The organism is Hydrogenophaga sp. T66, from assembly GCF_057219855.1.
In genome coordinates this window covers 225,539-280,130 of record NZ_JBXVVX010000003.1, presented here as the reverse complement: position 1 = coordinate 280,130, position 54,592 = coordinate 225,539, and the positions used below count along the sequence as shown (strand labels likewise).

57 protein-coding genes (2 of these 57 cut by a window edge) are annotated in these 54,592 nt (G+C 69.7%); 27 read left to right on the top strand and 30 right to left on the bottom strand.

Annotated elements, in window-relative coordinates; translation table 11 throughout:
- Positions 1 to 219, top strand: partial view of an RNA recognition motif domain-containing protein gene (locus tag AC2D80_RS13675; protein WP_484633571.1) — the 3' portion only. The gene continues 183 nt to the left of window position 1, outside the view; only the last 219 of its 402 coding nucleotides appear in the window; its start codon lies off the left edge, out of view; its stop codon occupies positions 217 to 219.
- A gap of 112 nt (positions 220 to 331) precedes the next feature.
- Here the strand turns inward: AC2D80_RS13675 and AC2D80_RS13670 are convergent, their stop codons facing one another.
- The 6 genes from AC2D80_RS13670 to AC2D80_RS13645 are packed head-to-tail and all read right to left on the bottom strand — an operon-like array spanning position 332 to position 4,626.
- A complete protein-coding gene (locus AC2D80_RS13670) occupies positions 332 to 634 on the bottom strand; it encodes a P-II family nitrogen regulator (protein WP_484633570.1) in 303 nt (100 codons plus the stop codon).
- A 10-nt stretch (positions 635 to 644) separates the two neighbouring features.
- Entirely contained in the window at positions 645 to 1,598 is a 954-nt protein-coding gene (locus AC2D80_RS13665) for a sodium-dependent bicarbonate transport family permease (RefSeq protein ID WP_484633569.1), read from the bottom strand.
- Entirely contained in the window at positions 1,595 to 2,383 is a 789-nt protein-coding gene (locus AC2D80_RS13660; RefSeq protein WP_484633568.1) for an SDR family oxidoreductase, read from the bottom strand. Before AC2D80_RS13660 ends, AC2D80_RS13665 begins: the two co-directional genes overlap by 4 nt.
- A gap of 29 nt (positions 2,384 to 2,412) precedes the next feature.
- Positions 2,413 to 3,087: an LPS export ABC transporter periplasmic protein LptC gene (gene lptC / locus AC2D80_RS13655; protein WP_484633567.1), complete on the bottom strand. Its 675-nt coding sequence runs from the start codon at positions 3,085 to 3,087 to the stop codon at positions 2,413 to 2,415.
- Positions 3,084 to 3,629 carry a KdsC family phosphatase gene (locus tag AC2D80_RS13650; RefSeq protein ID WP_484633566.1) on the bottom strand — a complete coding sequence of 182 codons (546 nt, stop codon included), beginning with the start codon at positions 3,627 to 3,629 and terminating at the stop codon, positions 3,084 to 3,086. Before AC2D80_RS13650 ends, lptC begins: the two co-directional genes overlap by 4 nt.
- A 1-nt stretch (position 3,630) precedes the next feature.
- Positions 3,631 to 4,626 carry a KpsF/GutQ family sugar-phosphate isomerase gene (locus AC2D80_RS13645; protein WP_484633565.1) on the bottom strand — a complete coding sequence of 332 codons (996 nt, stop codon included), beginning with the start codon at positions 4,624 to 4,626 and terminating at the stop codon, positions 3,631 to 3,633.
- A gap of 41 nt (positions 4,627 to 4,667) precedes the next feature.
- Between AC2D80_RS13645 and AC2D80_RS13640 the strand changes: the two genes are divergently transcribed.
- From AC2D80_RS13640 to AC2D80_RS13630, 3 genes are all read left to right on the top strand, one after another.
- A complete protein-coding gene (locus tag AC2D80_RS13640; protein WP_484633564.1) occupies positions 4,668 to 6,653 on the top strand; it encodes a cation:proton antiporter domain-containing protein in 1,986 nt (661 codons plus the stop codon).
- Between the two features lie 156 nt (positions 6,654 to 6,809).
- Positions 6,810 to 7,769, top strand: a complete 960-nt coding sequence (locus AC2D80_RS13635; RefSeq protein ID WP_484633563.1) for an MBL fold metallo-hydrolase — start codon at positions 6,810 to 6,812, stop codon at positions 7,767 to 7,769.
- 89 nt (positions 7,770 to 7,858) lie between these two features.
- Positions 7,859 to 8,404, top strand: a complete 546-nt coding sequence (locus AC2D80_RS13630; RefSeq protein WP_484633562.1) for an adenine phosphoribosyltransferase — start codon at positions 7,859 to 7,861, stop codon at positions 8,402 to 8,404.
- Positions 8,405 to 8,462: 58 nt separating this feature from the next.
- Here the strand turns inward: AC2D80_RS13630 and AC2D80_RS13625 are convergent, their stop codons facing one another.
- The 7 genes from AC2D80_RS13625 to rpmH form a co-directional block, all read right to left on the bottom strand.
- A complete protein-coding gene (locus tag AC2D80_RS13625; RefSeq protein WP_484633561.1) occupies positions 8,463 to 9,203 on the bottom strand; it encodes a hypothetical protein in 741 nt (246 codons plus the stop codon).
- Positions 9,204 to 9,254: 51 nt separating this feature from the next.
- The gene (locus AC2D80_RS13620) at positions 9,255 to 9,746 is read right to left on the bottom strand and encodes a Crp/Fnr family transcriptional regulator (RefSeq protein WP_484633560.1); all 492 of its coding nucleotides are present in this window, start codon (positions 9,744 to 9,746) and stop codon (positions 9,255 to 9,257) included.
- A gap of 108 nt (positions 9,747 to 9,854) precedes the next feature.
- Complete coding sequence (gene mnmE / locus AC2D80_RS13615; RefSeq protein WP_484633559.1) at positions 9,855 to 11,234, bottom strand: tRNA uridine-5-carboxymethylaminomethyl(34) synthesis GTPase MnmE; 1,380 nt, start codon at positions 11,232 to 11,234, stop codon at positions 9,855 to 9,857.
- Positions 11,235 to 11,397: 163 nt separating this feature from the next.
- Positions 11,398 to 13,098, bottom strand: coding sequence for a membrane protein insertase YidC (yidC, locus tag AC2D80_RS13610; RefSeq protein WP_484633558.1), 1,701 nt, complete (start codon positions 13,096 to 13,098; stop codon positions 11,398 to 11,400).
- Positions 13,095 to 13,385, bottom strand: a complete 291-nt coding sequence (gene yidD, locus AC2D80_RS13605) for a membrane protein insertion efficiency factor YidD (RefSeq protein ID WP_484633557.1) — start codon at positions 13,383 to 13,385, stop codon at positions 13,095 to 13,097. The genes yidC and yidD overlap by 4 nt, the downstream gene beginning before the upstream one ends.
- Positions 13,375 to 13,794 (bottom strand): ribonuclease P protein component, encoded by a 420-nt coding sequence (locus AC2D80_RS13600; protein ID WP_484633591.1) that lies wholly within the window; start codon positions 13,792 to 13,794, stop codon positions 13,375 to 13,377. Before AC2D80_RS13600 ends, yidD begins: the two co-directional genes overlap by 11 nt.
- A 26-nt stretch (positions 13,795 to 13,820) precedes the next feature.
- The gene (gene rpmH / locus AC2D80_RS13595) at positions 13,821 to 13,955 is read right to left on the bottom strand and encodes a 50S ribosomal protein L34 (protein WP_006299042.1); all 135 of its coding nucleotides are present in this window, start codon (positions 13,953 to 13,955) and stop codon (positions 13,821 to 13,823) included.
- Positions 13,956 to 14,182: 227 nt separating this feature from the next.
- Between rpmH and dnaA the strand changes: the two genes are divergently transcribed.
- The 5 genes from dnaA (at position 14,183) to AC2D80_RS13570 (ending at position 21,947) form a co-directional block, all read left to right on the top strand.
- On the top strand, positions 14,183 to 15,601 hold the full coding sequence (gene dnaA / locus AC2D80_RS13590) for a chromosomal replication initiator protein DnaA (RefSeq protein ID WP_484633556.1): 1,419 nt from the start codon (positions 14,183 to 14,185) through the stop codon (positions 15,599 to 15,601).
- 145 nt (positions 15,602 to 15,746) lie between these two features.
- The gene (gene dnaN / locus AC2D80_RS13585; protein ID WP_484633555.1) at positions 15,747 to 16,853 is read left to right on the top strand and encodes a DNA polymerase III subunit beta; all 1,107 of its coding nucleotides are present in this window, start codon (positions 15,747 to 15,749) and stop codon (positions 16,851 to 16,853) included.
- 162 nt (positions 16,854 to 17,015) lie between these two features.
- Positions 17,016 to 19,631 (top strand): DNA topoisomerase (ATP-hydrolyzing) subunit B, encoded by a 2,616-nt coding sequence (gyrB, locus tag AC2D80_RS13580; protein ID WP_484633554.1) that lies wholly within the window; start codon positions 17,016 to 17,018, stop codon positions 19,629 to 19,631.
- A gap of 250 nt (positions 19,632 to 19,881) precedes the next feature.
- Complete coding sequence (locus tag AC2D80_RS13575) at positions 19,882 to 21,189, top strand: AAA family ATPase (RefSeq protein ID WP_484633553.1); 1,308 nt, start codon at positions 19,882 to 19,884, stop codon at positions 21,187 to 21,189.
- Positions 21,189 to 21,947 (top strand): HNH endonuclease, encoded by a 759-nt coding sequence (locus AC2D80_RS13570; protein WP_484633552.1) that lies wholly within the window; start codon positions 21,189 to 21,191, stop codon positions 21,945 to 21,947. The genes AC2D80_RS13575 and AC2D80_RS13570 overlap by 1 nt, the downstream gene beginning before the upstream one ends.
- Before the next feature lie 335 nt (positions 21,948 to 22,282).
- Here the strand turns inward: AC2D80_RS13570 and AC2D80_RS13565 are convergent, their stop codons facing one another.
- Together AC2D80_RS13565 and AC2D80_RS13560 are read right to left on the bottom strand one after the other, a co-directional pair.
- Positions 22,283 to 22,924, bottom strand: coding sequence for a flavin reductase family protein (locus AC2D80_RS13565; RefSeq protein ID WP_484633551.1), 642 nt, complete (start codon positions 22,922 to 22,924; stop codon positions 22,283 to 22,285).
- Between the two features lie 109 nt (positions 22,925 to 23,033).
- Positions 23,034 to 24,014, bottom strand: a complete 981-nt coding sequence (locus tag AC2D80_RS13560) for a Bug family tripartite tricarboxylate transporter substrate binding protein (RefSeq protein ID WP_484633550.1) — start codon at positions 24,012 to 24,014, stop codon at positions 23,034 to 23,036.
- A 283-nt stretch (positions 24,015 to 24,297) separates the two neighbouring features.
- Between AC2D80_RS13560 and AC2D80_RS13555 the strand changes: the two genes are divergently transcribed.
- Entirely contained in the window at positions 24,298 to 25,038 is a 741-nt protein-coding gene (locus tag AC2D80_RS13555; RefSeq protein WP_484633549.1) for an aspartate/glutamate racemase family protein, read from the top strand.
- Positions 25,039 to 25,092: 54 nt separating this feature from the next.
- Here AC2D80_RS13555 and AC2D80_RS13550 read toward each other — a convergent pair whose 3' ends face one another.
- Genes AC2D80_RS13550 through AC2D80_RS13530 form a run of 5 tightly spaced genes read right to left on the bottom strand, consistent with a single transcriptional unit; the run spans position 25,093 to position 27,900 of the window.
- Complete coding sequence (locus AC2D80_RS13550) at positions 25,093 to 25,527, bottom strand: PACE efflux transporter (protein ID WP_484633548.1); 435 nt, start codon at positions 25,525 to 25,527, stop codon at positions 25,093 to 25,095.
- Between the two features lie 10 nt (positions 25,528 to 25,537).
- On the bottom strand, positions 25,538 to 25,762 hold the full coding sequence (locus AC2D80_RS13545; RefSeq protein WP_484633547.1) for a heavy-metal-associated domain-containing protein: 225 nt from the start codon (positions 25,760 to 25,762) through the stop codon (positions 25,538 to 25,540).
- Between the two features lie 35 nt (positions 25,763 to 25,797).
- Entirely contained in the window at positions 25,798 to 26,454 is a 657-nt protein-coding gene (locus AC2D80_RS13540) for a cupredoxin domain-containing protein (protein WP_484633546.1), read from the bottom strand.
- Positions 26,455 to 26,473: 19 nt separating this feature from the next.
- The gene (locus AC2D80_RS13535; protein ID WP_484633545.1) at positions 26,474 to 26,962 is read right to left on the bottom strand and encodes a group I truncated hemoglobin; all 489 of its coding nucleotides are present in this window, start codon (positions 26,960 to 26,962) and stop codon (positions 26,474 to 26,476) included.
- A gap of 23 nt (positions 26,963 to 26,985) precedes the next feature.
- A complete protein-coding gene (locus AC2D80_RS13530) occupies positions 26,986 to 27,900 on the bottom strand; it encodes a DUF3034 family protein (RefSeq protein ID WP_484633544.1) in 915 nt (304 codons plus the stop codon).
- Between the two features lie 126 nt (positions 27,901 to 28,026).
- Between AC2D80_RS13530 and AC2D80_RS13525 the strand changes: the two genes are divergently transcribed.
- Positions 28,027 to 28,374, top strand: coding sequence for a hypothetical protein (locus AC2D80_RS13525; RefSeq protein WP_484633543.1), 348 nt, complete (start codon positions 28,027 to 28,029; stop codon positions 28,372 to 28,374).
- Between the two features lie 47 nt (positions 28,375 to 28,421).
- Positions 28,422 to 29,480, top strand: coding sequence for a hypothetical protein (locus tag AC2D80_RS13520; RefSeq protein WP_484633542.1), 1,059 nt, complete (start codon positions 28,422 to 28,424; stop codon positions 29,478 to 29,480).
- Positions 29,481 to 29,492: 12 nt separating this feature from the next.
- On the opposite strand, the gene AC2D80_RS13515 is transcribed toward AC2D80_RS13520, so the two are convergent.
- Positions 29,493 to 30,122, bottom strand: a complete 630-nt coding sequence (locus AC2D80_RS13515) for a LysE family transporter (protein WP_484633541.1) — start codon at positions 30,120 to 30,122, stop codon at positions 29,493 to 29,495.
- 50 nt (positions 30,123 to 30,172) lie between these two features.
- A complete protein-coding gene (locus AC2D80_RS13510) occupies positions 30,173 to 30,688 on the bottom strand; it encodes a hypothetical protein (protein WP_484633540.1) in 516 nt (171 codons plus the stop codon).
- 174 nt (positions 30,689 to 30,862) lie between these two features.
- Between AC2D80_RS13510 and AC2D80_RS13505 the strand changes: the two genes are divergently transcribed.
- A complete protein-coding gene (locus AC2D80_RS13505; RefSeq protein WP_484633539.1) occupies positions 30,863 to 31,942 on the top strand; it encodes a 3-deoxy-7-phosphoheptulonate synthase in 1,080 nt (359 codons plus the stop codon).
- A gap of 29 nt (positions 31,943 to 31,971) precedes the next feature.
- On the opposite strand, the gene infA is transcribed toward AC2D80_RS13505, so the two are convergent.
- The 6 genes from infA to AC2D80_RS13475 all read right to left on the bottom strand — a co-directional run bounded on the left by infA (position 31,972) and on the right by AC2D80_RS13475 (position 35,681).
- Positions 31,972 to 32,226, bottom strand: a complete 255-nt coding sequence (infA, locus tag AC2D80_RS13500) for a translation initiation factor IF-1 (protein ID WP_066260756.1) — start codon at positions 32,224 to 32,226, stop codon at positions 31,972 to 31,974.
- Between the two features lie 286 nt (positions 32,227 to 32,512).
- A complete protein-coding gene (minE, locus tag AC2D80_RS13495) occupies positions 32,513 to 32,773 on the bottom strand; it encodes a cell division topological specificity factor MinE (protein ID WP_484633538.1) in 261 nt (86 codons plus the stop codon).
- A 3-nt stretch (positions 32,774 to 32,776) separates the two neighbouring features.
- Entirely contained in the window at positions 32,777 to 33,592 is an 816-nt protein-coding gene (minD, locus tag AC2D80_RS13490) for a septum site-determining protein MinD (RefSeq protein WP_484633537.1), read from the bottom strand.
- Positions 33,593 to 33,643: 51 nt separating this feature from the next.
- Positions 33,644 to 34,417, bottom strand: coding sequence for a septum site-determining protein MinC (gene minC / locus AC2D80_RS13485; protein WP_484633536.1), 774 nt, complete (start codon positions 34,415 to 34,417; stop codon positions 33,644 to 33,646).
- Positions 34,418 to 34,760: 343 nt separating this feature from the next.
- On the bottom strand, positions 34,761 to 35,366 hold the full coding sequence (locus tag AC2D80_RS13480; RefSeq protein ID WP_484633535.1) for a Spy/CpxP family protein refolding chaperone: 606 nt from the start codon (positions 35,364 to 35,366) through the stop codon (positions 34,761 to 34,763).
- Between the two features lie 114 nt (positions 35,367 to 35,480).
- Entirely contained in the window at positions 35,481 to 35,681 is a 201-nt protein-coding gene (locus AC2D80_RS13475; protein ID WP_484633534.1) for a heavy-metal-associated domain-containing protein, read from the bottom strand.
- A gap of 119 nt (positions 35,682 to 35,800) precedes the next feature.
- Here AC2D80_RS13475 and AC2D80_RS13470 point away from each other — a divergent pair, with 119 nt between their 5' ends.
- Together AC2D80_RS13470 and AC2D80_RS13465 are read left to right on the top strand one after the other, a co-directional pair.
- On the top strand, positions 35,801 to 38,119 hold the full coding sequence (locus AC2D80_RS13470) for a heavy metal translocating P-type ATPase (protein ID WP_484633533.1): 2,319 nt from the start codon (positions 35,801 to 35,803) through the stop codon (positions 38,117 to 38,119).
- Positions 38,120 to 38,233: 114 nt separating this feature from the next.
- Positions 38,234 to 38,824, top strand: a complete 591-nt coding sequence (locus AC2D80_RS13465; protein WP_484633532.1) for a hemerythrin domain-containing protein — start codon at positions 38,234 to 38,236, stop codon at positions 38,822 to 38,824.
- Between the two features lie 24 nt (positions 38,825 to 38,848).
- On the opposite strand, the gene AC2D80_RS13460 is transcribed toward AC2D80_RS13465, so the two are convergent.
- A complete protein-coding gene (locus AC2D80_RS13460; protein ID WP_484633531.1) occupies positions 38,849 to 40,213 on the bottom strand; it encodes a transaminase in 1,365 nt (454 codons plus the stop codon).
- 123 nt (positions 40,214 to 40,336) lie between these two features.
- Between AC2D80_RS13460 and AC2D80_RS13455 the strand changes: the two genes are divergently transcribed.
- The 7 genes from AC2D80_RS13455 (at position 40,337) to AC2D80_RS13425 (ending at position 47,653) form a co-directional block, all read left to right on the top strand.
- Positions 40,337 to 41,539: a YbfB/YjiJ family MFS transporter gene (locus AC2D80_RS13455; RefSeq protein WP_484633530.1), complete on the top strand. Its 1,203-nt coding sequence runs from the start codon at positions 40,337 to 40,339 to the stop codon at positions 41,537 to 41,539.
- Between the two features lie 22 nt (positions 41,540 to 41,561).
- Positions 41,562 to 42,893 carry an AsmA family protein gene (locus tag AC2D80_RS13450; protein ID WP_484633529.1) on the top strand — a complete coding sequence of 444 codons (1,332 nt, stop codon included), beginning with the start codon at positions 41,562 to 41,564 and terminating at the stop codon, positions 42,891 to 42,893.
- 133 nt (positions 42,894 to 43,026) lie between these two features.
- Positions 43,027 to 43,944 (top strand): agmatinase, encoded by a 918-nt coding sequence (gene speB / locus AC2D80_RS13445; protein WP_484633528.1) that lies wholly within the window; start codon positions 43,027 to 43,029, stop codon positions 43,942 to 43,944.
- 115 nt (positions 43,945 to 44,059) lie between these two features.
- The gene (locus tag AC2D80_RS13440; protein ID WP_484633527.1) at positions 44,060 to 45,361 is read left to right on the top strand and encodes an NAD(P)/FAD-dependent oxidoreductase; all 1,302 of its coding nucleotides are present in this window, start codon (positions 44,060 to 44,062) and stop codon (positions 45,359 to 45,361) included.
- Between the two features lie 129 nt (positions 45,362 to 45,490).
- Positions 45,491 to 45,868, top strand: coding sequence for a VOC family protein (locus AC2D80_RS13435; RefSeq protein WP_484633526.1), 378 nt, complete (start codon positions 45,491 to 45,493; stop codon positions 45,866 to 45,868).
- A gap of 366 nt (positions 45,869 to 46,234) precedes the next feature.
- Complete coding sequence (locus tag AC2D80_RS13430; RefSeq protein WP_484633525.1) at positions 46,235 to 47,032, top strand: DUF2971 domain-containing protein; 798 nt, start codon at positions 46,235 to 46,237, stop codon at positions 47,030 to 47,032.
- 156 nt (positions 47,033 to 47,188) lie between these two features.
- Positions 47,189 to 47,653: a DUF2127 domain-containing protein gene (locus tag AC2D80_RS13425; RefSeq protein WP_484633524.1), complete on the top strand. Its 465-nt coding sequence runs from the start codon at positions 47,189 to 47,191 to the stop codon at positions 47,651 to 47,653.
- 69 nt (positions 47,654 to 47,722) lie between these two features.
- Here the strand turns inward: AC2D80_RS13425 and pdxR are convergent, their stop codons facing one another.
- The gene (gene pdxR, locus AC2D80_RS13420; RefSeq protein WP_484633523.1) at positions 47,723 to 49,225 is read right to left on the bottom strand and encodes a MocR-like pyridoxine biosynthesis transcription factor PdxR; all 1,503 of its coding nucleotides are present in this window, start codon (positions 49,223 to 49,225) and stop codon (positions 47,723 to 47,725) included.
- Positions 49,226 to 49,372: 147 nt separating this feature from the next.
- Between pdxR and AC2D80_RS13415 the strand changes: the two genes are divergently transcribed.
- The 5 genes from AC2D80_RS13415 to AC2D80_RS13395 all read left to right on the top strand — a co-directional run.
- Positions 49,373 to 50,173, top strand: coding sequence for a gamma-glutamyl-gamma-aminobutyrate hydrolase family protein (locus AC2D80_RS13415; protein ID WP_484633522.1), 801 nt, complete (start codon positions 49,373 to 49,375; stop codon positions 50,171 to 50,173).
- 67 nt (positions 50,174 to 50,240) lie between these two features.
- Positions 50,241 to 51,602 carry a glutamine synthetase family protein gene (locus AC2D80_RS13410; RefSeq protein WP_484633521.1) on the top strand — a complete coding sequence of 454 codons (1,362 nt, stop codon included), beginning with the start codon at positions 50,241 to 50,243 and terminating at the stop codon, positions 51,600 to 51,602.
- A gap of 48 nt (positions 51,603 to 51,650) precedes the next feature.
- The gene (locus tag AC2D80_RS13405) at positions 51,651 to 53,063 is read left to right on the top strand and encodes an aspartate aminotransferase family protein (protein WP_484633520.1); all 1,413 of its coding nucleotides are present in this window, start codon (positions 51,651 to 51,653) and stop codon (positions 53,061 to 53,063) included.
- A 202-nt stretch (positions 53,064 to 53,265) separates the two neighbouring features.
- A complete protein-coding gene (locus AC2D80_RS13400) occupies positions 53,266 to 54,441 on the top strand; it encodes an extracellular solute-binding protein (RefSeq protein ID WP_484633519.1) in 1,176 nt (391 codons plus the stop codon).
- Positions 54,442 to 54,553: 112 nt separating this feature from the next.
- Positions 54,554 to 54,592: the 5' portion of an ABC transporter ATP-binding protein gene (locus tag AC2D80_RS13395; protein WP_484633518.1), read on the top strand. Its footprint extends 1,065 nt past the window's final position; the window shows 39 of its 1,104 coding nt (coding positions 1-39); the start codon lies at positions 54,554 to 54,556; its stop codon lies beyond the right edge, outside the window.

Below are 54,592 nucleotides of genomic sequence, written 5' to 3'. Positions count from 1 at the left end.
AATGGCATGCACGGCAAGGATTTCGGCGGCCGCAGTCTGGTGGTCAACGAAGCACGTCCGATGGAAGCGCGTCCGCCGCGCACCGGCGGCGGCGGCTTTGGCGGTGGTCGCCGTGAAGGCGGCGGTGGCGGTTACGGCGGCGGCGGTGACGGCGGTTTCCGCAGCCCCTACGGCGGTCGCCGTGACGGCGGCGGCGGCGGTGGCCGCGGCGGCTACTGATCGACGGGGGCGCAGCGCCCCCAACCGATGACGCATCCCGAGCCCCGCGGCGACAGCCCCGGGGCTTTTTGCTGGGCGGTCGCCACCGTCAGGGACGCACCAGCCCCGGGAATCAGTACTTTTCCGCCCGCACGACCGCCACCTCGGCGAAGTAGAGCGACAAGGCATGGTGCGGCGCATACGTGGTCAAGACGTGCTGCGCGATCTGGTCGGCCACATCGGCCGGACAGATCACCTTGACCTCGATGCTGCGGTCGGCCTCCCACAGGGCTTCGCGCGCGCCCAGGCGGCTGCCGCCGCGCACGTCGTGCACGGTGTAGCCCTGTGCGCCCAGGCGCAGCGCGTCGGCCACCAGGCGCTTCTCGAGCACGGCCTCCGCAATGATCACGAGCAACTGACGGGGATGCTTGTCCATGCGGGGCTCCTCAGCCGTGGACGGCGCGCGCGATCTGCAGGTACAGCGGCACGCCGATGACGATGTTGAAGGGGAAGGTCACGCCGAGCGCGGCGGTGATGGACAGCGCGGCGTTGGCCTCGGGCACGGCCAGGCGCATGGCCGTGGGCGCGGCGATGTAGCTGGCGCTGGCCGCCAGCGTGGCGAGCAAGGCCGTCCCGCCCACGCTCAGGCCCAGCGCGGCGCCGGTGAGGGCACCGACCACGCCGAGCAGCAGCGGCGCGGCCACGGCAAACAGCACGAGCCGCACGCCGTAGCGGCGCAGGTCGCCCAGCCGCGCGCCCGCCACCAGCCCGAGCTCCAGCAGGAACAGCGCAAGCACGCCCTTGAACGGCTGGCTGAACACCGGCGCGATCGGCGCGGTACCGGCCTCACCCATGACGGCGCCGATCAGCAGACCCCCCACCAGCAGCAGCACCGACTTGCCGAAAAACACGTCGTGGGCCAGTTCGCCCCACGCCACGCGCTGCGGGCGCCCTTGCGCATCCACCGCGCCCAGACGCGCGAGCAGGATGCCGGCCACGATGCCGGGCGCTTCCATGATGGCCACCCACAGCGCGGCGTGCGACTCGGCCGGCACGCCCTGCGCGATCAGGTAGGCGCTGGCCACCGCGAAGGTGACCACGCTGACCGAGCCGTAGTGCGCGGCCATCGCCGCGGCGTCCACGCGCGACAGGCCGATCAGGCGCAGCGCGGGCATGAGCACGAAGGGGATGGCGAAGCCCAGCGACACGCAGGCCAGCATCTGCGGCAGCAGCTCGGCCAATGGCTGTTTGCTGAGTTCGATGCCGCCCTTCAGGCCGATGGCCAGGAGCAGGTAGATCGACAGGGTCTCGTACAGCGGCTCGGGCAGCCGCAGGTCGCTCTTGACCAGCCGGGCGAACACGCCCAGCAGGAAGAACAGCACCACCACGTCCAGCGTCATGCGCGTCCCTCCCCCTGGCGGTGTTTGCGTGGCCGGCCAGCCAGCAGTCGGTCGAACCAGGCGTTGGGCAGGAGGCGCAGCAGCTTGGCCACCACGCCCATCTGCCAGGGGATGACGCGGTAACTCGTGCGCGCCTCGATGGCGGCAAAGGCGCGGTCGGCGAAGGCCTCGGCGGTCAGGAGAAAGGGCATGGAGTAACGGTTCTGGCGGGTGAGCGGGGTGTCCACATAGCCGGGCAGCAGCGTGACGACCGACACACCGCTGCCGCGCAGTTCGCCGCGCAGGCTCTCGCAGTAGGCGACGACCGCGGCCTTGCTGGCGCAGTACGCGCCGTGGCCGGGCAGGCCGCGGATCGCGGCCACGCTGGCGATGCCAACGAGCGCGCCCCGGCCGGACTGGCGCATGGCGTCGACGAAGGGGTGGAATGTGGCGGCCAGGCCGGTGTTGTTGGTGGCGAAGGTGCGGGCCATCACGTCGATGTCGCCGCGCTCGGCGGTGTCCATGCCCACGCTGATGCCCGCGTTGGCGATCACCACGGTGGGCACGCCCTGAGCCGCCAGGCAGGCACGGCCGGCGGTGACGATGCTGTCGGTGTCGGCCACGTCGGCGGCCCAGACGCGGCAGCGCGCGGCATCAAGGCCCCGCGCGTCGGCCCAGGCCTGCACGTCGGCCGTGCGGCGCGCGAACAGTGCGAGCCGCCAGCCAGCGGCCGCGTAGCGGGCGGCCAGGGCCTGGCCGATGCCGCTGGAGGCACCGGTGATGACCACGAGGGGGGCGTCGTTCATGGGGCAGTGCAGCGGGAGGGTGAGGGTGTTCAGGGCAGCATCTGCACGCGGACCCGGCCGCGGAAGTCGGCGGTGCGGGTGTCGTCGCGGTAGTCGAGGCTGTCGGCGGTGAGGCGGTCGTTGCCGCGGCGCAGCTCCACGGGGCTGTCGGAACGCACGCGGTCGGGATCGAGCGTGATCTCCAGACGCTGGCCGCGAAACTCCAGCCGCGGGCGGGCCACGCCGTCGGCGCCGGTGGCCGCTTCGCGGATCACCACGGCGTCGCCTTCGAGCAGGTAGCGGGTGTTGTCGCCGTTGGTGATCACCCGGCGCGCGCTGGCGATGGTGACCAGCCCCTGCTCGTCCACGCGGCGGATGCGGGCGTTGTCGATCTCCACGCGGTCGTCGTCCGGGTGGTGGCGGGCCTCGTCGCCGGCGACCTCGGCCTGCAGGCGCCCGTCGGGCAGAAACGATTTCACCGAGAAGCCGCGCATGGTGTAGTCGGGCTCGCCGGTCAGCGGCGCGGGCGCGGCGGGAGCGCTGGGCGCCGGCGTGGCGCGCAGCAGCCAGTAAGAGGCCAGCGCGAGCAGGCCCATGAGCAGCACCGGCAGGTAGATCGACAGCTGGTCGATCCAGTGACCACGGCGGCGAGCGCGCGCCGGCTGCGGGCTGCGGTCGAGCCCGGGCAGGATGTCGTCGAGCGGCTCGTCGGGGGCGGTGCTCACCGGGCGTGCGCCTCGAGTTCGGCGCCGTAGACGCCGGCCGCCATCAACAGCAGGTCGCACGCCTCGCGCACGGCGCCCGCCCCGGCCGCGGCGGCGGTGACGTGGTGGGCCACGGCGCGCACCTCGGCGTGCGCCCCCGGGGGGACGAGCGCCAGCGCGGCGCGGCGCAGCATCGGCAGATCGGGCCAGTCGTCGCCCATCGCCGCGGCGGCACCCCAGCCAAGACCGAGCTCGGCCAGCAGGGCCTCGGCCGCGGGGGCCTTGTCTTCGGTGCCCAGCCGCCGGTGGATGAGGCCCAGCGCGTCGAGCCGGGCACGCAGGGCGGGCGAGTCGCGACCGCTGACGACGGCGGGCTCGATGCCGGCGCGGCGCAGGAGCTTGAGCCCATGGCCGTCGAGCGTGTGAAAGCGCTTGAGGGTTTCGCCGGCCTCGCTGAAGTACAGGCCGCCGTCGGTGAGGACGCCGTCCACGTCGAGAAACAGCACGCGCACCGGCTGCGCGCGCAGCAGGAGGGCGGTGTCGAAGCTGAGCACGGGGGTCACGTCAGATCACCTTGGCCCGCAGGAGGTCGTTGGTGGTGAGCGCGCCCACCAGCACGCCGCCCTCGTCGGTCACGAGCAGGCCGTTGATGCGGTGGGTCTCCATCAGCGCGGCGGCTTCGGCGGCCAGTGCGCCGGGGCCGATGGTGCGCGCGCCCGGACGCATCACGTCGCCGGCGCGGCGGCTGGCCAACGGCGCGCCGCCATCGTCGCGCTCGATCAGCCGGCGCAGGTCGCCATCGGTGAAGACGCCCAGCACGCGCCCGTCGTCGCCCACCACGGCGCACAGACCCAGGCCCTTGGCGCTGGTTTCGCGCATGAGTTCCATGAGCGGCGTGTCAGGCCGCGCACGGGGCAGGGCGTCGCCCTGGCGCATGACGTCGGCCACGCGGGTGAGCAGACGCCGGCCGAGCGAGCCGCCGGGGTGGGAGCGGGCGAAGTCGTCGGCCGCGAAGCCGCGCGCGTCGAGCAGGGCCACGGCCAGCGCGTCGCCCAGCGCGAGCTGGGCGGTGGTGCTGGCGGTGGGGGCCAGGTTGTGCGGGCAGGCCTCGCGCGCCACCGAGGTGTCGAGCACGACGTCGGCGTGGCGCGCCAGCGAGGAGTCGGCGCGGCCGGTGAAGGCCAGCAGGGGCACGCCCAGCCGCTTGATGAAGGGCAGCACCGCGGTGAGTTCTTCGCTCTCGCCGGAGTTGCTCAGGGCGAGCACGACATCGCCCGGGGTGATCATGCCGAGATCGCCGTGGCTGGCCTCGGCGGGGTGCACGAAGAGCGAGGGCGTGCCGGTGGAGGCGAGGGTGGCGGCGAGCTTGCGGCCGATGTGGCCGCTCTTGCCCATGCCCATGACGACCACGCGGCCCCGGCAGGCCAGCACCAGGCGCAACGCGGCCTCGAAGCGCTCGTCGATGCGCGCGGCCAGCGCACGCACGGCGTCGGCCTCGATCGCCAGGGTGTCGCGCGCCAGCGCCGCGGCGCGGGCGGCGTCAAACGGGGGTTGATCCATGGCGGCGATTATCGCCGGGGGGTGCGCGTAACATCGGCCGGATGAATTCCCTCGACCTCACGCTGCTGTACCTGCTGGCCGCGGTGCTGGGTGTGGTGGCCTGCCGCATGGCACGTCTGCCGCCGATGCTGGGCTACCTGGTGGTGGGCGTGCTGATCGGACCCAACGCGCTGGCGCTGGCGCAGAACTCGCAGGGCGTGCGCTACCTGGCCGAATTCGGCGTGGTGTTCCTGATGTTCGTGATCGGGCTGGAGTTCAGCCTGCCCAAGCTGCGGGCAATGAAACGCCACGTGTTCGGGTTGGGTCTGTCGCAGGTCGTGCTGACGCTGCTGTTCACCACCGGCGCGTCGCTGCTGCTGGGTCTGCTGTTGCCGCGCTGGTGGAACCTGTCGTGGCAGGCGGCGGTGGCGCTGGGCGGGGTGATGGCGATGAGCAGCACGGCCATCGTCATCAAGCTCGTGGCAGAGCGGCTGGAGCTGGAGAGCGAACATGGCAAGCGGGTGGTGGGCATCCTGCTGTTCCAGGACTTGGCGGTGGTGCCGCTGCTGGTGCTGATTCCGGCGCTGGGCAGCGCGCCCGACCAGCTGTTGCCCGCGCTGGCGCTGGCCTTGGTGAAAGCGGTGCTGCTGCTCGGGCTGCTGCTCACCGGGGGGCAGAAGATCATGCGCTGGTGGCTCACGCTGGTGGCGCGGCGCAAGAGCGACGAACTGTTCATGCTCAACCTGCTGCTGATCACGCTGGGCCTGGCCTGGCTGACCGAGCACGCCGGGCTGTCGCTGGCACTGGGGGCGTTTGTCGCGGGCATGCTGATCGCCGAGACCGAGTACAAGCACCAGGTGGAGACCGACATCCGGCCGTTTCACGACGTGCTGCTCGGGCTGTTCTTCATCACCATCGGCATGCTGCTGGACTGGCGGCTGGTGATTGAGCGCTGGCCGCTGGTGCTGCTGTTGCTGGTGGCGTCGCTGGCGTTCAAGCTGGTGGTGATCACCGGGCTGACGCGGGCCTTCGGCGCCCCCATGGGCACGGCCCTGCGCACCGGGCTGTACCTGTCGCAGGCGGGCGAGTTCGGGCTGGTGCTGCTCACGCTGGCCGGCCAGCACCAGCTGGTGCCGCCGGCGCTGTTCAACCCGATCCTGGCGAGCATGGTGATCTCCATGCTCGCCACCCCTTTCCTGATCATGTATGCCAACCGCATCGTCACGCGGCTGGTGGGCAGCGACTGGCTGATGCAGTCGGTGCAGATGACCACCATCGCGCGCAAGGCGATCAACGCCGACAAGCACGTGATCATCTGCGGCTATGGCCGCTGCGGGCAAAACCTCGCGCGGCTGCTGGAAGGCGAAGGCATTCCCTACATGGCGCTGGACCTCGACCCCGACCGCGTGCGCCAGGCCGCCGCGGCCGGACATTCGGTGGTGTTTGGCGACGCGGCCCGGCTGCAGGCGCTGATGGCCGCCGGCCTGCACCGCGCCAGCGCGGTGGTGGTGACCTACCTCGACACCGCGAGTGCGCTGAAGGTGCTGCACCACGCCCGGGAGCAGGCGCCGCAGGTGCCGGTGGTGGTGCGCACGGTGGACGACATCGACCTGGAAAAGCTGCGCGGGGCCGGCGCCACCGAGGTGGTGCCCGAAGCGATCGAGGCCAGCCTGATGCTGGCCAGCCACGCGCTGGCGCTGGTCGGTGTGCCGATGCGGCGCGTGATCCGGGTCGTGCAAGACCAGCGCGACGCCCGCTACAACCTGCTGCGCGGCTATTTCCACGGCGCCGACGACGACACGGTGGACGACCTGGAGACCGAGCGCCTGACCACCGTGACGCTGCCCGCGGGCGGCCGCAATGCGGGCAAGACGCTGGGCAGCCTCGCGCTGCCGGCAATGGGCGTGCGCCCGGTGAGCCTGCGCCGCGCCAGCGGGCAGCCCGCGCCGGTGGACGACGACACCGTGCTCGGGGGCGGCGACACCCTGGTCATCGGCGGCAAGGCGCCGGCGCTGGCCTTGGCCGAAGCCAAGCTGCTGACGGGCTGACCGACCCCGGCCGGCGGCGCCCGCTGTCCCCCGATCGCGGTTCACGGCGCCGCGCAATTCCGGGCGCCGCCGCGGGGCATTCCTCGACCGGCGAGTCGTCGGGTGACCGCTCGGTATCCTGCGGGGCTTTCCTTCCACCCACCAGGAGACTCCCGCATGGACCGCCGACTGTTTCTGGGGGCCGGCATCGCCGGTGCCACCGCGCTCACCTTCACCTCCGTGCTGTCGCAAAACAGCCCCGACCTCGGCAGCCCCACGCCGCCGAGCCCGGGTTTCGCGCGCCTGAAGGTCGGTGACATCGAGGTGATCGCCGTCAACGACGGCGTGGTGCGCCGCCCGCTGGGTGACGAGTTCGTGCGCAACGCGCCGCTGGAGCAGGTCAAGGCCCTGCTGGCGTCGCAGAACCTGCCCACCGCGTACGTGGACATTCCCTTCACGCCCTACCTCATCGTCAGCGGCAACACCAAGTTCCTGATCGACACCGGCTTCGCCGACAACGGCCCGCCCACCACCGGCCGCCTCAAGGCCAACCTCGCCGCCGCGGGCCACGACATCGCCAGCATCGACCACGTCATCATCAGCCACTTCCACGGCGACCACATCAACGGCCTGCTCAACAAAGACGGCTCGCAGGTGTTCCCCAAGGCCAAGATCCACGTGCCCGCCCCCGAGATGGCCTTCTGGATGGACGACGCCCGCGTCGCCGCGCTGCCGCCGGCCGCCCAGGGCGCCGCGGCCAACGCCAAGCGCGTGTTCGGCGGCTATGGCGCCGACCGCATCGTCCGCTTTGAGCCGGGCGCCGAACTCGCGCCGGGCATCCAGTCCGCGCCGGCCTTCGGCCACACGCCGGGCATGAGCGTGTTCAACGTGCGCTCCAAGGGCCAGTCGTTCATGTACGTGGCCGACGTCACCAACGTGCCGTCGCTGTTTGCCCGCAGCCCCGACTGGGCCGTCACCTTCGACATGGACGCCGAGCTCGCTCGCCAGGTGCGCCGCCGCCTGTTTGACCAGCTGGTGAAGGACAAGTCCGCCATGGGCGGCTTCCACTTCCCCGCGCCGGCCATCGGCACCCTGGAGGCCGCCGGCAGCGGCTACCAGTTCAAGCCGCTGGCCTGACGCCGCGGCGCACGGCCTCCCGGGGCTGTGCGGCCCCCCACAGCCCCGCCCGACCTCGAGTCGCGCGGGGCTGTCTTCATAATGCGCGCATGGACACCGCCGCCTACCTTCGCTCCCACATCCGCACCGTGCCCGACTGGCCCGCGCCGGGTGTTCAGTTCCGCGACATCACGCCGCTGCTGCAAGACCCCAAGGTCTTCCGCGTGCTGATCGACACCTTCGTGCACCGCTACATGGACCCCGCCCTGCGCCCGACGGTGGTGGCCGGGCTGGACGCGCGCGGCTTCATCATCGGCTCGGTGCTGGCGTATGAACTCGGCGTGGGCTTCGTGCCCATTCGCAAGAAGGGCAAGCTGCCGTTCACCACGGTCGAGGAAACCTACGAGCTGGAGTACGGCAGCGCCACGGTCGAACTGCACACCGACGCCGTCAAGCCCGGCGACCGGGTGCTGCTGATCGACGACCTGATCGCCACCGGCGGCACCATGATGGCGGGCCGGCGGTTGCTGGAAAAGCTGGGCGCCACGGTCACCGAAGGCGCGGCCATCGTCGATTTGCCCGAGCTGGGCGGGTCCGCCAAGCTGCGTGACAGCGGACTGGCGCTGTTCACCCTGGTGAATTTCGACGGCCACTGAGTGCCGGCCGCTGCGCACCGGCTGTGAAGGCCGGTCACCGCCGGTGGCGGCCGCGCGGTCAGAGTTTGCCGTACTGGGTTTCGCTCAAGGCCGCGAAGTCGCTGGTGCCGTCGCTCATCGGCGGCATGGATTGGCGGGCCTGCTCTGGCGACGGATAGGCCGGGGCCGGCGTGGCCTGCAGCGCGCGGCGAAACGCCGCGACCTCGTCGTCGCTCACCGCCTGCGGCGGGCCGCTGCGCGCGGTCACGGGGGGCCGCGGGATCGCGGTCAGCGGCTGGGGCGCGGAATGCAAGGGCATCGGGCTGGAGGTCAGCGGCATGGGGCTGGACTGGCCGCGCTCGGCCTCGCGGCGGCTCTGGGCCACCATGGCGGCGCGCAGCGCGGTGCCGACTTGGTCCGACGGCGGGCGGCGGCGCCAGTAGACCGAACGCACCGCCATCTGGTGACGCGCCTGGGCGCTCTGCTGGATCCAGCGCTCGATCTCCAGCAGGTACTCATCCGCCAGATCGCGAGGCCCGAGGGCCAGGTCGATCAACACCAGAAAGCTGTCGCCGTTGGGGTCGGTGTTGAGCACCTTGAAGCTGTAGCTGGTGGAGAGCACGCCACCGCGGATCAGCGACTCGCGCACGATCGCAAACAACTGTTCCCGGCGCAGGATGCGGCGGCCCTTGCGCGGCGAGATCAGCGGCAGCGTGGTCTCGCGGAAGGTCTGCCGCGCGCGCGCCAGCGCGCCGCGACCGAACGCGGCGGCGGTCTTTTCAGCAAACCAGGACTTGAACGACATGGTGGCGGCGTGCATGGCGTGGGGTGGGTTGTGTGACAGGCGGGATGGCGCGGCGGTGGGGGCGTGTCAGGTGACCGCCACCCGCTTGGGCTTGTTGTACATGCGCCGCGCGAGCACCGCCGACATGGCCACGGTGAGCTCGAGCGCGATTTCGGGCTGTCGGGTGCCCAGCTCCCGGAAGCGCAGCGGTGCGAGGCACCACAGGCGGCAATCGGCGCTGGCGGTGACGGTAGCGCTGCGCGGCAGGTGGGAGAAGAAAGCGCCCTCGCCGAGCATCGAGCCTTCGCCGACCACGGCGATGCGGATGCGGTCGTGGCTGTCTTCGTAGTGCACGGTCAGCGATCCGCTCTCCACAAAAAACACGGTGCGGTCCTTCACGCCCTGCTCGATCAAGGGCTGTCCCTGCTTGAGCAGCACCGGCGTGAGGTAGCCGGCCAGCACGCTCCACTGGGCTTCGCTCAGCGTCAGGGGCACGGCGTCCAGCGCGTTGCTCTGCCGCATCGCCCGCGCCAGTGCCTGGATGTCGGCCTTGCCGGCCGTGATGGGAATCACGCTCATGCCGCAAGTTAACCGCGGCGAGCCCGCGTGCGCAAGTTCACGGAAACGCCTTCTCACGCCTTTCACACCCAGCGGCGCAAACAGCCGCCCCAGCGGTGCGGCGGCGCGTCACTTGCCGATGCAAAAACGCGAAAAGATGACCCCGAGCAGGTCGTCGGCGGTGAATTCGCCGGTGATGTCGCCCAGCGCCTGCTGCGCCAGGCGCAGCTCCTCGGCCAACAGGTCCAGGGCCTCGGCGGCCACGCGCAGGCAGTCGTCGGCCTGCGCGAGATGGCTGGCGACGCGGTGCAGCGCCTGCACGTGGCGCTCGCGCGCCATGAACAGGCCCTCACCCGCGGGCTGCCAGCCGGCGAGCTGGAGCAGCCGCTGGCGCAGGGCGTCGAGGCCCTGGCCGTGGCGCGCGGACAGCGCCAGCCAGCCACCGGGGACAGAAGCGTCCGGGCGCTGGTCGCGCTTGTTGGCCACGTGCACCACCGGCACGCCTTCGGGCAGGCCGGCGGCGATGGTGTCATCGGCGGCGACGTAAGCCGGGTCGTCGGCGCGGGTGAGGTCGTGCAGGAAGAGCACGGCGTCGGCCTGGCGGATGCGGCCCCAGGCGCGCTCGATGCCGATGCGCTCGACCTCGTCAACCTCGGGGCTGTCGCGCAGGCCGGCGGTGTCGGTCACGTGAACCGGCACGCCTTCGATCTGGATGGTCTCCTGCACCACATCGCGCGTGGTGCCGGCGATCGGGGTGACGATGGCCAGCTCCGCGCCGGCCAGCGCATTGAGCAGCGAACTCTTGCCGGCGTTGGGCTGCCCGGCGATGACCACGCGCAGGCCGTCGCGCAGCAGCGCGCCCTGGCGGGCTTCGGCGAGCAGCGCGTCGAGGCCGGCGCGCAGGCGCGCGAGCTGGCCCACCGCGTCGGCTTTCTGCAGGAAGTCGATCTCCTCGTCGGGGAAGTCCAGCGTGGCCTCCACCAGCATGCGCAGGTTCACCAGCGCGTCGCGCAAGGCGTGGACCCGGGCAGAAAACGCGCCGCCCAGGGAGCGGGCGGCGCCGCGGGCGGCGGCCTCGGTGGCTGCGTCGATCAGGTCGGCCACCGCCTCGGCCTGGGCGAGATCGAGCTTGTCGTTGAGGAACGCGCGTTCGGTGAATTCGCCGGCGCGTGCCAGCCGCAGCCCGGGCAGGTGCGAGGCGCCCACCGTCAGGCAGCGCGCCAGCAACAGCTGCATCACCACCGGCCCGCCGTGGCCCTGCAGCTCCAGCACGTCTTCGCCGGTGTACGAGTGCGGCGCGGGAAACCACAGCGACAGGCCGTGGTCGATCGGCTCGCCCGAAGCGTCGCGCCACGGCCCGTAGGTCGCTTCGCGCGGCCGCAGATCACGCCCCAGCAGCGCCCGCACGAACGGTGCCAGCCCGCGACCCGATACCCGCACGATCCCCACCGCCCCGCGTCCCGGCGCGGTGGCGATGGCGATGATCGGGTCGCGCGAAGCGGCGGGCATGGCGTGAAGGATACGGCGTGGCGCCAGAAACGATGAGGGCCCGCCATGCGGGCCCCTCAGGACCGAGGTGCGCCGCCCCAGTGACACCGCGGAACCGGCTTCGCCGGGCCGCTGGTGTCGTCCCCCCTGCCAGGGGGGAAGCCGCGTCAGCGGCGCAGGGGGGTCACTTGAATTTGGGCATGTTGAACTTCAGCGGCACGCCCATGCGGCTGTTGATGTGAGCCTGCTGGATGATGGTCAGCACGTTGTTCGTGATCCAGTACAGCACCAGGCCGGACGGGAAGAAGAAGAACATCACCGAGAACACGATGGGCATCATCCACATCAGCTTGGCCTGCAGCGGATCGGGCGGCAGCGGGTTGAGCGCGGTCTGGATCAGCGTGGTGATGGCCATCACCAGCGGCAGGATGTAGTAAGGGTCGGGCGAAGACAGGTCGCTGATCCAGCCCAGCCACGGCGCGTTGCGCATCTCCACGCTGGACAGCAGCACCCAGTACAGCGCGATGAAGACCGGGATCTGGATCAGGATGGGGAAGCAGCCACCCAGCGGGTTGACCTTCTCCTCCTTGTAGATCTTCATCATCTCCATCTGCATCTGCTGCGGGTTGTTTTTGAGGCGCTCGCGCATTTCCATGATGCGCGGATTGATCGCCTTCATCTTGGCCATGCTGCGGTAGGCGCTGGCGTTGAGCCAGTAGAAAGCCGCCTTGATCAGCACCACCAGCAGCACGATCGACCAACCCCAGTTGTGCACGAAGCTGTTGATCTTCTCCATCAGCCAGTACAGCGGCTTGGCCAGGATGGTGAGCCAGCCATAGTCCTTGACCAGCACCAGTCCCGGCGCGATGGTCTCCAGCACCTTCTCTTCCTGCGGGCCCACGAAGAGGCGGGCGGTGTCGGTGGCGCGCTGGCCCGGGGCGATCTCGGGCAAGCGGGTCAGGCTGCCGACGGAAAACAGGTTGCTGTCCACGGCGCGCACGAAGTTCTCGCGGGCCGCGCCGTCGGCCAAAAGCCAGGCGGTGGCGAAGTAGTGCTGCACCATGGCCACATACCCGTCGCTGGCGCTTTTGGCGAATTCCGCCTTGTTGGACGCGATGTCCTTGAACTCGACCTTCTGGTATTTCTGCTCGGCGGTGTAGATCGCCGGGCCGGTGAAGGTGGAGTAGAAGGGGGTTTCGCTGTCGAGCTTGCTGCCGTCGCGCACGAGCTGGCGGTAGAGCTGCGGGCTGACCGGCGCGCTGCCGTTGTTCACGACCTCGTGCTTGACGTCGATCACGTACGAGCCGCGCTTGAGCGTGTACGTCTTGACCAGCTTCACCCCGCCCACTTCGGCCGACTCGAAGACCACGTCCAACGTGTCCTGGCCGTCGGCCAGCGCGGTCGGGTTGCCCACCAGCGTCATCGGCGTTTTGTGGGTAGGGAAAGTGCCGCCGACCAGACCGGTCTGGGCGACGTAGACGTGTTTGCCGTCTTGCGTGAGCAGCGTGAACGGCCCGGTGTCGGGCTGCTTGCTCTGGCGGGTGGACTGCTGGTGGCGGATCAGGTCGGCGCCGATCAGCGAGCCGCCCTCGCTGTTGAAGACGAGGTGGAAGACGTCGGTGCGGACCTCGTGGCGCGCGCCGGCGGCCACCGCGCCCCCGGTCGGGGCTTGTCCCGCGGGGGCTGCCGCGGCCGGCAGGCTGCCGGGAGCGGACGCGGACGCGGCGGGCGGGGCGCCGTCGCCGCCCGCGGCGGGCGCGGTGGCGGCCGGGGGGGTGGGGAAGAACGTGGCCTGTCGGCCGTTGTGGATCTGCCAGCGGTCCCAGATCAGGACCATGGAGAGACCAAACACCACCCACAGGATGGAGCGACGGATGTCATTCATGACGGGTTCTTCTTGGCGGGGGAGGAAGCGATCAGAGCGCTGAACAGGCGCGGAGGTTCATCGGGCACGGGGTCGTGTCCACCATCGCACCAGGGGTGGCAGCGCACTAGGCGCCGCGCGGTGAGCCAGCCGCCGCGGGCGGCGCCGTGGCGCTCCAGCGCCTGCAGGGCATACAGGGAACAACTGGGCTCGAAACGACAGGCGCTGCCCAGCCACGGGCTGAGCACCAAGCGGTACGCCCGCACCAGCCCGATCAGCGCGCGGCGCGGCCAGGTCTCAAGCCGCATGGGAGCTCTCCCGGGCGGCGTTGGCTGCGAGTGGCACGGAGGCACGGCTCCAGAGTTGCAGCAACTCGGCGCGCACCGCCGCTTTCAGCGGCTCGGAGGTGGCGCTGACGAAGCGCTGGCGGCTGAATTCGCTGCGCAGGCGCACCACGTGGGCCGCGGCCGGCAACGCGCCAGCCACCGGCTCGGCGGTGGCGTAGATCTGGCGGCGAATGGTGTTGCGCGTGACCGCGCGGCGCGCCCAGCGCTTGGGCAGGAGCACGCCCAGCCAGGGACCGGCGTGCGGAAACAGCGCGTCCGGCGCCTCAGAGGCGCCCAGGGGGAGTCGGTGCAGCGCGAAATGGGGCGTCTTGGCCACAGGAGCACCGGCCAGCACGGCCTGGAACTGTTGCCGGGACCGCAGCCGCTCGATCACCGGCGGACGGGCGGCTGGCGGCCTCAGACGGCCAGGCGCTTGCGGCCCTTGGCACGGCGCGCGTTGATGACGGCGCGGCCACCGCGCGTCTTCATGCGCACGAGGAAGCCGTGCGTGCGGGCGCGGCGGATTTTCGAGGGCTGGTAGGTGCGTTTCATGGCCATGGCAGTACGGTCCGGCCCGAGGCGCGGAGCTGGTTGGATTGGAGGAAAACCCGCAATTATCGCCCAGACCGTCGAACGGCGGCAAGTCAAGCGCGCGGGCGAGCGGGTTTGCCCGGGGTTGTCGCACGATCAAGCGCCTTGTGGATAACTGCGGCGCGGGGCTAGAATCCGCGCCCTGCCGAAGGCCCTTTGTCCACAACTACAACCCGATTCCTGCCGACATGACCGAGGGCACCCCCCGTTTTTCGACCCCCGCGCCGGCCGCTGCCGAACCGGGCGACCTGTGGGCCGCCTGCCTTGACCGGCTGGCCCAGGAGATCCCCGAGCAGCAGTTCAACACCTGGCTGCGGCCGCTGCAGGCGCAGGTGTCGGCCGACGGCTCGCGGGTCACCGTGCAGGTGGCCAACCGCTTCAAGATGGATTGGGTGCGCGCGCAATACGCGGCCCGCATCGCCGCGGCGCTGGAGGCGGTGCAGGGCACGCCGGTGGTCGTTGAGTTAGCGCTCGCTCCGCGCGAAGCCCCGGTGCGCTCTGTGGCACAGCCGCGCAGTGTGCAGGAACAGGTGTTGGCGGAATTGCCCGACGTGGCGCCGGCCGAGTCGGGCGCGCCGAGCGGTCCGCGCCACCGCCTCAACCCGGCGCTGACCTTCGCGACGCTGGTCGAGGGTTCGGCCAACCGGATGGCGCGCGCCGCCGCCATGCACGTGGCGGGCAGCCTCGGCCAGTTGTACAACCCGCTGTTCATCTACGGTGGCGTCGGTCTGGGCAAGACCCACCTCGTCCACGCCATTGGCAACCAGCTGCTGGCCGATCGGCCGCAAGCCAAGGTTTTGTACATCCACGCCGAACAATTTGTTTCGGATGTGGTCAAGTCTTATCAGCGCAAGACCTTCGACGAGTTCAAGGAGCGCTACCACCGGCTCGACCTGCTGCTGATCGACGACGTGCAGTTCTTCGCCAACAAGGAGCGCACGCAGGAAGAGTTTTTCAACGCCTTCGAAGCGCTGCTGGCCAAGAAGAGCCACATCGTGCTCACCAGCGATACCTACCCCAAGGGCCTGGCCGACATCCACGAGCGGCTGGTCTCGCGCTTCGATTCCGGCCTGACGGTGGCGATCGAGCCGCCGGAGCTGGAAATGCGCGTGGCCATCCTGATCAACAAGGCGGCCGCGGAGAGCGCGGTGATGCCGGAGGAGGTGGCGTTTTTCGTGGCGAAGAACGTGCGCTCCAACGTGCGCGAACTCGAAGGCGCGCTGCGCAAGATCCTGGCCTACAGCCGCTTCAACCAGAAAGACATTTCGATCCAGCTCGCGCGCGACGCGCTGAAAGACCTGCTGTCGATCCAGAACCGGCAGATCAGCGTGGAAAACATCCAGAAAACGGTGGCCGACTTCTACAAGATCAAGGTCGCCGACATGTATTCCAAGAAGCGGCCCGCCAGCATCGCCCGGCCGCGGCAGATCGCCATGTTTTTGGCCAAGGAGCTGACGCAGAAGAGCCTGCCGGAAATTGGCGAGCTGTTTGGCGGACGCGACCACACGACCGTGCTGCACGCGGTGCGCAAGATCGCGGGCGAGCGCCAGCAGAACACCGAGCTGAACCAGCAGCTGCATGTGCTGGAACAGACCCTCAAGGGCTGATTCGGCCCCGCCCCGGATGCGACCCGCAAACACCTCGCGAACCGCCCCGCGAACCGCCCCGCGAACCGCCCCGCAAACGAGCGAAAATAGACCCGTTTTGGCCGCCGCCGGCCGCCCCTTACCCTGACGACGAAAGAGCCCGCCCATGATCGTTTTCAAATCGACCCAGGACAAGGTTCTGGCCGCCCTGCAGTCGGTGGCCGGCATCGTCGAGCGGCGCCACACGCTGCCGATCCTGGCCAACGTGCTGCTGCGCAAGACCGGCGGCGCGCTGCAGCTCACCACGAGCGACCTGGAGATCCAGATCCGCACCACGGCGCAACTCGACGGCGACGACGGCAGCTTCGCCACCACGCTGGGCGCGCGCAAGCTGATCGACATCCTGCGCACGATGCCGGGCGACCAGACGGTGAGTCTGGAAGCCACCGGCGGCAAGCTGGTGCTCAAGGGGGGCAAGAGCCGCTTCACGCTGCAAAGCCTGCCCGCGGAGGACTTCCCGCTGGTGCAGGAGTCGGCGAGCTTTGGGCCGGCGTTCAGCGTGCCGCAGAAAACGCTCAAGGGCCTGCTGGGTCAGGTGTCGTTTGCCATGGCGGTGCACGACATCCGCTACTACCTCAACGGCATCCTGTTCGTGGCCGAAGGCAAGCAGCTCAGCCTGGTGGCCACCGACGGCCACCGGCTGGCGTTTGCCAGTGCCACGCTGGACGTGGACGTGCCCAAGCAGGAGGTGATCCTGCCGCGCAAGACGGTGCTGGAGCTGCAGCGCCTGCTGTCCGACAAGGAAGGCGCCATCGAAATGCAGTTCGCGGCCAACCAGGCCAAGTTCAGCTTTGACGGCATGGAGTTCGTCACCAAACTGGTCGAGGGCAAGTTCCCCGACTACAACCGCGTGATCCCCAAGAACCACAAGAACATCGTCACGCTGGGCCGCGCCCCGCTGCTGGCCTGCCTGCAGCGCACGGCCATCATGACGAGCGAGAAGTTCAAGGGCGTGCGCCTGAACCTGGAAGCCGGCGCGCTGCGCGTGGCTTCGAGCAACGCCGAGCAGGAAGAGGCGGTGGACGAGCTCGACATCGACTACAGCGGCGCCGACATCGAGATCGGCTTCAACGTCACCTACCTGATCGACGCGCTGCAGAACATGGGCCAGGAAATGGTCCGCATCGAGCTCCAGGACGGCAACAGCTCCGCGCTGATCACCAACCCCGACGACAACGCGTTCAAGTACGTCGTGATGCCCATGAGAATTTGACCCCCCTGCGCCGCTTTCGGCGTCACCCCCCAGGGGGCGCCAGCAGCGGCCCGGCAAAGCCGGTTCCGCGCTGGCCTGGACCAAGAAGCCTGCGCACCACCGGTCCCCAGCTCAACCCGCACTTGGCGGGTTTGGCGCTTCTAGAAGTCCGAGAAATTCACCATGTCCGAAGCCAGCAAGCCCGTTGACCCGTCCGAAAACGGTGCCGCCAACCCCGACAGCTCCAATTTCCAGCCCAAGATCGACGCCCACCAGGCCGGCGCGAGCGAGGGCTATGGCGAAGGCTCGATCCAGATCCTGGAAGGTCTGGAGGCGGTGCGCAAGCGCCCGGGCATGTACATCGGCGACACGTCCGACGGCACCGGCCTGCACCACCTGGTGTTCGAGGTGGTCGACAACTCCATCGACGAGGCGCTGGCGGGCCACTGCGACGACATCGTGGTCACCATCCACACCGACAACTCCATCAGCGTGGTGGACAACGGCCGCGGCATCCCGACCGGCGTGAAGATGGACGACAAGCACGAGCCCAAGCGCTCGGCCGCCGAGATCGCGCTGACCGAGCTGCACGCGGGCGGCAAGTTCAACCAGAACAGCTACAAGGTCTCGGGCGGTCTGCACGGCGTGGGCGTGAGCTGCGTGAACGCGTTGTCGGTGTGGCTGCGCCTGACGGTGCGCCGCGAGGGGAAGGTGCACCAGCTGGAGTTCGCGCGCGGCGTGGTGCAAAACCGCCTGCTGGAAACGCAGGGCGGCGTGGAGGTTTCACCGATGAAGGTGACCGGCGCCACCGAGAAACGCGGCACCGAAGTCCATTTCCTGCCCGACACCGAGATCTTCAAAGAGAACAACGACTTTCACTACGAAATCCTGAGCAAGCGCCTGCGCGAGCTGAGCTTCCTCAACAACGGCGTGCGCATCCGCCTGATCGACGAGCGCAGCGGCAAGGAAGACGACTTCTCGGGCGCCGGTGGCGTCAAGGGCTTTGTCGAGTTCATCAACAAGGGCAAGACCGTCCTGCACCCGAACATCTTCCACGCGCTCGGCGATCGTCAGAGCGACCAGGGCACCAACATCGGTGTGGAAGTCGCCATGCAGTGGAACAGCGGCTACAACGAGCAGGTGCTGTGTTTCACCAACAACATCCCGCAGCGCGACGGCGGCACCCACCTCACCGGCCTGCGCGCCGCGATGACCCGCGTCATCAACAAATACATCGAAGAGAACGACCTGGCCAAGAAAGCCAAGGTCGAGGTCACGGGTGACGACATGCGCGAAGGCCTGTGCTGCGTCCTCTCCGTGAAGGTGCCCGAGCCCAAGTTCAGCAGCCAGACCAAGGACAAGCTGGTGTCCAGCGAGGTGCGCGGCCCGGTGGAAGACGTGGTGGCCCGCCTGCTCACCGACTACCTGCAGGAAAAGCCCAACGACGCCAAGATCATCTGCGGCAAGATCGTGGAAGCCGCCAAGGCCCGCGAAGCCGCCCGCAAGGCGCGCGAGATGACGCGCCGCAAAGGTGTGCTCGACGGCATGGGCCTGCCCGGCAAGCTCGCCGACTGCCAGGAGAAGGACCCGGCGCTGTGTGAGATCTACATCGTGGAGGGCGACTCGGCCGGCGGCTCGGCCAAGCAGGGCCGCGACCGCAAGTTCCAGGCGATCCTGCCGCTGCGCGGCAAGATCCTCAACGTGGAGAAAGCGCGCTACGAGAAGCTGCTCACCTCCAACGAAATCCTCACGCTGATCACCGCGCTGGGCACGGGCATCGGCAAGGCCGGCAGCGCGGGCGACGGCAAAAGCGGCGCCGATGACTTCGACGTGGCCAAGCTGCGCTACCACCGCATCATCATCATGACCGACGCCGACGTCGACGGCGCCCACATCCGCACGCTGCTGCTGACCTTCTTCTACCGGCAGATGCCCGAGCTGGTCGAGCGCGGCCACATCTACATCGCGCAGCCGCCGCTGTACAAGGTGAAGGCCGGCAAGGAAGAGCTGTACCTCAAGGACGGCCACGCGCTCGATACCTTCCTGCTGCGCATCGCGCTGAAGGACGCGCGCGTGATCACCGGCGGCGCCGACAGCCGCACCCTCGACGGCGACACCCTGGCCGAGCTTGCCCGCAAACACCAGACCGCCGAACAGGTGATCGCCCGCCTGTCCGCCTTCATGGACGCCGAGGCGCTGCGCGCCGTGGCCGACGGCGTGGTGCTCAACCTCGACGACATGGAAGGCGCCGCCGCCAGCGCCCAGGCCCTGCAGGCCAAGCTGCGCGAGCTCAGCACCACCGGCGTGCCCGCCGAGGTGGCCGCCGAATTCGACGCGCGCAGCGACAAACCCGTGCTGCGCATCAGCCGCCGCCACCACGGCAACATCAAGAGCAGCGTCATCACCCAGGACTTCGTCCACGGCGCCGACTACGCCGCCCTGGCCCACGCCGCCAACACCTTCCGCGGCCTGCTGGGCGACGGCGCCAAGGTGCAGCGCGGCGAGGGCGACAAGCAGAAGGAAGAGCGCGTGGGCGACTTCCGCCAGGCCATGCACTGGCTGATCGCCGAAGCCGAACGCAGCACCGCCCGCCAGCGCTACAAAGGCCTGGGCGAAATGAACCCCGAGCAGCTGTGGGAAACCACCATGGACCCCACCGTGCGCCGGCTGCTGCGCGTGCAGATCGACGACGCGATCGAGGCCGACCGCGTGTTCACGATGCTGATGGGGGATGAGGTGGAACCGCGGCGGGACTTCATCGAAACGAACGCGCTGCGGGCGGGGAATATTGACGTGTGAAGCGTCTGTCGACTTGCAACAAGGGCGCTGCTCAGCATGACTTGGCAGACAGAAACAGAGCTTTAGCTTGGCTCAAGGTACCGCCTTGGCTGAAACGCCCCTCCCGCATGAGCGATCAGCGCAACTGATTTGTGGAAATCGACAGGCGCTAGATTCTCATATCCTTGACATTCCTGTCATGACCTCGTGGACAGTCTAGGGGGCTGCGGAGGCTTTATTGTGATTGTCAATGTCGCACGATTGGACTCCGATGCGCATAGAGCAGCTGCGAATCGAGAACTTCAAGGGGTTCTCCCAACGTGAACTCAGCTTTCATCCTGGGTTCAATCTTGTTATTGGCGAGAACGGTTCTGGCAAGACGTCCGTCTTAGATGCACTCGCAGTAGCAGCCGGGAGTTGGTTTCTTGGCCTCAGAGGGTACGACAGCCGCCACATTCGCCCAGAGGACGTACGCCTTCAAGGAAGCGAAGCCGAGGCGACGATGACGTGGGAGCAGCAGTTCCCATGCGTCGTCGAGGCTCGTGGGGTCGTTCAGGAGCAGCCACTAACGTGGCGACGGACACTCGATGGTCCTGGCGGTCGTACGAAATATGGAGAGGCTCGTGAGATCAAGTCGCTCGGGGAACAGACCGAGCGCGCAGTGCGTGATGGGCAGCCGATCACTCTACCGCTCATCTCCTACTATGGCACTGGCAGGCTCTGGGACATCCCTCGTGAGCAGGGCAGGGTGCGAGATCCGGCGAAGGGACTTTTTAGGGCGCAACGCTCGCGCCTTTTGGGCTATCACAACAGCGTCGACCCTCGACTCTCTATCGCTGCCCTCGTCCAGTGGATAGCACAGCAGTCCTGGCTGACTTTTCAGCAGGGGGGCAAGGAGACGAATACCTTCGCTGCCGTCAGGGAAGCCCTCGTACGTAATGTGCAGGGGGCTAGACAGCTCGCCTTCGATCCGAAGTTGGGGGAGGTCATCGTTCGCTTCGAGCGAGGCGAGCAGCAGCCATTCATGAATCTCAGTGATGGTCAGCGATGCATGCTCGCGCTGGTCGGCGACTTGGCGCAGAAGGCCGCTACCCTCAATCCCCATCTTGGGGAGCGTGTCCTCGCTGAGACTCCGGGGCTTGTGTTGGTAGACGAACTAGACCTCCATCTTCATCCAACTTGGCAGCGCCACGTAGTTGAGGACCTGCGAACCACGTTTCCCCGGCTTCAATTCATCTGCACAACCCACTCTCCGTTCTTGATCCAGTCGCTTCGCACTGGCGACGAGCTCGTCATGCTCGATGGACAGCCTACCGCACAGCTCTCAGACCTTTCGGTTGAGGAGATAGCGAGGGGCATCCAAGGCGTATCGGACACTAGTGTGAGTAGGCGATATGCCGAAATGAAGAGTGTTGCAAGGGACTACCTAGAGACGCTCGAGGAAGCTGCGGCAGCACCCGAGGAGAAACTCGCCAGCTACAAGCAGCGCCTTGCCGAAAGCATCGCGCCTTACGCCGACAACCCGGCCTTCCAAGCTTTTCTGGAGATGAAGCGCGCGGCCAAGCTCAGGGAGTCGTGATGCGTCCTGTCCGTCGAGGAGCGTCGCCGAACGCGAGCGACTTTGCCGACTACCGAGATGCGTTTCCTGAGCTGGCGTCGCGGCTGGGCCCGTACTGCAGCTACTGCGAGCGCCGAATCGCAACGCAACTCGCCGTTGAGCATATTCAGCCCAAGGGGCTTGCCGAGTACGCCGCCCTGGAGGGCAGGTGGGAGAACTTCCTTCTCGCGTGCGTGAACTGCAACTCAACGAAGGGCGACAAAGATGTCGTACTTGCCGATGTCTTGCTTCCGGACAGGGACAACACATTCATCGCCTACCGATATGCGCAGGATGGCACAGTAAGTGTTGACAGTTCGCTGCCGCCCGCAGTAGCCGCCCAAGCAGATGCAACGCTGGCGCTCGTTGGTCTCGATAAGCGGATCGCAGAAGCCGTAGACGCGAACGGCAAGCTTGTTGCGATCGACCGGGTATCCCAACGAATGCAGGCTTGGCTCCTGGCCCTTACCAGCAAGGAGGACCTCGATGCTGAGCCACAGAGTGCAGGGCTCCGTCGCCAGATCATCCGTACGGCTGTTGAGAACGGCTTTTTCAGCATCTGGATGGCTGTGTTTGCAGCCGACGCAGACATGCGGAATAGGCTGATCGACGCCTTCTCCAAGGAAGAGAATACCGTGATTACCGGGACCCGAGGGAGCGGCAGCTTCGACCCAGCTACCAGCGCTCCGATACAGCCAGCCGCAAACCCAGACCTACTCGCTCACGGGGGGAAGTTGTGAGCGTTGCGCGGTGTTCATAGCCAACATCAGGACGTCAGCTATCCGCGCCCAATTTGGCAGAGCTTCAAATCGAGGTAATCGCTAGACCTGAGATTAGTCGCTGAAGCCAAGCACTTGTCAGCATGTCGAGGCCAGGAATAGGCCGCCGTTTCGAGCCAACCCCGAATTGAGTCGAGCTTGATCGGATTCAGTATCGAGGAGAACGCAAGTTCTGCTGAACAAGCAATTAACACGCCTAGTAGGAAGTTCAGCAATCCTCAAGTATTCACACCCCGCGCCCGCTAACCCGGCGAGCGCTGTCGCCGCGGCTTGAGCACGGTGCAAGCGCACCGCGCTCAGATCCGATCGATGGACGTCTGCTGTGGCGGCGGCTCGCCGGCGCGGTCGGCGAGGGAGAAGCGGTCTTCGGTGCGGGTGTAGAAGCTCGCGCCGAAACGGGCGATGGGTCGGTAGTCGCGCAGGTTGACCCGCCAGGCCTCGGTGTCGATCAGGCCGTCGCGCGCGGCCAGCCACTGGATTCGGCCGATGAACACGTAACGGCTGGGCGTTTCCAGTTTCTCGTGAAGCACGCATTCGAAGGCGATGGGCGCTTCCTGGATGCGGGGCGGCTTCACGGTGTGCGAGGCCACGGGCGTGAGGCCCACGGCCGCGAGTTCGCTCACGTCCGCGGGAAACGATTCGCCGCAGGCGTGCATTTGCTGCGCGAGCGGCTCGTCTGACATGTGGACCACGAATTCGCCGTTGTGCAGGATGTTGGCGGCGGTGTCTTTGAGGCGGCCATCAGCGAGGCGGTTGATGCTGATCATCAGGATCGGCGGGTCCTCGCCGATCATGTTGAACATGGAAAACGGGGCCGCGTTGACCACGCCGTTGGCGCCGAGTGTGGTCACCAGCGCGATCGGTCGGGGCACTATCAGGCTGGCCATCAGCTTGTAGCGCTGGTAGCTGGTGATCTCGTTGAAATCGACTTCGGTCATTCGGGGGGCCGTTGACGCGGCATGAACACCAGACGGACACCCGCGGGGGCTCACCCATTCTAGGCGTGGGTGATGGCCGCCGCGGCGCGATGAGGGAGCGCGGACGCGATCAGGTGATCACTTCCACCTTGGCGCGCTTGGCCACCGCGGTCCAGTTGGTGATCTGGGACTGGATCAGCTTGACGAACTCGTCGCCGACCACCGGCGTTTTGCGCGGCAGGGTCTGGATGTCGTCGAGCCGCTGCGCGATGTCGGGTTTGGCCAGGATCTCAGGGATGAGGGCGGTCAGGCGCTGCGCGATCGGGGCCGGCAGGTTCTTGGGCGCGGACAGGCCCAGCCACTGCGAACCGGTGAGCGAAGGCAGGCCCTGCTCGGCGAAGGTGGGGATGTTGGGCAGCGCGGTCAGGCGGCTGGTGGTGGACACGGCCAGGGCGCGCAGGGTGCCGCCCTTGAGCTGGGTCACGTTGGTCGTCACCGGGTCGAAAACGCCGTCGATGAGGCCGGCCATGAGGTCCTTGATGGCGGGGGCGCTGCCCTGGTAGGGCACGTGGTCGTGTTCGCGGGCCTGGCCGTCGATCTTGAGCAGTTCGCCGAACAGGTGGTTGGCCGACCCGATGCCGGAGGAACCGTAGCGCACCGGCTTGGTCTTGGCCGCCTCGATGTACTGCGCCAGGGTCTGGTACGGCGACTCGGCGCGCACCAGCAGCAGCATCGGGGCCTCCACCAGCATGCCCATGTGGGTGAAGTCGTTCAGCGGATCGAAGGGCATGGTGCGGCGGGTGGCCGTGGCGTACACATGGACCGAGGCGTGGCTGACGAGCAGGGTGTAGCCGTCGGCGGGCTGGCGGCTGGCGAACTCGGTGCCGATCAGGCCGCCGGCGCCGGCGCGGTTGTCCACGATCACGGATTGCGAGAGCGCTTGCGACAGGTGGGGCGCCATGAGGCGGGCCACCGTGTCCACCAGACCGCCGGGCGGGTACTGGCAGATCAGCCGGATCGGGCCGCGGGTGGGCCAGGCGGACGATTGGGCGTGCACCCAGGGGGCGGCCACGGCAACGGTGCCGGCGGCCAGAAAATCACGGCGCTTCATAGGTTCTCCAGGGTTCGTGCAAGCTCTCCTCGGGGGTGGGCTGCGAGAGCTCGGGCAGCCTCCACGCCGGACGTGGCGCACGTTCCGTGCCAAGCCAGGCCGTCGCGCGCCGCCGGCCTCGGCACGGAAGTTGCCCCGTCTTGGCGGTCGCCCCCGCCGCACGCCCCCACCGCATGCCCCGATCGCGCGCACCCCTTTGGTGAGCGCGCCGGGCTCGCACCACGAAGGGGCGTGGTGTCCCCACACGCCGCCGCACCGCCCGCTGCGGCCCATCATTCGACCCATGAACCCGCCGCCGCTTCGCCGCTTCCTGCTCATCAACCCCAACACCAACCCGCTGACCACCGAGCGCCTGTGCGAGGTGCTGATGCCGCGGCTGCCGCCCCAGACGCGGCTGGAGGTGCGCACCGCGGCCTTCGGCGCCCGGTACATCGCCTGCGAGGCCAGCCACGCGGTGGCGGCCCACGCGTGCCTGGACGCGTGGGCGCATCACGTGGCGCAGGCGCCGGAGCCGCTGGAGGGCGTGCTGATTGGTTGCTTCGGCGATCCGGGGCTTTTTGCGCTGCGCGAGGTCAGCGCCTGCCCGGTCACCGGGCTCGCCGAGGCCTCGTTCATCGAAGCGGCCCGGCGCGGGCCGTTTGCCATCGTCACGGGGGGCGAGCGGTGGAAGCCGATGCTGACGCGACTGGCACACGGGCTGGGGTTCGGCCCGCTGCTGCGACACATCGAAACGGTGGCGCCCAGCGGCGCCGCGCTGCAGGCCGACCCGGCGATGGCGCTGCAATGCCTGGGCGCGGCCTGCGAACAGGCGGCCCGCGCCGGGGTGGAGAGCATCATCCTGGGCGGCGCGGGCCTGGCGGGTTACGCCGACCGGCTGCAGGCGGTGTGTCCGCTGCCGCTGATCGACAGCGCGACCGCGGGTCTGGACGTCTTGTTGGGCCGCCGGGCGCCCGCCGCCACCCAAGCCGAAAACCGCTTCCACGCCCAATGGACCCAGATGCCGCCGGCCTTCGGTGGGCCCTGAAGCCTCACCCCGGGGCCACCGCCCGTTGGCACCCCGGCGATGGGCGAGCGCCGCTCAGGCGCGCTCCACCGGCATCGCCGACGCGGGCAGGCCGAACACCTTGTCGAACGCGAGGTTGAAGGCGAAGGTGTAGACGAGAAAGAAGGCGATGAGGCCGAGGTCGAGCACAAAGGCGCGCCACAGGCTGATCTGCAGCCACCACGCAAACAGGGGCACGAGCAGCAGCACGAGGCCGCCCTCGAAGCCCAGCGCATGCGCGGCGCGGCGGCGCCAGCTGCGGCCTTTCACGGGCTGGCGGGCTTCCCAGCGCTCGAAGGCCGTGTTGTAGGCCAGGTTCCAGACGACCGCGATGACCGACGAGGCCACGGCGGCGACGCTGGCGTGGGCCACGCTGTGGTCGGACAGTCGCGCCAGGCCAACGCTGGTGGCGGCGATGGCGATGAGCTCGAACAGGGTGACGTAGACGACTTTGCGCCGCAGGCCTTGCATGGGGCGCGTCTCAGTCGGCCTGGGGGTCTGCCAGCTGCGCGGTGTGGCCGGCCTCGGCGAGGGCGGCCACGATGTCGTCGGCAGAAATCATGGGGCTGTGGCTGACCCAGGCGCTGCGCGTGGCGAGGTCGACGTCGGCCTGGTGGATGCAGGGCAGGTCCTGCAACTCGAACAGCACGGCCGCGGCATCGTCGGCGCTGGCCAGGTCGGGCAGGTGAAGGGTGATTTCGGGCATGGCGCTATCGTGCCACGCGCCGCTGAGATCGAGGGTCAGCGCCGGCGCCGCGGCTGGATGGTGGTCGGCACGTTGATGGCCGCCACCGCGCGCACGTCGACCGTGACGGGCGTGGCGTCGACGATCTGGTCGGGGTGCCAGACCAGCACCCGCGAGGGGCCTTCGGGCACGTCGGCGATGGTGACGACACCGTCCTCGCCCGTCTGTGCCACCCACGGCGTGTCGGTCACGTAAATGAAGCCGCGCATGGTGCTGTGCAGATGGCAGCCGAGCCGGTAGGGTCCGGCGCGCGACATTTGCACATCGGCCGCGGGCTCGGGTTTGCCAGGCTCGGGCGGCGGCAGGCGCAACTCATGGCCATCGGCCGGCCGGCTCTCGCCCAGCAGGCTGGCGCTGGCCGGCAGCACGCGCACGTGGTGGTCGTAGGGGTCCTGGTTGGTGAAGCGCACGGTGGAGCCCACCGGCACCAGCGTGACGATGGGCTGGAACTGCGAACGCTCCTGCCGAACCACGGCACGCACCGGTGCACCGGCTTTTGGCCGCGCGCCGGGCACCACCGGCTCGACCACCACCACCGCATTGGACAGCGGCTTGCCGTCGCGGGCCAGCACCGTCACCTGCACCGTGGCGGCGTGGGCGGCCGTGGCCACCAGCATCGCCAGCGCGCCCATCCATGTTGCGGCGTGTCGCATGAAGCTCTCCCGGTCCGCGTCAGCGGGTGTTGATGACGTCGCGGTGCATCGGTGCGAGCAGCGCGAGCATCTGGTTCTGGCGCGCGAAGGGGATGCCCTGTGCGCTCATGGTGACTTGCAGCACCTCGACCAGCGCGTTGAAGTGGGCCTTGGTCACGTCCATGGTCTCGTGGGCCGTCTTCATGTCCGGGCCTTTGTAGACGCAGGGTCCTCCGCTGAGCTGGCAGAGCTGGTCCGTCAGGGAGGCGGCGAGGTTGTCGAGGTTGGTTTCGCGAAACTGCTCGCCGATGCGCGGGTCGGCCTTCAGGCGGACCACAAAGTCATCCATCAGGCGGCGGATGCCGGCGCGCTCGCCAAAGGCCTGGTAAAGGCCGGGGGCGGGCGCCACCGGGTAGGCGCTGGCGGGCGAGGGCGCGGGGGCCGCGCCCTGGGCGTGGGCCATCGGCAGGAACAAGACGGGCAGGGCGACCGCGGCGAGCAAGGCGCGGGCGAAGACGGGGACTTTCATGCGGGTTCTCCGGTCGGTCGGGCTCAGAACGCGATCTGGGCCGAGACGTACACGCCGGTCTGGCGGCGGCCGTTGGTGGTGGCGGGCACGATGGGGCCGAGGTCGACCCAGGCGGCGGTCAGCGAGACGTTCCGGCTTGGCGCCCAGGCGATGAACACGTCCTTCCAGTGGCCCGCGCGCAGCCCGTCGCCCAGGCCCGCGGCCGCGCCGGCGGTGCGCAGCTTGTCCGGCATGGCGCGCCACTCCACGCCCACCGCGAGGTCGCGGCGCAGCAGGTAGGCGATCGACAGCTCGGGCATCAGTTCCACGCCGTTGTCGGCGCCGCCCAGCGTGGCCCCGTGGCCGAGCAGGCCGCCCTGGTTGGCCTTGGTGGCGCGCAGCGTGGCGTTGACGAGCACGCCCTGGGCGAGAAACAGCTTGGTCGCGCTGACGTACAAGTCCGCGCCCGAGCGCTTGGCGCCCAGCGCGTCGAGCACCGGGTCCAGGCCGCTGCGCTGCAGCCGCTTGAACTGCACACCCACCGCGATTTGCGGCATGAGTGTGTCGCTGTCGAGCACCGCATCGCCCGCCACGCGCACCTTGGCGCCGACGATGTCCTGCCGCAGCCGCAGGCCCGGCAGGCCGAGCGCGGTGCCGGTGGCGCGGGTGTTGAAGTCCTGGTGGCCGAGCGACAGCTCCACACGGTCGTTCCAGCCCACGGCGATGCCGGTGGCGGTGAGACCGTAATCGCGCGTGGCGACACGGCTGACGTGGACCGACACGCCGGTCTCGCCTTCGGTGGCCTGCGTGCCGATCACGGCCCACGGGCTGATGCCACCGCCCGCGGCGCCCTCGACGGTGCTCACGCCGCCGGTGAGCAGCAACTTGCCGGTGTCGGCCTGGGCCGCGCCGGCCAGCGCGAGGGCGGCCGCCACGGCCGCGCAACGCAGACGTTTCATGAAATACTCCCTTGGGTACGGAACCGTGATTGAAGCAGAGGGGCTTGGCAACCGAGCCCCGATAAACGCCCGTTTGTCGCTGCTTCTCGCGATGTTCGCCCCGATCGCGCGACAAACCCGACCGCCATGACCCACTTTGACACCCTCCTTCGCCAGGCGCAGGCCCACCCCGAACCCCGCCAGCTGCTGCTGGTGTTCGCCGCGCTGGCGCCCGGTCGGGCGCCGCGGCCGGTGATGTGCCTGGACGCGCAGGTCAACCAGATCGCCTCGTTCGAAGCGCTGCGGCTGCTGGCCGACCAGCACGAGTCGGGCTGGCAGGCGGTGTTCGTGGGCTCGATCCCCGGCGGGCCGGACGGGCAGCCGCTGGGCCCGGTGGAGGTGGAGGCGGCGCTGGACAACCTCGCCGCGCAGCTCGCGCGCGGCGAGCGCGCCGGCATGATCGGTTTCGACCGCCTGGGCGGTCCGCTGGCGTGAAGACGCGGCCGACAGGCTCGGTCGCAGCGCGTGCCGCGCTGCTGGCCATGCCTGTGCTGTTGGCGGGCTGCCTGCCAGCGCCGTACGGCACCTATTACCGGCCCAGCCTGGACGTCCCGGGCGCCACCGCGGTCCGGCAATCCTGCGGTGGGCAGGCCGGCCCGCCGTCGCGCCTGCGCGCGCCGCTGGCGCCGTCGGTGCGGCTCGACCTGTCGGCCGCCAGCGCCTTGTCGTCGCCGCCCACGCTGGGGCTGGATTTCACGCTCTCGCCGGGCGCCACGCTGCGTTTCGCCAGCGCGCAGGCCACGCTGGACGGCGCCGCGCCGGTGGCGCCCCGCCTGTCGGTGAGCGCGCGCACGGTGGTGGCCGCGGACGCGGTGGTCGACCTGGCCGCGCTGTCGCCGGTGGAGCCGGCGCGGGCCACGGGTTTCGTGGGCACCGGGCTGTGGCCGCGCGTGGCCGGCTGGGCGCCGCCGCGCATGACGCTGCAGTGGCCCGCGGTGCGCTGGAGCGATGGCCGCGTCACGCGTTTCGAGCCGGTGGCGCTGACCGGCCGCGAGCGCCGCGGCTGGATCGAATACCGCAGCGCGGCCGAAAGCGCGGCGCAGGCCGCCGACCACGCGCGCTGCCAGCGCGAGACACCACAGCGCCGCTGCGAAAACATCCTGCAGTCCTACGAAAACGGGTTCATGCAAAGCGTCGACGGCCTCACGCTCAAGGGCCGCCTGTTCGTCACCGACCCCGCGAAGCCCGAGCTCACCGCCTTCGTCTCGCTGGACCTGCCGCTGCGCGGTCCGTGGCGCTGGGAGGTGCCCCACGCGGTGTTGAGCGACGACAGCGGGCGGCGGGTGACCGCGCCGCTGGAGCGCTCCACGGTGCACGTGGGCGGGCGCGACGTGGCGTTGGACACGGCGGTGAGCGCGCCGTGGGGCGCCGCGGCGCCGGTGTCGGTGTGGGTGGTGGTGCCGTTGGCACCGCCGGCCGCGGACCGTTACCGCGTGACGCTGCCGCCGGTGGTGATCGATGGAGGCGCGCCGCGCGTCCTGCCGCCGATCGAGCTGGAAAGGCGTTCGCTCGACGGCGGCATCGAGCCGTTCAACTGCTGAGCGCGGGCGACCTCAGGCGCCGCGCTTGAAGGCCGCCAGCAGCCCGCCCGCCACCACGAACAGCCCGCCAAACACCCGGTTCAACGCCCGCACGTGGGACGCCTCGGTCAGGCTGCGCAGCAGCCGCGCGGCCAGCGCGGTGTAGCCGGCCATGACCACCAGGTCGGTGAAGCCCAGCGTGAGGCCGATCACCAGATACTGCAGGGCCAGCGGCTGGCCGAGGTCGAGGAACTGCGGCACCACCGCCAGCAGGAACACCGTGCCCTTGGGGTTGAGTGCGTTGATGATCCAGCCGCGCACGATGAGCGAACGCGCCGACGCCCGGGCCTGACCCTCGGCCACCACCGCCACCGGCCGGGCCGGCGCGCGCCATTGCTGGACGCCCAGCCACACGAGGTAGGCCACACCGACCCACTTCACGACCTGGAACGCCAGCGCCGAGGTCGCCACCAGCGCGCCCAGCCCCACGCCCACCACCACGAGCTGCGTCCAGATGCCCAGCACGAGGCCCAGCGTGGTGAGGTAGCCGCGGCGAAAGCCGTGCGTGAGGCCGGCGCTCATCGCCGCCACGGCGCCGGCGCCCGGGGAGATGCTGATCGCCCAGGCGGCGGCAAAGAAGGTGAGCCAGGTGGTGAATTCCATGGAACGCGGCGCAGAACAGGTCAGCGCCGCATGGTACGCCGCGGCGCCGCTCAGCGCAGTCGCATCTTGAACTGGACCACCAGCGCGCCGTCCACGTCCTTGATCGACGGAATCAGGCCCACGTTCACGCCGAAACGCGCGCCTTCGTAGCTGGCCATCGGCAGGGCGGCAAAAAAGGTGCCGCCGCGGGCCACGGCCGGGTAGCCATTCATCACGCCGACCGCCACCCCCAGCCGCCAGCCCCCAAGAGTCCAGGGCTGCCAGTTGACGGCGGCGTACTGGGTGTCGCGGCGCATGCTGTTGACGTAGTAGCCCGCCATCAGCGAAACCTCGTCGCTCGTGCGCAACTCCAGACCGAGGCCCAGGTTGTTTTCGTTGTAGCCCTTGCCGCGCACGAAGTGGCGCGAAAAGCCACCGATGTTCACCCACACCGGGCCCTGGGCCCACGCGGGCGCCAGGGATGCCGGCGCAGGGGCCTGCGCGAAGGCGGTCGATGCCCCCACACTCAGCCACCACAGGGTCAGGGCGGACCAGAGCAAAGGACGGATGCGATGCATGGACAGCATGGAAACCTCGCTGGGGCGGGCCGCGGTCGCGGCGGTACCGGAGGTTTCGGCCGGCCAGCCCGGCGCTGAAATGTGACAAGCGGGGACAATGACGCTTTGTTGAAGGCTTCAACCGCCGAGGCGGGCGTCCCGCCCGCCGGTCGAGGCTGCGCCGATCCCCTGTCCCCCATCCCCATGACACCACCGACCACCCACGACACCACCCGGGTCGATGACCGGCGCATCCGCGCCGTCCGTCCGCTGCTCACGCCCGCCCTGCTGCAGGAATGGCTGCCCGCGACCGACGCCATCGAATCGCTGGTGGCCGACAGCCGCGCCGCCATCGCCGACGTGCTCCACGGCCGCGACGACCGGTTGGTGGTGGTGGTGGGGCCGTGTTCCATCCACGACCACGACCAGGCACTGGAGTACGCGCGGCGATTGCGGCATGAAGCCGATCGCCTGGGCGATGCGCTGCTTGTGGTGATGCGGGTGTATTTCGAAAAGCCGCGCACGACCGTCGGCTGGAAGGGCTACATCAACGACCCCCACCTGGATGGCAGCTTCGCCATCAACGAGGGCCTGCAGATGGCGCGTCGTCTGCTGCTCGATGTGCTGGCGCTCGGCCTGCCCGTGGGCACCGAGTTTCTGGACCTGCTCAGCCCGCAGTTCATCAGCGACCTGGTCAGCTGGGGCGCGATCGGAGCGCGCACCACGGAAAGCCAGAGCCACCGCCAGCTCGCCAGCGGCCTGAGTTGCCCGGTGGGCTTCAAGAACGGCACCGACGGTGGGGTGAAGGTGGCGGTGGACGCCTTGCAGGCCGCGCGCGCCGAACACGCCTTCATCGGCATGACCAAGATGGGTACGGCCGCGGTGTTTGAGACGCGCGGCAACGCCGACGTCCACGTCATCCTGCGCGGCGGAGCGCAGCCCAACTACAGCGCCGCAGACATCGCCGCCGCCGCGGGCTTGCTGCGGGCCGCGGGATTGCCCGAGCGGCTGATGGTGGATGTGTCACACGCCAACAGCCGCAAAGACCACCGCCGGCAGATCGAGGTGGCCGCCGATGTGGCCGCGCAGATCGCCGCGGGCGAATCGCGCATTCTGGGCGTGATGATTGAAAGCCACCTCGAAGAGGGCCGGCAGGACATCACACCGGGACAGCCGCTGCGCCACGGCGTGAGCGTGACCGACGCCTGCCTGGGCTGGTCGCAGACGCTGCCGGTGCTTGAGGGGCTGGCGCAGGCGGTGCGCCAGCGGCGGGTCAGGGCCTGAGGCCGGCCCGGCCCGACCCCAACCGGGGATCAGCGCGGTTTGCGCGGCGCCATCGGGCCGCGGCCCTCGATGTGGCGGAAATTGATGCGGCCCTTGGTGAGGTCGTAGGGCGAGAGTTCGAGCGACACCCGGTCCCCGGCGAGGATGCGGATGTGGTTCTTCTTCATCTTGCCGGCGGAATAGGCAATGAGCTGGTGCCCGTTGTCCAGCGTCACGCGGAAGCGCGTGTCGGGCAGCACCTCGTTGACGATACCCATCATGTCGATCAGTTCTTCTTTGGCCATGGTGTCCTTGCGGTGGTCGTGGCGGCGGGCCGGTGGGCACGCCGGGGTTCCCCGGTGACGCGGTCGCGCCGGGTGGCGGCGCGGCGGTCGGTGCGGGCCCGGTGCGGTGCGCCGGGCGGTCGGGGTGCGGGGCTTGCGCGTGGCAAGCGGTCTGTGAGGAGGGCCGGCGAGGCCGGGACGGGGCCGGCGCAAGGCCGGCTGGCGGCCCATCAAACGCTGGACCACCCCGGATTGTACGAATCAGCGCTCGATTGCGCCATCCCGCGGCGGCGCGGCGCCGGGTCGGTCAGGCCCGTTCGGGGAGCTCGATCTTCACCTGCAACACCTCCAGGTTGTCCTGGCGGTCGAGGTGCACCTTGATGTCGTCGGGATTGATGCGGATGTACTTGCCGATCACGGCCACCAGCTCGCGCTGCAGCGCCGGCAGGTAATCGGGCTCGGCCGCGTTGCGGCCGCTGCGCTCGTGCGCCAGGATGATCTGCAGGCGTTCCTTGGCGACGCTGGCGGTCTTCTTCTTCTCGCCCAGCAGGAAAGACAGGAGGGACATGGGTCATTTCCCCCCGAACAGGCGTTTGAAGAAACCGGGCTTCTCCGCTTCGGTGAAACGCATCGGTTTGTCGGCGCCGAGGAAGCGGTCGATCACATCGCCGTAGGCCTCGGCCACGGGGGTGCCCTTGAGGTGGATGGCGGGTGAGCCCTGGTTGGAGGCGGTGAGCACGTCCTCACTCTCCGGAATGACCCCGATCAGCGGAATGCGCAGGATGTCCTGGATGTCTTGCAGGCTGAGCATCTGGCCGTCGGCCACGCGGTGCGGGTTGTAGCGGGTGATCAGCAGGTGTTCCTTGACCGGCTCCTTGCCTTCGATGGCGCGCCGCGTCTTGCTCGCCAGCATGCCCAGGATGCGGTCGGAGTCGCGCACGCTGGAGACCTCCGGGTTGGTCACCACCAGCGCCTGGTCGGCGTAGTGCATGGCCATGAGGGCGCCCGTCTCGATGCCGGCGGGCGAATCGCAGACGATGAAGTCGAAACCCATGCCCGCCAGGTCGTCGAGCACGCGCTTGACGCCGTCCTGCGTGAGCGCGTCCTTGTCCCGGGTCTGGCTGGCGGCGAGGATGAACAGGTGGTCGACCTGCTTGTCCTTGATCAGGGCCTGGTGGAGGTTGGCTTCGCCCTGGATCACATTGATCAGGTCGTAGACCACGCGGCGTTCACAACCCATGATCAGATCGAGGTTGCGCAGGCCAACGTCGAAATCAATGACGGCGGTCTTGTGGCCGCGCAGGGCCAGGCCGGTAGCAAAGCTGGCGCTGGTGGTGGTTTTGCCCACCCCGCCTTTGCCGGAGGTGACGACAACGATCTGGGTCATGGTGAGACTTTCGTGAGGAATGAGGTGCCAGGGATGGGTGAAGCGGCCGGGTCAGCCGGACAGCGGCTCGGCCATCAACCGGTCGCCGTCGGGGCCGGTCTGCAGCCGCACCTGGGCCGGTTTGTGGAGCAGCGCCTCGGGCCAGGGCACCTCGCTGGTCCGGTAGACGCCCGCGATGGACACCAGCTCCGGCGCCATCGACAGGGTGAAGATCCGCGCTTCGGTGTCGCCGCGGGCGCCGGCGATGGCTTTGCCGCGCAGGGGGGCGTAGACGTGGATGTTGCCGTCGGCGATGACCTCGGCCCCGGGATTGACCATGGCGAGCACCACCAGGTCGCGACCGCGGGCATAGACCTGCTGGCCGGAGCGCAGGGGCCGATCGATCACCAGGGCGCCCGGCGCCGGGGCCACGGGAGCGGGGGCCGGCGAAGCGGTGTCCGCTGCGGGCGAAGCGCTGGCGGCGCTGCGTCCGGGCAGGGCGTCATCCGCAGGCACGAGACCGGCCCGCACGGCGGATTCCTGTTGGATGGCGTCGCCGCCCTTCACGGCCACGGGTCGCAGGCGGTGGCGCTGCAGCAGGGCGATCAGGGCGGGGAAGTCCGGAACGGGGCCGGCCGCGCCGGCCGACTCGGCCGGCGGCAGGGCGTGCAGGTCGATCAGCAGCGGATCGTGGTCGAAAAAGTCGGGAACGTCGCCGAAACGCTCAGTGAGTTCCTGGTCAAGGCGCGCCAGATCGGACGACTTCAACAACAAGGCCACCAGGGGCAGTTGGGCGCTCTTGATCTCGAACGTGGCGGGCGCTTTGCCGGCAAGGGCCAGGGACATGGAAGGCACGGAAAAGGGGGAAGCGCGGCATCTTAGCAGCGGCCCTCCGGCGCGCCGGTGACAGACGGTGACCGCGGATGGGGGAAAGCCCGTGGGCTTGTTGACCGAGCTGTGGATAAAAAACGAATAACACCGTGGTTATCCACAGCCGGTGGATGAATCGCCGACTTGTGCCCGTCGGCACGACAGCGGGAACCCGGTGCCACCCCCAGGCTTGCTCCGGTGGTAAGTCCTTGTCCCAGAATGCAAAAGAGGGCTTGTCCACACCGGGACCCGCCCTCTACTACCACCACTAATTGAATATCTAAGTCCTAAGACAAAGACAGTGAAGAAGTCCAGCCCGTCAGGATTGACCGTCCCGCGGGTGCGGACCGTGCCGGTGCGGCAGGGGGCCGGCGGGGCGGCCGGGAGGCCACGCCTGCGCGTCGAAGGTTTTTTGCTGCGACGGCGTGAGCTGGCCGTAGAACGCCCGGATGGCGGCGTGCCGCTCGGTCATGGCGCGCTCCCGTTCGGCGCGGAAGGCTTCCATGCGGTCCAGGCGCTCGGGCGTGGTCAGCCCGTCGGCCGACGGGGATCGGTGGGGGGCGTCCCGGGGAGACGGGGGCTGGGTGGCGGTGGCGAAGCGCTGCCACGCGGCTTCCTGGGCGGGGGTCAGTTGCAGGGCGGCCTTGAGGGCCGCCTGGCGTTCGGCGTGTCGTTCGGCGTGGCGTTGCGCCATCGCCGCGTGGTGTTCAGGCGCGAGTTGGGCGGGGTGCCCGGCCCGCCCGGCGTGGGCGGGTGGCGTGTCACGGGCGGTGTCGCGGGGGGTGTCGCGGGGGGTGTTGGTTTGGGCGACAGCGACGAAGGACAGGCCCAGCGCGGCCGCCAGCAGGCTGGCGCGGACGAGGGTCGGGTGGCGGTTTGACGGTGGGGTGGACGGGGCGGCGGTGCGGGCAGCAGGCTGTGTCATGGGGGGCTCCTGAGACGAGGCCACCGGGCTGGTGGCCAGGCGCTCAGGATGCGACGCGGGCGTTGACCGGTCGTGCACCCGCGGTGGCTGGCCGGTAAAGATTCATGTCGCGATTCACGCGGTCTCGACGGTGTAGCCCTCTTCGCGGATGGCGGCGGCCAGCGTGTCGGCGGACTGGTCGGACTGAATGTCCACGCGCTGTTGGGCGCGGTCGATGCGGACCTCGGCTTGCGGATCGATGCCGCGCACAGCGGCGGTGACGGCGCGTTCGCAATGGCCGCAGCTCATGACGCGGACGGTGAAGGTGTGGTGCATGGTGGAAGCTCCATCGGGTTTGAAGAAGGTGTCATGGTGAAGTGTGCCGCCGTGGCAAGGTCAAGTCTTTGATCCATCCGCTTGACCTTGACCCGGGGGGAAGGTCTAACCTGCGGGGCATGAACCCATCGACCGCCCCATTGACTGCTTCTCCTGGGTCTCCCAGGGATGCCTCGGTCGCTTCCCCCACCGATCCGGTGTGCGAGCTCGATCTCGGCATCGGCGGCATGACCTGCGCGTCCTGCGTGGCGCGGGTGGAAAAGGCGCTGGGGCGGCAGCCCGGCGTGACCGGCGCCAGCGTGAACCTGGCCACCGAGAGTGCCCGTGTGCGGGTGCACACCGGCGACGCCACCGAAACGCTGGCGAGGCTCAAGCGCGCGGTGCGCGACGCGGGCTACGAGCCGCGTGCCGTGGACGTCGACACCGATCCGGACGCCGACCGTGTGGCCGGGCTGCCGCGCGATGCCTGGCCGGTGTTGCTGGCCGCGCTGCTGTCGGCGCCGCTGGTGCTGCCGATGGTGGGCGACCTGATCGGGCGGCACTGGATGTTGCCGGCGCTGTGGCAGTTTCTGCTCGCCACGCCGGTGCAGTTCGTGCTCGGGGCGCGTTTTTACCGGGCGGGCTGGCAGGCGCTGAAGGCCCGCGCCGGCAACATGGAACTGCTGGTGGCCATCGGCACGACCGCCGGCTGGGCGCTGTCGACCTGGCTGTGGTGGGCGGCCGAGCCCGGCGCCATGGTGCATCTCTACTACGAGGGATCGGCGGTGGTGATCACGCTCGTGTTGCTGGGCAAATGGCTGGAGTCGCGCGCCAAACGCCAGGCGGGCGAGGCGATCCGCGCCCTGCAGGCGCTGCGGCCGGCCACTGCGCTGCTGTTGCCCGATGGCGTGAAGCGCACCGAAGCGACCGAGGTGCCGGTGGATGAGCTGTTGCCGGGCGATCACATTCGTGTTCGACCCGGGGAGCGTTTTGCGGCCGACGGTGTGGTCACCGAGGGCCACACGCAGGCCGACGAATCGCTGCTGACCGGCGAAGCCATGCCGGTCAGCAAGGGCGTGGGCAGCGGCGTGACGGGCGGCGCGCTCAACGGCGAGGGCAGTGTCGTGGTGCGCGTGGTGGCGGTGGGTGCGCGCAGCACGCTGGCGCAGATCATCGGTCTGGTGCAGGACGCGCAGGCCGCCAAGGCGCCGGTGCAGCGCCTGGTGGACCGGGTGGCGGCGGTGTTTGTGCCGGTGGTGCTGGTGATTGCGCTGGTGACGCTGCTGGGATGGTTTGCCGTGGGTGCCCCGGCCGACGAGGCGTGGCTGCACGCGGTGGCGGTGCTGGTGATTGCGTGTCCGTGTGCCCTGGGTCTGGCCACACCCGCGGCGATCATCACCGGCACCGGCGCGGCCGCCCGCGCGGGCATCCTGATTCAGGACGCCGCGGCGCTGGAGGTGGCGCACCGCGTGCGCGCCGTGGCCTTCGACAAGACCGGCACGCTCACCGAGGGCCAGCCGCGCTTGCTGGCCCTGCATCCCGGCGAGGGCGACGACGAAACCGCGCTGCTGGCCACCACGGCCGGTTTGCAGCAGGCCAGCGAACACCCGCTGGCCCGGGCCGTGGTGCGGGCGGCGCAGGCCCGGGGGCTGACGCTGCCGGTGCCGCGCGACGTGCAGGCCGTGCCGGGACGCGGCAGCGAAGGCTCGGTGGACGAGCGGCTGTGGCGCCTGGGCAGCGTGCGCTGGATGCAGGAGCTTGGCGCGGCCTTGTCGCCCGGTCTGGCGGCAGCGGCTTCGCGCGCCCAGGCCGAAGGGGCCAGCGTGTCGGTGATGGCGCGGGTGATCGATGGCCGCACGCTGCCATGCGCGGTGCTGGCCTTTGGCGATGAGCCCAAGGCCGGGGCGGCCGACGCGATCGCGCGCCTGCGGGCGGCGGGCCTGGCGGTGGTGATGGTGTCGGGCGACAACCGCGGCGCGGCCGAGGCCATGGGCCGCCGGCTGGGACTGGATCCGGCGGCCGGCGAGGTGATGGCGGAGGTCTTGCCGGGCGACAAGGCCACGGCCATCGCCACGCTGCGCGCACGGCATCACGGGCCGGTGGCGATGGTGGGCGACGGCGTGAACGACGCCCCGGCCTTGGCCGCGGCCGACGTGGGCATGGCCATGAGCCACCGCGACGGCGGCGGCACCGACGTGGCGCTGCACGCGGCGGGCATCACCCTCATGCGGGGCGACCCGCGGCTGGTGGCTGCGGCGCTCGACATCTCGCGGCGCACCGTGCGCAAGATCCGGCAAAACCTGTTCTGGGCTTTCGCCTACAACGTCGCCGGCATTCCGCTGGCGGCCCTGGGCTTCCTGAGCCCGGTGGTGGCTGGCGCGGCCATGGCGCTGAGTTCGGTCAGCGTGCTGGCCAACGCCTTGCTGCTCAAGCGCTGGCGGCCGCCCGCCGGGTCGTGACACGCCGCGCGGGGCGGGTGCGCTTGACGTGGGTCAACGCCGCAGCGCGGGGCCTGTGCCATCCTGCGCTCATGGCCCGGCGCGTCACGCCCGGTGCCCTTCCGGAGACACACCATGACCCGCGACGCCCTGCGCACGCTGCGCGACGAACACGCCAGCCTGGCCGCCCTGCTGCAGGGCATGGTGGCCCTGATTGAACGCGGGCCGCTGGCCGGCAGCGACGACGAGCGCGACCGCTACTTCGACGTGCTGCGGGCCATGCTGTTCTACATCAGCGAGTTTCCCGAGAAGCATCACCACCCGCGCGAATCGGACCTGCTGTTTCCCCGCGTCGCCCGGGTCGCGCCGCACACGCTGCCCGCGATCGAACGGCTGGAGAAGGAACACATGGGCGGCGAAGACCGGGTGCGCGAGCTGGTGCACCGGCTGATGGCCTGGGAATACCTGGGCGAATCGCGCCGCCAGGCGTTCGCCCAGGAGGCCCTCAAGTACGCCGACTTCTACCTCGCCCACATGCGCCTGGAAGAGCAGGTCGTGCTGCCCGCGGCGCAGGACATGCCCGAGGCCGAACGCGAGGCCCTGAACGCGGCCTTTGCCCACCACCCGCTCGACCCGCTGCACCCGGACACGCCGCGCGATCCGGCGTTTGACCGCCTGTTCACGCGCATCGTGCGCACCGCGCCGGCCCCGGTCGGCCTGGGCTGAGGCGCGCGCGGCCGGCTTCGCGGCTCAGGGCCGCAGCGCGGCCAGCAGCTCCTCAAACACGTCCAGCAGCCGCTGCACGTCGGCCGCGGTGGTGGCCGGCGAGGCCAGCATCATGCTGTGGAAGGGCGTGAGCAGCACGCCGCGGTTGAGCATGTAGAGGTGGGTCAGCGATTCCAGCTCAGCTTGCGCATGGTCGCGCACGTCCTGCGCGTCGCGCGGCGTGTGGTCCATGAACTGCAGCTCCAGCCGCGCACCCAGGCGCGTGACCGTCCAGGGCCGCCCGGCCGCGCGAAGCCGCTGGCGCAGCCCGTCGGCCAGCGCGGCGGCCGTGGCGAGCATGTGGTCGTAGGCGGCGGGCGTGTGCAGGTGGGTCAGGGCGGCGTCCAGCGCGGCCAGGGCGAGCGCGTTGCCGGCCAGCGTGGTGCCGATGCCGCTGTGGCCGTCGGGGGCGGCTTCCTTGGCGGCGGTCATGCGCTCGGCCACCTCGTCGGTGAAGCCATACACCGCGCAGGGCAGGCCGCCCGCCACCGCCTTGCCCACCACGAGGATGTCGGGCTCCAGACCGTGGGCCCGAGCGTAGCCGCCCAGGGCGGTCGACACGGTGTGGGTCTCGTCCATCACGAACAGCACGCCGTGGCGCCGGCACAGCGCCCGCGCGGCGGCCCAGAAGCCTTCGACCGGCGGGACCAGCCCGAAATTGGTGAGCGCCGGCTCGGCGAGCAGGGCGGCCACGTCGCCGCGGGCCAGCGCCGCCTCCAGCGCGGCGAGGTCGTTGAACGGCACCACCCGCGTGAAGGCGTGGTGGTTGTGCACCTGGCCAAGCACCGAGGCGCGGGGCAGCGTGCCGCCGTCGGCCGGGTTCATGTCGACCAGCGTGTCGTCGACCGCGCCGTGGTAGCAGCCGTCGAAGACGAGCAGCTGCGGACGCCCGGTGATGGCGCGCGCCCAGCGCAGCACGAAGCGGTTGGCGTCGCTGGCCGAGAGCGCGAGCTGCCAGCGCGGCAGGCCGAACACCCGCGCCAGCCCCTCGCCGACCGCCACCGCGCGCGTGGACGGCAGCATGCAGGTCAGCCCCTGCAGCGCCTGCGCCGCGATCGCACGCGCCAGCGGCGCGGGGCTGTGGCCGAACATGGCGCCGGTGTCGCCGAGGCAGAAGTCGCGGTAGGTGTGCCCGTCGGCGCAGGTCAGCGTGACACCCTGCGCGTGGGCGACGGCCAGCGTGGCGGGGCTGGGCCAGTCGCGCATCCAGTGCAGCGGCACGCCGAACAGGTAGTGCGCGCGGGCGGCCTGGGCCTGCGCGAGGGAACGGGGGTGGGTGGCGATGAAGCGCTCGCGCTCGGCCTGCTGCAAGGCCGCGATGCGCTGCGCGGTGGGGGCGGGCTGGAACATGGCCATCAAGCTTAGGCCGCCGTGCGGGCGCCGGTGGCGCCACTGACCGGGGCGCCGGCCGGTGCCATCGGACCACCCTGATCCCGCCACCGCCCGGTCCGGCGGCGGGCGCACAATGCCCCGATGCGCGCCGATCCGTCCCTGCCCGTGCTGCGCCTGGCGCTGGTGCTGTCGCTGGGCGCGGCGGTGTCGCTGGGGGTCACGCGCTTCGCCTATGGCCTGCTGCTGCCGCCGATGCGCAGCGACCTCGGGTGGAGCTTCACCCTCGCCGGCGCCATGAACACCGCCAACGCCGCGGGCTACCTGCTGGGCGCGCTGCTCACGCCCTGGCTGCTGCGCCGCGTCACGCCCCCGCGCCTGATGCTGGCCGGCGCCGTGATGGCGTCGCTGTTCATGGCCGCCAGCGGCTTTTTCACCGACGCCAGCGCCCTGCTGGTGCAGCGCGCGCTGGCGGGGCTGGCCAGCGCCCTGGTGTTCATCGCCGGCGGTTTGCTGGCGGCGCGACTCGGCGCGCTGCAGCCGCACCGCAGCGGCTTCCTGCTGGGCCTGTACTACGGCGGCACGGGCTTGGGCATCGTGGCCTCGGCGTTGCTGGTGCCGCCGGTGCTGGCCGCGGCCGCGGCGGCCGGGCAGCCGCACGGCTGGGCCTGGGCGTGGTGGGGGCTGGCGGGGTTGTGCGGGCTGAGCACGGCGGCGCTGGCGTGGCCCGCCCGCCGTCTGGCCGGCCTGCAGGCGCCGGCGCCGGCCGGCACCGACCGCTCGCCGCCCCGGCACTGGCGCGCGGCCGACTTCTGGCCCGGCCTCACCGGCTACCTGGCCTTCGGCGTGGGCTACATCGGCTACATGACCTTTGTGATCGCGCTGCTGCGCGAACAGGGGGCCTCGGGGGGTTTTGTGACGCTGTTCTACACGCTGCTGGGTGTGGCGGTGGTGGCGTCGTCGCGGCTGTGGGCGGGCTGGCTGGACCGCCACCGCGACGGCCAGCCGCTGGCGCGGCTCAATGCCCTGCTCGGGGGCGCGGCGCTGGTGCCGGCGCTCACCGCCCAGCCGTGGGCCTTGCTGGCGTCGGGGATGGTGTTTGGCGCGGTGTTCCTGTCGGTGGTGGCCTCGACCACGGCGCTGGTGCGCCACAACCTGCCGCCCGCGCAGTGGGCCGCCGGCATCGCGGCCTTCACGACCGTGTTTGCCGCCGGGCAGATCGTGGGCCCGACGGTGGTGGGCCTGATCGCCGACGGTCCGGGCGGCCTGGCCCGCGGTTTGGTGTTTTCGGCGGTGGTGCTGTGGCTGGGCGCGGCGGTCGCGCTGCGGCAGCGCGCGCTGGGCTGAGGCCGGGACTACCATCGCCCGCATGGGACGGAAGCAACGCATTCTGGTGGGCGGTCTGGTGGCGCTGGCGGTGGCGCTGGCCGCCGGTGGCTGGGCGCTGCAGCGCTGGCTGGCCGGCGACGGCTTGCGCCAGCGGGTGCAGACCGAGGCGAGCGCGGCCCTTGGGGTGCCGGTGAGCTTGCAGGGCTTGCGGCTGAGCCTGTGGCCCACGCCGGGCGTGGCGGTGCAGGGACTGGCCATCGCCGCACAGCCGCCCCTGTCGGTGGCGGAGATCACGCTGCGGCCGGCGCTCGCGCCGCTCCTGCGCGGGCAGCTGCGGCTGGAGGCGCTGACGGCGCGCGGGGCGGTGCTGCCGCAGGGGGCCTTGCTGCAGATCGCCGGCGCCGCCGAGCGCGCCCGGCCCGCGCCCGACGGTGGGTCGGCGCCCGACTGGTCGGCGCTGCCGCGCACGGTGGTGCTGCAAGACATCACCTGGGTCGCTGCCGGCGGCGCGCGGCACACGGTGGACGGCCGCCTGCGCCTCGATGGCGACGGCTGGCCGGCCGAGGCGCGGCTGGACGTGGGCGCCGGCCCCTACCAGGGCAGCCGCGTGGCGCTCACCCGCCGCGCCGCCGGCGAGACGGCCTGGAGCCTGCGCGCCGACATCGGAGGCGGCACGGTGCAAGGCCCTCTCACCCTGACCCCCCCGGCCCGCGCCGACGAGCGCCACTGGGGCCTGAACGGCGAGCTGCAGACGCGCGGCGTGGCGGTGGCCGCGCTCACCGCGCCGGCCCGGCCGCTCAGTGGCCGGCTGGAGGCCGACACGCGGCTGGAGGCGCGTCTGGACCCGCGCGCCGGCGGCGCCGCGCTGACCGAGGCGCTGCGCAGCCAGACGCGCTTCGTCGTGCACGACGCGGTGGTGCACGGCGTGGACCTGGCGCGGGCGGTGCGCACGGTCGGCCTGTCCCGCGGCGGCGACACGCCGCTCGACACCCTGGCTGGCCAGGTGCGCACGCGCGGCCGGGCGGTGCAGCTGTCGCAGTTGGTGGCCGCGTCCGGCGCGCTGGCCGCCACCGGCGAGGTGGCGATCGCGCCCAGCGGCTCGCTGTCGGGGCGCGTGCGCGTGGACCTGACCGGCGGCGCGGCCAGCCAGGCGCTGGGCGTGCCGCTGGTGGTGGGCGGCACGCTGGACGACCCGTCGGTCACGCTCACGCGCGGGGCGCTGCTCGGCGCCGCCGTGGGCACGGCGCTGATGCCCGGCGTGGGCACCGGCGCCGGCGCCAGCGTCGGCGAGCGCCTGGGCGAGGGCCTCAAGGGGCTGTTCGGGGGCGGCGGGGCCGGACCCGACGGCGAGCGGGCCGCGCCACGCCGCTGAGGCGCACCGCGGCCGGAAGTGGCCCGGCGCGGCCGCCGGAAGTGGACCCACGGCTTGCCTTGTTTGCCGCGATCATCCGGGTCCACTCATCCTGCGGGCCCAACGCCCGTTTGCTTTCCCGGACCGCCCCGCCATGGCCATCGGACAGTTCGCCTTCGCCAGCAACACCAACCGCTTTCTCGCCGCCGAGCCGCTGGCCGACCAGCCTTTCGCGGTGGTCGGCGTGCCGTATGACGGCGTGGTCACCAACCGCCCCGGCGCGCGTTTTGGGCCGCAGGCGATCCGCGCGGCCAGCCTGATGCTGTGCGACGCGACCCACCCGGTGTTCAACGTGTCGCCGCTGGCCCACGTGGGCGATGCGCTGGACATGCGCCTGCCCAACGCCTCGCCGCTGACGGTGGTGCGCGAGCACCTGGAGCGGCAGGCCCGCGCGCTGATGGCGCGGCACCACTGCGTTTTTCTGGGCGGCGACCACTCGATCACGCTGTCGCTGCTGCGCGCCGCCCGCGAGCGCCATGGCCGGCCGCTGGCCCTGCTGCACTTCGACGCGCACTGCGACACCTGGACCGACCACTTCGGTGAGCCGTCCGGCCACGGCACCTGGACCTACGAGGCCCTGCGCGAGGGGCTGGTGGAGCCGTCGCGCACCGTGCAGGTCGGCATCCGCTCCAGCGGCGAACGCGCCGCGCGCGAGTACGTGGCCGACCAGGGCGGCCGCATCTTCACCGCCCGCGCCCTGCGCGGCCTCGACGGTGCGGGCCTGGCGCCCGTGCTGGCGGAGATCCGGCAGCGGCTCGGCGACACCCCGGCCTACCTCACGCTGGACATCGACGTGCTCGACCCCGCCTTCGCCCCCGGCACCGGCACCCCCGAGCCCGGTGGCCTGAGCAGCTCGCAGGTGCTGACTTTCCTGGAAGAGCTGCACGACCTGAACTGGATCGGCATGGACTGCGTGGAAGTGGCCCCCGCCTACGACCACGCCGAACTCACCAGCAACGCGGCCGCCACCTTCGTGTGGACCTACCTGGCCGGTCAGGTGGCGAAGCGATGAGCGCGGCGCGTCTGCACGGCGTGTCTTCATCCCGAGGTGCCGAGGATCCGGCTCCGCCGGGCCTCGGGCACTGTCCCCCCTTGGGGGGAACGCGCGCAGCGCGGCAGGGGGGACCATGTCTCTGATCGGCTCTGACACCCAGCTCAACCAGCAGAGCTACTACGAAGCCAGCGTCGAGCGCGGCCCGCGGCGCGAGCCCCTGCAGGAGCGTCTGGTGGTGGATGCGCTGGTGGTGGGCGCGGGCTTTGCCGGGCTGAGCGCGGCGCTCGCGCTGGCGCAGCGCGGCCTGTCGGTCGCGGTGCTGGAGGCCGACCGCATCGGCAGCGGCGCCAGCGGGCGCAACGGCGGCCAGGCCATCGTCGGCTTCGCCAGCGGTCAGGGCCCGTTCGAGGAGCAGCTCGGTGCGGCCGACGCCGACCGCGCGTGGGCGATGTCGCTGGAGGCGATCGACCTGATCGACCGGCGCATCGCCGCGCACGGCATCGACTGCGACCGCGTGCACGGCTACCTGTACGTGGCCGACAAGGCGCGCAAGGCGCGCGACCTGCGCGGGGAGGCCGACGACCTGATGCGCCGCGGCATCCCGGTGGAATGGGCCGAGGGCGACGACGTGGAGCGCCTCATCGGCAGCCGCCGGTACGTGGCCGCGTTCCGCGAGCGGCGCAGCGGCCACCTGCACCCGCTGAAGTACGCGCTGGGCCTCGCCCGCGCGGCCGAGGCCGCCGGCGTGCGGGTGTTTGAGCGCAGCCCGGTCACGGCCTTGCAGCGCGGCGAGCGGCTGGTGGCGCGCACGGCGCAGGGCGAGGTGCAGGCGGGCTTCGGGGTGCTGGCGGGCAACTGCATGCTGCCCGAGCACGGCCCGCGCGTGGCGCCGGAGATCGCCGACCGCATCATGCCGGTGGGCACCTACATCATCGGCACCGCGCCCATCGACCCCGCGCTGGCCGAGCGCTGCATCCCGCAGCGCGCGGCGGTGTGCGACAACAACTTCGTGCTCGACTACTTCCGCTTCAGCGCCGACCACCGCCTGCTGTTTGGCGGCCGCGTGAGCTACACCACCATGACCCCGCGCAACCTGCGCGAGGTGATGCGCCGGCGCATGGTCGACGTGTTCCCCGCGCTGGACGGCGTGCCGGTCGAGTTTTGCTGGGGCGGCTTCGTCGACATCAGCATGAACCGCGCGCCCGACTTCGGCCGCCTCGGCGACAACCTCTACTACCTGCAGGGCTTCAGCGGCCACGGCGTCGCCCTCACCGGCCTGGCCGGCGAACTGGTGGCCGAATGCGTGGCCGGCCAGGCCGAGCGCTTCGACCTCTTCGCCCGCCTGCAGCACCGCCGCTTCCCCGGCGGCCCGCTGCTGCGCACCCCCTCGCTCGCGCTGGGCATGCTGTGGCACCGGCTGCGGGATGTGGTGTAGGGCCGGCGATAGTCGGTATATTTTCGGCAGTTCGGGCTTGGCGCCCTGCCGTCGTCGCCCGCTCAGCGCAGACGTTGGTCCGCACGATCCCCGTGCGCGTCAGACGGCTGCAAACCAAGGGGAGACGTCATGCCTCAGAGTCCGCACGCGCTGAGCTGGTTCGAGATTCCCGCAACCGACTTCGGGCGCGCCAAGGCCTTCTACGAGGCCGTGCTTGGGCGGCCCATTGAGCCCATGGTCATGGGGCCAATCACCATGGGCTTCCTGTCTTCCGACCCAGGCGCTGTGGGCGGCGCGATTGTCTCGGGTGATGGAGCCACGCCGTCCATGCAGGGAACGACCGTGTATCTCAACGGAGGCGACGACTTGGCGCCAATGCTCGCCCGGGTCGAGAAGGCGGGCGGCTCCATCGCTGTGCCCAAGACCGAGATCGGAAACGACTTCGGCTTCTTCGCGCTCTTCATCGACACCGAGGGCAACAAGGTCGGTCTGCATTCCACGGGCTGACCCAGCTGCCGGTGCGGTAGGACGCAGATGAGGTTTGAGTAAGCCCTAACCCATCGCTCCAGCCGACTCGCACCGGCATGGCGCTTGGCCCGCGAGGCGCTGCTGGCCTATGCTCCGCCTCGCGGGCCAAGCGCCATCTGGGCTTCGGCCCCTCAGCTCAATCGTTAGGGCGTACAACCGCCTCGATGCCGCAAGTCGGACGCCATGGCCACACTTCTTGAATCCGCACTGCACGTCCTATGGGACGACGTTACCGACCAAGGTAACTATCCCCATAGTCGACCACTTTGGGGGCACTACACGTCGGTCGCCACTCTAGAGAAGATCCTGCAGGGAGATGAGCTCTGGTTCTCGAATCCCTTGTACATGAACGACTACGAAGAACTCAGGTACGGAATGAACACCGGTGCGTCGGAGTTCAGAACCCATCGCGGTCTGATTGAGGCCTGCGGATCTGCCCGAGTGCACGCCAAGTTGGTCGAGAGCTTCGATGAACTGTTCCACCGTTTTGATACAGAGCACGCACTCGACACCTATGTGCTCTGCCTGACCGAACACGATCCACAGAACAACGACGGGGTGCTCTCTATGTGGCGGGGCTATGGTGCCAACGGGGGTGGCGTTGCTCTTGTGTTCGACTCGTCTAAGTTGCCAGCAGTCGAGGACTCGCCGTTCATAGTCAGCAAGGTTCAATACGCAAACCACCCGACCCGCCTTCAGTGGATAGACAACAAGCTATCCGCGCTTGCTGAGGTACTTCGGGCGTCGGCGCCCTCTGACGACGATCTTCATCAGGTAGCGCACGCCTGGATCGAACGCCTTAAGTTGTTCGCGCTCTTCACGAAGCACGACGGCTTCTCAGAAGAGAAGGAGTGGCGGATTGTCTATTTCCCTGATCGCGATCGCGACCGATCGCTCACTCAGATGTTGGGGTATGCAGTGACGCCCAAGGGAGTTGAGCCAAAGCTCCGCGTACGACTGAAGGAACTACCGGGCTCCACAGCGCAAGGGCTTAGCCTTGAGTCCCTCATTGAGCGAATTATCCTGGGCCCCTCGTTGTCCACGGTGCTAGCGGCGGGGTCGCTTCGTAGGATGCTCGAACTAAACGGACGCCACACACTTGCTCAGAAGATTCTTCCGTCGTCGATTCCCTATCGTCCGTAGCGCATTTCGCCCTAACCCCTCGGTCGAGGCGAGGCCCAACGGCAAGGCGCTAGGCTTGGCTCCAGGTTGTGCGCATCATCCTTCCGCCGGGCCTGGCACCTCGCCGTCGGCCCAGCCTCACCTCGAACGTTAGACCGCACGAAAAGGCGCTCAGCAGTGAACGGCGCAATCAGGCTGGTTGCTTTCTTCGAATGCCTGAAGGGGCTCGTGGTGCTGCTCGCAGGCACGGGCCTGCTCAGTTTGGTGCACAAGGACCTGCACGCGCTGGCCCTCTCGCTCGTCGAGCACGCGCATCTGAACCCGGCCAGCAAGTACCCCCAGATCTTCCTTGAAGCGGCGAGCAATCTCCAAGAGTCGCGACTGCTGCTTCTCGCTTTCGGCGCCTTGCTCTACGCCGCCTTGCGCTTCGCCGAGGCCTACGGCCTGTACTTCCGCCGCGCCTGGGCCGAAGTTCTCGCCGCTTTCAGCGGAGCCGTCTACCTCCCTTTCGAGGTGCTGGAGCTTGTGCGCAGCCCCACCGCGTTGCATGCAGGCCTTCTGCTGGCCAACCTGGCGGTGGTCGCCGTGATGGGTCTCGCCCTTCTCCGGCGGCGTCGGCAGGCCGCCGACAGAGCGGCCTAACCCGTTGCTGGAGCGATGCCGCCAGCGGCATGACCTTGGCCCGCGAGGTGCTCAGGCTTGTCGCTCGCCTCACGTCCCGCTTGTCACCACCTGCCGCACCGCCCTGGCCACGAGCGGCCCGCAGCGGGCGATTTCGTCCTGGGGTGCGTAGCCGTAGCCGATGACCAGGCCTTTGAGGTCGGTGCGTTGCAGGCAGTAGGCCGAGAGCGGGCGCACGGTCAGGCCTTGTTGGCCGAGGCGCTGGGCGAGTGCGGCGTCATCCACCGCGCCGGGCAGGCGCAGGCAGAGGTGCAGGCCTTGTTCGGCGCCGGTGATGCGGGGGCCTTCGCGGTCGTCGCGCAGGATGGGCTGCAGCGCTTCGAGCAGGGTCTGGCGGCGCTCGGCGTAGCTTTGTCTCGCGCGGCGCAGGGTGCTGGCGAAATGGCCCATCTCGATGAACTCGGCCAGCGCGGCCTGCACCGGCATCTGGCCGGGTCGGTTGAGGTCGTAGTGGGCGCGGCGGAAGGGGTCGACGAGCGCTTTGGGCACGACGAGGTAGCCCAGCTTGATGCCGGGGTAGAGCACCTTGGAGAAGGTGCCCATGTAGAGCACGCGGCCGCTGGTGTCGAGGCCTTCGAGGCTGGAGATCGGCGGGCCGCTGAAGCGGTATTCGCTGTCGTAGTCGTCTTCCAGCACCCAGGCTTCGTGGGCGGCGGCGGTGGCGAGCAGCTGGTGGCGCCGTGGCAGCGACATGACGGCGCCGGTGGGGTATTGGTGCGAGGGTGTGACGTAGATGAGGCGCGGGGCGCGGGCGTCGTCGGCCGCGGTGGGCGCGATGCCTTGCACGTCGACCGCCACCGGATGCACGGCCAGCCCGGTGGCCATGAAGGCCTTCATCGCGCCCCAGTAGGCCGGGTCTTCAACCCACACGGTGTCGCCGTGGTCGGCGAGCAGGCGGGCGCAGAGTTCGAGGGATTGCTGGGTGCCGGTGGTGACGATCACCTGGTCGGCGTCGAGCTGCACGCTGCGGAACACGCGCAGGTAGTCGGCGATGGCCCGGCGCAGCGGCGCGTAGCCGCCGCTGGTGTTGTAGTCCAGCATGTCCGGGTAGGTCATGCGCCAGTGTTTGTTTTGCAGTCGCTGCCACAGCGTGAGCGGAAACGCGCTGAAGTCGGCGATGCCGGGCGTGAAGGGCTGGACTTCGAGGTCGTTGGCGGTGAAGCGGTGGGCCAGCGCTTCGCCGCGCTGCGACAGGCGCGGGGGCTGGGCCGGCACGGCGCGCGGGCCCGCCGGGCGGGCCGCGCCGCCGCGGCCGGGCGTGGTGCGCGGCACGTTGTCGTTGACGTAGGTCCCGCTGCCCACGCGGCTGGCGAGATACCCCTCGACGCTGAGCTGGTTGATCGCGGCCACCACGGTGTTGCGCGAGAGGTGCAGGTCCTGGGCGAGGTCGCGGCTGGAGGGCAGGCGTTCGCCCGCGCCGAGTTTGCCGTCCAGCATGGCGCGCCGCAGGGCTTCGTAGAGCTGGCGGTGCAGCGGCAGCGCGTCCTGGGTGCCCAGGCGGGTCATTTCCGCGAGCAGGAATTCAGAGAGCATGGCGCAGGGCGTGGGCGGTGGGCTCCCCAGGCCGGGGAGCGGGGGCGTTGAGCGGGCGCGGGCGAAGTGGCACCACGCCGATGCCCGAACTGGCCCCCATTGTGATCCAATTTGGCGGCCACAATGGCCGGAGAAACGGAGAAAACCATGAACAAGCCGCCCTGCATGGTCTGGCTTCCCGCCGACCACCGCCTGCTCGGCGACCATGGGCACCAGATGCCTTTCCTGTTGCTGGGCGACAAGTACGCGCGGGCCGTGAAGGTCGGTGCGCAGGCCCAGCCGGTGATGTTTCCGCTGGCCGATCCCGGCCAGATCGATGAATTGCTGTCGCTGGTGGACGGCGTCATGCTCACCGGGTCACCGTCCAACGTGCATCCCTCGCATTTCGACGAGGCGGTGGCCGACCCCAGCCTGCCGCTGGACACCGAGCGCGACAACCTGACGCTGGCGCTGGTGCGCGCCTGCGTGCACCAGGGCGTGCCGCTGCTGGGCATCTGCCGCGGTTTCCAGGAGATCAACGTGGCCCTGGGCGGCACGCTGCACCAGCGGGTGCACGACGTGCCGGGCCTGAACGACCACCGCGAGCCCAAGGGCCGCCCGCCCGACGAGCAATACGCCCCGCGCCATCCGGTCACGCTGGTGGCCGGCAGTCCGCTGGCCGAGTGGGCCGGCGGCACCACGGCGATGGTCAATTCGCTGCACGGGCAGGGCATCAACCGCCTGGCCGACGGGCTGGAGCCGCTGGCGCACGCGCCGGACGGGCTGGTCGAGGCGTTTGCCATCCGCGGGGCGCGCACGTTTGCGCTGGCCACGCAGTGGCACCCCGAGTGGCGCTGCTGGGAGACGCCGTTCTACGCGGCGATCTTCGACGCCTTCGGGCGCGCCTGCCGGCAGCGCCGCAGCCTGCGCCTGCAGGCCAGCGACCTCGCCCGCGCGACCCCGGCCTAGCGAACGCCCCGGACTGCCCCCGATTCCTCACCGCGACAACACCACAGAACGACAACCAGGAGCGGCCATGAGTGCCCCGCAAACTTTCAACGATCTCGAAAACTGGCTCAACGAACGGCGCGTGACCGAGGTGGAATGCCTCGTGCCCGACCTCACCGGCGTGGCCCGCGGCAAGATCCTGCCGCGCGAAAAATTCACCGAAGACCGCGGCATGCGCCTGCCGCAGGCCATCGTGGCGATGGGCGTGACCGGCGAATTCCCCGAGAGCGGCCCGTACTACGACGTCATTGAGCCGACCGACCGCGACATGCAGCTGCGCCCCGACCCGACGACGGTGCGCATCGTGCCGTGGGCGACCGACCCCACCGCGCAGGTGATCCACGACTGCTTCGACCACCAGGGCAAGCTGGTGCCGTTTGCCCCGCGCAGCGTGCTGCGCCACGTGTGCAACCTGTACGAAGCCGAGGGCTGGGAGCCGGTGGTGGCGCCCGAGCTGGAGTTCTACCTGACGGCGCGCAACACCGACCCCAACACCCTGCTCAAGCCGCCGATCGGCCGCAGCGGCCGCGCCGAGACCTCGCGCCAGGCCTATTCCATCGACGCGGTCAACGAGTTCGACCCGCTGTTCGAGGAGATCTACGACTACTGCGACAAGATGGGCCTGAACGTGGACACCCTGATCCACGAGGTGGGCGCCGGGCAGATGGAGATCAACTTCTTCCACGCCCACCCGCTGGGCCTGGCGGACGAGGTGTTCTTCTTCAAGCGCACGGTGCGCGAGGCCGCGCTGCGCCACGACATGTACGCCACCTTCATGGCCAAGCCGATCGCCGGCGAGCCGGGCAGCGCCATGCACGTGCACCAGAGCATCGTGGACAAGGCCACCGGCCGCAACATCTTCAGCAACCCCGACGGCACCGCGTCCGAGGCCTTCCACCATTACATCGGCGGCCTGCAGCGCTACATCCCGGCGGCCATGGTGCTGGTGGCGCCGTACGTGAACAGCTACCGTCGCCTGTCGCGCCACACCGCGGCGCCGATCAACATCGAGTGGGGCCACGACAACCGCACCGTCGGCATTCGCTCCCCGATCGCCTCGCCCGAGGCGCGCCGGGTGGAGAACCGCGTGATTGGTGCCGACGCCAACCCCTACGTGGCCATGGCCATGACGCTGGCCTGCGGCTACCTCGGCATCAAGAACAAGATTAAGCCCAAGCCCGAGATGAAGGGCGACGCCTACCTCGCGCCCTACGCGCTGCCGCGCAGCCTGGGCGAAGCGCTGGACTGGCTGCGCCGCGAGCCCGACCTGCACGAGGTGCTGGGCAAGGAGTTCGTGACCATCTACACCGAGATCAAGGAGCTTGAGTTCGACGAGTTCATGAAGGTGATCTCGCCGTGGGAGCGCGAGCACCTGTTGCTGCACGTCTGACCCATCCCCGACCGACCCGCGCCCCGCGCCACCGCCCCGAGAAACGCCATGAACGCACCGATCAAGCCCGAGCACCTGAGCACCCAGGACATCCAGGCCCTGGACAGCGCGCACTTCCTGCACCCCTTCACCGACCACGGCGACCTGGCCACGCGGGGCGCGCGCGTGATCACCAAGGCCGACGGCATCTACATCTGGGACAGCGAGGGCCACCAGATCCTCGACGCGATGAGCGGTCTGTGGTGCGTGAACGCGGGGTACGGCCGGCGCGAGCTGGCCGACGCGGCGCACCAGCAGATGATGACGCTGCCGTTCTACAACAGCTTCTTCCAGACCACCAACGTGCCGGCGGTCAAGCTCGCGGCCAAGCTGGCGCAGCTGGCACCGGAGGTCGGTGGCCGCCGCTTCCAGCACGTGTTCTTCAGCTCCAGCGGCAGCGAGAGCAACGACACCAACGTGCGCATGGCCCGCCGCTACTGGGACCTGCTGGGCCAGCCGCAGCGCAAGGTCATCATCAGCCGCCACAACGCCTACCACGGCTCCACCATGGCCGGCGCTTCGCTCGGCGGCATGAGCGGCATGCACGCCCAGGGCGACCTGCCCATCCCCAACATCACCCACATCGACCAGCCGTACTTCTTCGAGAACGGCCGCCCGGGCGAGACCGAGGCCGAGTTCGGCATCCGCGCCGCGCGCTGGCTGGAAGAGAAGATTCTGGCCATCGGGCCGGACAAGGTGGCGGCGTTCATCGCCGAGCCGGTGCAGGGCGCTGGTGGCGTGATCATTCCGCCGGCCACCTACTGGCCCGAGGTCCAGCGCATCGTCGACCAGTACGGCATCCTGCTGATCGCCGACGAGGTGATCTGTGCCTTTGGCCGCCTGGGCCACTGGTTTGCGTACGAGAAGTTCGGCATCCGGCCCGACCTCATCACCTTCGCCAAGGCGGTCACCAGCGGCTACATCCCGCTCGGCGGCGTGATGGTGGGTGACCGCGTGGCCAAGGTGCTGATCGAGCAAGGCGGCGAGTTCAACCACGGCTACACCTACAGCGGCCACCCCGTGGCCTGCGCGGTGGCCCTGGCCAACCTGGAGCTCATGGAGCGCGAGGAGCTGCCGCGCAAGGTGCGCGAGGACATCGGCCCTTACCTGGCCCAGCGCTTTGCCGAGCTCAACGACCACCCGCTGGTCGGTGTGGCCGAGACCTGCGGTTTTGTCGCCGGCCTGGTGCTGGTCAAGGACAAGGCGACGCGCACCGTGTTCGACCCCGAACTGGCCGTGGGCATGATGTGCCGCGCGCACTGCTTCAAGAACGGGCTGATCATGCGCGCCGTGGGCGACCGCATGATCATCGCCCCGCCGCTGGTGATGACCCGCGCCCAGATCGACGAAATGATGGGCCTGATCCGCCGCTGCCTCGACGCCACGCTGGCCGAGCTGCGCGCCAAAGGGCTGAAAGACTGATCTTGGTGCACAAACCCGGGTTGGCCCGCAGCGTGCACCAGAAACGGGACCGTAGAATGGCCGCGGCGGTTCGCCGGATACCCCCCTCACCCGGGAAAACCAGCGACTGCGGGTCTGGAACTTGCTATCTGGCAAGCGATCCGAACCCCCGGTTTGGCGATCCATCCGTCTTTACACCCCCTCAGGAGTGAGCTTCACCATGATGAAAAAGCACGTTCTGGTTCTGGCCGTCTCGGCCATGCTGCTGGCCGCTTGCGGCAAGAAAGAGGAGCCGGCGCCCGCGCCCGCTCCGGCCCCGGTGGCTGCCGCGCCCGCGGCGCCCGCGACCCCGCCCGGCCCGGTGCTGGACGACGAGAAGGTGCTCAACATCTACAACTGGCCCGACTACATCCCCGAGAACATGATCGCGGAGTTCGAGAAGGCCACCGGCATCAAGGTCAACTACGACACCTTCGAGACCAACGAAGCCCTGCACGCCAAGCTGGTCGCCGGCAACACCGGCTACGACATCGTCGTGCCCGGCACCGTGTTCGCCAAGCCGCAGATCGAAGCCGGTTTCTTCCAGCCGCTGGACAAGTCCAAGCTGAAGAACTACGGCAACCTCGACCCGGGCGTGATGTCGGTGCTGACCAAGGCCGACCCGGACAACAAGCACCTGGTGCCGTGGGCCTGGAGCTTCACCACCGTGGGCATCAACCGCACCAAGGCCGAGAAGGCGCTGGGCGGCATGCCGATGCCGGAAAACGCCTGGGACCTGGTCTTCAAGCCCGAGTACACCAGCAAGCTCAAGTCCTGCGGCATCGCCTACCTGGACTCGCCGACCGAGATCATCCCGGTGGCGCTGCACTACATCGGCAAGGACGCCTACTCCAACGACCCGGCCGACTACAAGGCCGCCACCGCCATGCTGGCCAAGGTGCGCAAGGACATCCGCCTGTTCAGCTCGACCATGATCGACGACATCGCCGGCGGCAAGGCCTGCGTGGCCATCGGCTGGGCCGGTGACATCAACATCGCCGCCGGCCGCGCCAAGGAGAACGGCTCCAAGGACGTGATCGAGGCGCTGCTGCCGTCGACCGGCGCGCTGTCGTTCTTCGACACCATGGCCATCACCAAGGACGCCAAGCACCCGAACAACGCCCACGCGTTCATCGACTTCTTCCTGCGCCCCGAGAGCGGTGCAGCGATGGCCAACGAGATGAACTACAACGCGGGCAACAAGGCCGCGCTGCCCCTGGTGAGCCCGGAGATGGCTGCCAACAAGACCATCTTCGTGGACGAGGGCTACATGCCCAAGATGATCCCGCCGAGCAGCTTCACCAACGAAGCCCGCGAGGCCATGGCCACCGCCTACAACACCTTCAAGAAGGGCAAGTGACGTCCCTGACCTGATCGGGCGTTGACTCCCGGGGCTGTTCGTACGCACTCGTATGAACAGCCCTTTTTGTTTCTGATCCCCCTGTTTTGCAATTCCCCCAAGAGGCGACTTCATGGCATCGGCTGGAACACAAGAGGGCTACCTGGTCACC

Bases quoted from the DNA above. Each gene is read 5' to 3' on its own strand.
- AC2D80_RS13565 (WP_484633551.1), bottom strand. From the start codon at position 22,924: ATGACCGAAGTCGATTTCAACGAGATCACCAGCTACCAGCGCTACAAG.
- AC2D80_RS13515 (WP_484633541.1), bottom strand. From the start codon at position 30,122: ATGGAATTCACCACCTGGCTCACCTTCTTTGCCGCCGCCTGGGCGATC.
- AC2D80_RS13530 (WP_484633544.1), bottom strand. From the start codon at position 27,900: ATGAAACGTCTGCGTTGCGCGGCCGTGGCGGCCGCCCTCGCGCTGGCC.
- AC2D80_RS13570 (WP_484633552.1), top strand. From the start codon at position 21,189: ATGCGTCCTGTCCGTCGAGGAGCGTCGCCGAACGCGAGCGACTTTGCC.
- AC2D80_RS13640 (WP_484633564.1), top strand. From the start codon at position 4,668: ATGAATTCCCTCGACCTCACGCTGCTGTACCTGCTGGCCGCGGTGCTG.
- AC2D80_RS13535 (WP_484633545.1), bottom strand. From the start codon at position 26,962: ATGAAAGTCCCCGTCTTCGCCCGCGCCTTGCTCGCCGCGGTCGCCCTG.
- AC2D80_RS13415 (WP_484633522.1), top strand. From the start codon at position 49,373: ATGAACAAGCCGCCCTGCATGGTCTGGCTTCCCGCCGACCACCGCCTG.
- AC2D80_RS13475 (WP_484633534.1), bottom strand. From the start codon at position 35,681: ATGCACCACACCTTCACCGTCCGCGTCATGAGCTGCGGCCATTGCGAA.
- speB (WP_484633528.1), top strand. From the start codon at position 43,027: ATGGCCATCGGACAGTTCGCCTTCGCCAGCAACACCAACCGCTTTCTC.
- AC2D80_RS13620 (WP_484633560.1), bottom strand. From the start codon at position 9,746: ATGAGCGTGATTCCCATCACGGCCGGCAAGGCCGACATCCAGGCACTG.
- AC2D80_RS13510 (WP_484633540.1), bottom strand. From the start codon at position 30,688: ATGCTGTCCATGCATCGCATCCGTCCTTTGCTCTGGTCCGCCCTGACC.
- AC2D80_RS13455 (WP_484633530.1), top strand. From the start codon at position 40,337: ATGCGCGCCGATCCGTCCCTGCCCGTGCTGCGCCTGGCGCTGGTGCTG.
- AC2D80_RS13520 (WP_484633542.1), top strand. From the start codon at position 28,422: ATGCCTGTGCTGTTGGCGGGCTGCCTGCCAGCGCCGTACGGCACCTAT.
- AC2D80_RS13665 (WP_484633569.1), bottom strand. From the start codon at position 1,598: ATGACGCTGGACGTGGTGGTGCTGTTCTTCCTGCTGGGCGTGTTCGCC.
- AC2D80_RS13625 (WP_484633561.1), bottom strand. From the start codon at position 9,203: ATGCACGCCGCCACCATGTCGTTCAAGTCCTGGTTTGCTGAAAAGACC.
- AC2D80_RS13545 (WP_484633547.1), bottom strand. From the start codon at position 25,762: ATGCCCGAAATCACCCTTCACCTGCCCGACCTGGCCAGCGCCGACGAT.
- pdxR (WP_484633523.1), bottom strand. From the start codon at position 49,225: ATGCTCTCTGAATTCCTGCTCGCGGAAATGACCCGCCTGGGCACCCAG.
- AC2D80_RS13460 (WP_484633531.1), bottom strand. From the start codon at position 40,213: ATGTTCCAGCCCGCCCCCACCGCGCAGCGCATCGCGGCCTTGCAGCAG.
- AC2D80_RS13660 (WP_484633568.1), bottom strand. From the start codon at position 2,383: ATGAACGACGCCCCCCTCGTGGTCATCACCGGTGCCTCCAGCGGCATC.
- AC2D80_RS13525 (WP_484633543.1), top strand. From the start codon at position 28,027: ATGACCCACTTTGACACCCTCCTTCGCCAGGCGCAGGCCCACCCCGAA.
- AC2D80_RS13630 (WP_484633562.1), top strand. From the start codon at position 7,859: ATGGACACCGCCGCCTACCTTCGCTCCCACATCCGCACCGTGCCCGAC.
- AC2D80_RS13430 (WP_484633525.1), top strand. From the start codon at position 46,235: ATGAACGACTACGAAGAACTCAGGTACGGAATGAACACCGGTGCGTCG.
- AC2D80_RS13465 (WP_484633532.1), top strand. From the start codon at position 38,234: ATGACCCGCGACGCCCTGCGCACGCTGCGCGACGAACACGCCAGCCTG.
- minC (WP_484633536.1), bottom strand. From the start codon at position 34,417: ATGTCCCTGGCCCTTGCCGGCAAAGCGCCCGCCACGTTCGAGATCAAG.
- AC2D80_RS13400 (WP_484633519.1), top strand. From the start codon at position 53,266: ATGAAAAAGCACGTTCTGGTTCTGGCCGTCTCGGCCATGCTGCTGGCC.
- yidC (WP_484633558.1), bottom strand. From the start codon at position 13,098: ATGAATGACATCCGTCGCTCCATCCTGTGGGTGGTGTTTGGTCTCTCC.
- rpmH (WP_006299042.1), bottom strand. From the start codon at position 13,955: ATGAAACGCACCTACCAGCCCTCGAAAATCCGCCGCGCCCGCACGCAC.
- AC2D80_RS13480 (WP_484633535.1), bottom strand. From the start codon at position 35,366: ATGACACAGCCTGCTGCCCGCACCGCCGCCCCGTCCACCCCACCGTCA.
- dnaN (WP_484633555.1), top strand. From the start codon at position 15,747: ATGATCGTTTTCAAATCGACCCAGGACAAGGTTCTGGCCGCCCTGCAG.
- mnmE (WP_484633559.1), bottom strand. From the start codon at position 11,234: ATGCCCGCCGCTTCGCGCGACCCGATCATCGCCATCGCCACCGCGCCG.
- AC2D80_RS13435 (WP_484633526.1), top strand. From the start codon at position 45,491: ATGCCTCAGAGTCCGCACGCGCTGAGCTGGTTCGAGATTCCCGCAACC.
- infA (WP_066260756.1), bottom strand. From the start codon at position 32,226: ATGGCCAAAGAAGAACTGATCGACATGATGGGTATCGTCAACGAGGTG.
- gyrB (WP_484633554.1), top strand. From the start codon at position 17,016: ATGTCCGAAGCCAGCAAGCCCGTTGACCCGTCCGAAAACGGTGCCGCC.
- AC2D80_RS13540 (WP_484633546.1), bottom strand. From the start codon at position 26,454: ATGCGACACGCCGCAACATGGATGGGCGCGCTGGCGATGCTGGTGGCC.
- AC2D80_RS13555 (WP_484633549.1), top strand. From the start codon at position 24,298: ATGAACCCGCCGCCGCTTCGCCGCTTCCTGCTCATCAACCCCAACACC.
- yidD (WP_484633557.1), bottom strand. From the start codon at position 13,385: ATGCGGCTTGAGACCTGGCCGCGCCGCGCGCTGATCGGGCTGGTGCGG.
- AC2D80_RS13670 (WP_484633570.1), bottom strand. From the start codon at position 634: ATGGACAAGCATCCCCGTCAGTTGCTCGTGATCATTGCGGAGGCCGTG.
- AC2D80_RS13470 (WP_484633533.1), top strand. From the start codon at position 35,801: ATGAACCCATCGACCGCCCCATTGACTGCTTCTCCTGGGTCTCCCAGG.
- AC2D80_RS13405 (WP_484633520.1), top strand. From the start codon at position 51,651: ATGAACGCACCGATCAAGCCCGAGCACCTGAGCACCCAGGACATCCAG.
- AC2D80_RS13450 (WP_484633529.1), top strand. From the start codon at position 41,562: ATGGGACGGAAGCAACGCATTCTGGTGGGCGGTCTGGTGGCGCTGGCG.
- AC2D80_RS13440 (WP_484633527.1), top strand. From the start codon at position 44,060: ATGTCTCTGATCGGCTCTGACACCCAGCTCAACCAGCAGAGCTACTAC.
- dnaA (WP_484633556.1), top strand. From the start codon at position 14,183: ATGACCGAGGGCACCCCCCGTTTTTCGACCCCCGCGCCGGCCGCTGCC.
- AC2D80_RS13505 (WP_484633539.1), top strand. From the start codon at position 30,863: ATGACACCACCGACCACCCACGACACCACCCGGGTCGATGACCGGCGC.
- AC2D80_RS13575 (WP_484633553.1), top strand. From the start codon at position 19,882: ATGCGCATAGAGCAGCTGCGAATCGAGAACTTCAAGGGGTTCTCCCAA.
- minD (WP_484633537.1), bottom strand. From the start codon at position 33,592: ATGACCCAGATCGTTGTCGTCACCTCCGGCAAAGGCGGGGTGGGCAAA.
- minE (WP_484633538.1), bottom strand. From the start codon at position 32,773: ATGTCCCTCCTGTCTTTCCTGCTGGGCGAGAAGAAGAAGACCGCCAGC.
- AC2D80_RS13635 (WP_484633563.1), top strand. From the start codon at position 6,810: ATGGACCGCCGACTGTTTCTGGGGGCCGGCATCGCCGGTGCCACCGCG.
- AC2D80_RS13410 (WP_484633521.1), top strand. From the start codon at position 50,241: ATGAGTGCCCCGCAAACTTTCAACGATCTCGAAAACTGGCTCAACGAA.
- AC2D80_RS13645 (WP_484633565.1), bottom strand. From the start codon at position 4,626: ATGGATCAACCCCCGTTTGACGCCGCCCGCGCCGCGGCGCTGGCGCGC.
- AC2D80_RS13560 (WP_484633550.1), bottom strand. From the start codon at position 24,014: ATGAAGCGCCGTGATTTTCTGGCCGCCGGCACCGTTGCCGTGGCCGCC.
- AC2D80_RS13550 (WP_484633548.1), bottom strand. From the start codon at position 25,527: ATGCAAGGCCTGCGGCGCAAAGTCGTCTACGTCACCCTGTTCGAGCTC.